The sequence below is a fragment of the Pseudomonas sp. ICMP 3272 genome, from assembly GCF_001466905.1.
GTDB classification, from domain to species: Bacteria; Pseudomonadota; Gammaproteobacteria; order Pseudomonadales; family Pseudomonadaceae; genus Aquipseudomonas; species Aquipseudomonas amygdali.
The window spans coordinates 1-57,671 of record NZ_LKEK01000057.1 but is presented as its reverse complement, the minus strand read 5'-3'; the positions used below and the strand labels follow the sequence as shown (position 1 = coordinate 57,671).

At 58.9% G+C, this 57,671-nt stretch carries 38 protein-coding genes (1 of these 38 running past the window's edge); 27 read left to right on the top strand and 11 right to left on the bottom strand.

The window, feature by feature from the left end; translation table 11 throughout:
- The 3 genes from AO068_RS15790 to AO068_RS15780 all read left to right on the top strand — a co-directional run.
- A protein-coding gene (locus AO068_RS15790; protein WP_058408848.1) for a hypothetical protein crosses the window boundary here: on the top strand, positions 1-746 show its final stretch. Its footprint begins 1,309 nt before the window's first position; 746 of the gene's 2,055 nt are visible here — the last part of the coding sequence; the start codon falls outside the window, past its left edge; it ends in the stop codon at positions 744-746.
- Positions 747-1,067: 321 nt separating this feature from the next.
- Complete coding sequence (locus tag AO068_RS15785) at positions 1,068-3,263, top strand: autotransporter outer membrane beta-barrel domain-containing protein (RefSeq protein WP_080394904.1); 2,196 nt, start codon at positions 1,068-1,070, stop codon at positions 3,261-3,263.
- Positions 3,264-3,370: 107 nt separating this feature from the next.
- Positions 3,371-4,909 carry a hypothetical protein gene (locus tag AO068_RS15780; RefSeq protein WP_058408846.1) on the top strand — a complete coding sequence of 513 codons (1,539 nt, stop codon included), beginning with the start codon at positions 3,371-3,373 and terminating at the stop codon, positions 4,907-4,909.
- A 41-nt stretch (positions 4,910-4,950) separates the two neighbouring features.
- Here the strand turns inward: AO068_RS15780 and AO068_RS15775 are convergent, their stop codons facing one another.
- The 5 genes from AO068_RS15775 to AO068_RS15755 all read right to left on the bottom strand — a co-directional run bounded on the left by AO068_RS15775 (position 4,951) and on the right by AO068_RS15755 (position 15,696).
- Positions 4,951-6,066, bottom strand: a complete 1,116-nt coding sequence (locus tag AO068_RS15775) for a fimbrial protein (protein WP_057403330.1) — start codon at positions 6,064-6,066, stop codon at positions 4,951-4,953.
- Positions 6,067-6,113: 47 nt separating this feature from the next.
- Positions 6,114-8,630: a fimbria/pilus outer membrane usher protein gene (locus AO068_RS15770; RefSeq protein ID WP_058408845.1), complete on the bottom strand. Its 2,517-nt coding sequence runs from the start codon at positions 8,628-8,630 to the stop codon at positions 6,114-6,116.
- A 36-nt stretch (positions 8,631-8,666) separates the two neighbouring features.
- Positions 8,667-9,413, bottom strand: coding sequence for a fimbrial biogenesis chaperone (locus AO068_RS15765; protein WP_058408844.1), 747 nt, complete (start codon positions 9,411-9,413; stop codon positions 8,667-8,669).
- Positions 9,414-9,520: 107 nt separating this feature from the next.
- Entirely contained in the window at positions 9,521-10,075 is a 555-nt protein-coding gene (locus tag AO068_RS15760; protein WP_058408843.1) for a fimbrial protein, read from the bottom strand.
- 356 nt (positions 10,076-10,431) lie between these two features.
- Entirely contained in the window at positions 10,432-15,696 is a 5,265-nt protein-coding gene (locus AO068_RS15755) for an RHS repeat-associated core domain-containing protein (protein WP_058408842.1), read from the bottom strand.
- A 280-nt stretch (positions 15,697-15,976) separates the two neighbouring features.
- Here AO068_RS15755 and AO068_RS27085 point away from each other — a divergent pair, with 280 nt between their 5' ends.
- From AO068_RS27085 to AO068_RS15730, 4 genes are all read left to right on the top strand, one after another.
- Positions 15,977-20,263, top strand: coding sequence for a hypothetical protein (locus AO068_RS27085; protein WP_080394902.1), 4,287 nt, complete (start codon positions 15,977-15,979; stop codon positions 20,261-20,263).
- A 49-nt stretch (positions 20,264-20,312) separates the two neighbouring features.
- Positions 20,313-25,505, top strand: coding sequence for a hypothetical protein (locus tag AO068_RS15740; RefSeq protein ID WP_058408841.1), 5,193 nt, complete (start codon positions 20,313-20,315; stop codon positions 25,503-25,505).
- A 51-nt stretch (positions 25,506-25,556) separates the two neighbouring features.
- Entirely contained in the window at positions 25,557-26,042 is a 486-nt protein-coding gene (locus tag AO068_RS15735; protein WP_058408840.1) for a hypothetical protein, read from the top strand.
- Positions 26,043-26,134: 92 nt separating this feature from the next.
- A complete protein-coding gene (locus tag AO068_RS15730) occupies positions 26,135-30,970 on the top strand; it encodes an RHS repeat-associated core domain-containing protein (protein ID WP_058408839.1) in 4,836 nt (1,611 codons plus the stop codon).
- Between the two features lie 84 nt (positions 30,971-31,054).
- On the opposite strand, the gene AO068_RS15725 is transcribed toward AO068_RS15730, so the two are convergent.
- Positions 31,055-31,318, bottom strand: coding sequence for a helix-turn-helix domain-containing protein (locus tag AO068_RS15725; protein ID WP_004659166.1), 264 nt, complete (start codon positions 31,316-31,318; stop codon positions 31,055-31,057).
- A gap of 242 nt (positions 31,319-31,560) precedes the next feature.
- Here AO068_RS15725 and kdpF point away from each other — a divergent pair, with 242 nt between their 5' ends.
- The 12 genes from kdpF (at position 31,561) to AO068_RS15665 (ending at position 45,826) form a co-directional block, all read left to right on the top strand.
- Complete coding sequence (gene kdpF, locus AO068_RS15720) at positions 31,561-31,656, top strand: K(+)-transporting ATPase subunit F (protein ID WP_003406089.1); 96 nt, start codon at positions 31,561-31,563, stop codon at positions 31,654-31,656.
- Between the two features lie 2 nt (positions 31,657-31,658).
- Positions 31,659-33,353 (top strand): potassium-transporting ATPase subunit KdpA, encoded by a 1,695-nt coding sequence (gene kdpA / locus AO068_RS15715; protein ID WP_058408838.1) that lies wholly within the window; start codon positions 31,659-31,661, stop codon positions 33,351-33,353.
- A gap of 10 nt (positions 33,354-33,363) precedes the next feature.
- A complete protein-coding gene (kdpB, locus tag AO068_RS15710) occupies positions 33,364-35,442 on the top strand; it encodes a potassium-transporting ATPase subunit KdpB (RefSeq protein ID WP_058408837.1) in 2,079 nt (692 codons plus the stop codon).
- A gap of 54 nt (positions 35,443-35,496) precedes the next feature.
- Complete coding sequence (gene kdpC / locus AO068_RS15705; RefSeq protein ID WP_058408836.1) at positions 35,497-36,069, top strand: potassium-transporting ATPase subunit KdpC; 573 nt, start codon at positions 35,497-35,499, stop codon at positions 36,067-36,069.
- Positions 36,070-36,134: 65 nt separating this feature from the next.
- A complete protein-coding gene (locus tag AO068_RS15700; protein ID WP_058408854.1) occupies positions 36,135-38,798 on the top strand; it encodes a sensor histidine kinase in 2,664 nt (887 codons plus the stop codon).
- Complete coding sequence (locus tag AO068_RS15695; protein ID WP_005746102.1) at positions 38,795-39,487, top strand: response regulator; 693 nt, start codon at positions 38,795-38,797, stop codon at positions 39,485-39,487. Before AO068_RS15700 ends, AO068_RS15695 begins: the two co-directional genes overlap by 4 nt.
- Positions 39,488-39,583: 96 nt before the next feature.
- Positions 39,584-39,862, top strand: a complete 279-nt coding sequence (locus AO068_RS15690) for a hypothetical protein (protein WP_002552999.1) — start codon at positions 39,584-39,586, stop codon at positions 39,860-39,862.
- Positions 39,863-40,244: 382 nt separating this feature from the next.
- Positions 40,245-41,162, top strand: a complete 918-nt coding sequence (locus AO068_RS15685) for an AAA family ATPase (RefSeq protein WP_002553000.1) — start codon at positions 40,245-40,247, stop codon at positions 41,160-41,162.
- Positions 41,132-42,115: a DUF58 domain-containing protein gene (locus AO068_RS15680; RefSeq protein ID WP_058408835.1), complete on the top strand. Its 984-nt coding sequence runs from the start codon at positions 41,132-41,134 to the stop codon at positions 42,113-42,115. The genes AO068_RS15685 and AO068_RS15680 overlap by 31 nt, the downstream gene beginning before the upstream one ends.
- Complete coding sequence (locus tag AO068_RS15675; RefSeq protein WP_058408834.1) at positions 42,112-44,121, top strand: transglutaminase TgpA family protein; 2,010 nt, start codon at positions 42,112-42,114, stop codon at positions 44,119-44,121. Before AO068_RS15680 ends, AO068_RS15675 begins: the two co-directional genes overlap by 4 nt.
- A 24-nt stretch (positions 44,122-44,145) precedes the next feature.
- The gene (locus AO068_RS15670; protein WP_002553003.1) at positions 44,146-44,907 is read left to right on the top strand and encodes a CHAD domain-containing protein; all 762 of its coding nucleotides are present in this window, start codon (positions 44,146-44,148) and stop codon (positions 44,905-44,907) included.
- A gap of 121 nt (positions 44,908-45,028) precedes the next feature.
- Positions 45,029-45,826: an acyl-CoA thioesterase gene (locus AO068_RS15665; RefSeq protein WP_058408833.1), complete on the top strand. Its 798-nt coding sequence runs from the start codon at positions 45,029-45,031 to the stop codon at positions 45,824-45,826.
- A gap of 13 nt (positions 45,827-45,839) precedes the next feature.
- Here the strand turns inward: AO068_RS15665 and AO068_RS15660 are convergent, their stop codons facing one another.
- The 3 genes from AO068_RS15660 to AO068_RS15650 all read right to left on the bottom strand — a co-directional run bounded on the left by AO068_RS15660 (position 45,840) and on the right by AO068_RS15650 (position 48,603).
- Entirely contained in the window at positions 45,840-46,082 is a 243-nt protein-coding gene (locus tag AO068_RS15660; protein ID WP_058408832.1) for a hypothetical protein, read from the bottom strand.
- A gap of 124 nt (positions 46,083-46,206) precedes the next feature.
- The gene (locus tag AO068_RS15655) at positions 46,207-47,682 is read right to left on the bottom strand and encodes a methyl-accepting chemotaxis protein (RefSeq protein ID WP_058408831.1); all 1,476 of its coding nucleotides are present in this window, start codon (positions 47,680-47,682) and stop codon (positions 46,207-46,209) included.
- Between the two features lie 84 nt (positions 47,683-47,766).
- Positions 47,767-48,603, bottom strand: a complete 837-nt coding sequence (locus AO068_RS15650; RefSeq protein WP_058408830.1) for a TatD family hydrolase — start codon at positions 48,601-48,603, stop codon at positions 47,767-47,769.
- Positions 48,604-48,783: 180 nt separating this feature from the next.
- Between AO068_RS15650 and AO068_RS15645 the strand changes: the two genes are divergently transcribed.
- From AO068_RS15645 to greB, 5 genes are all read left to right on the top strand, one after another.
- On the top strand, positions 48,784-50,205 hold the full coding sequence (locus AO068_RS15645) for a transglycosylase SLT domain-containing protein (protein ID WP_058408829.1): 1,422 nt from the start codon (positions 48,784-48,786) through the stop codon (positions 50,203-50,205).
- A gap of 106 nt (positions 50,206-50,311) precedes the next feature.
- Positions 50,312-50,746: a DoxX family protein gene (locus AO068_RS15640; RefSeq protein ID WP_002553009.1), complete on the top strand. Its 435-nt coding sequence runs from the start codon at positions 50,312-50,314 to the stop codon at positions 50,744-50,746.
- Positions 50,747-50,988: 242 nt separating this feature from the next.
- Complete coding sequence (locus AO068_RS15635; protein ID WP_058400496.1) at positions 50,989-51,297, top strand: hypothetical protein; 309 nt, start codon at positions 50,989-50,991, stop codon at positions 51,295-51,297.
- Positions 51,298-51,401: 104 nt separating this feature from the next.
- Positions 51,402-51,731 (top strand): hypothetical protein, encoded by a 330-nt coding sequence (locus tag AO068_RS15630; RefSeq protein WP_058408828.1) that lies wholly within the window; start codon positions 51,402-51,404, stop codon positions 51,729-51,731.
- A gap of 46 nt (positions 51,732-51,777) precedes the next feature.
- Positions 51,778-52,251: a transcription elongation factor GreB gene (gene greB / locus AO068_RS15625; protein WP_058408827.1), complete on the top strand. Its 474-nt coding sequence runs from the start codon at positions 51,778-51,780 to the stop codon at positions 52,249-52,251.
- 37 nt (positions 52,252-52,288) lie between these two features.
- Here the strand turns inward: greB and AO068_RS15620 are convergent, their stop codons facing one another.
- Together AO068_RS15620 and AO068_RS15615 are read right to left on the bottom strand one after the other, a co-directional pair.
- Positions 52,289-54,805, bottom strand: coding sequence for an ABC transporter permease (locus AO068_RS15620; RefSeq protein ID WP_058408826.1), 2,517 nt, complete (start codon positions 54,803-54,805; stop codon positions 52,289-52,291).
- Positions 54,805-55,488: an ABC transporter ATP-binding protein gene (locus AO068_RS15615; protein ID WP_058408825.1), complete on the bottom strand. Its 684-nt coding sequence runs from the start codon at positions 55,486-55,488 to the stop codon at positions 54,805-54,807. The genes AO068_RS15620 and AO068_RS15615 overlap by 1 nt, the downstream gene beginning before the upstream one ends.
- Positions 55,489-55,498: 10 nt before the next feature.
- On the opposite strand from AO068_RS15615, the gene AO068_RS15610 reads away from it, so the two are divergent.
- The 3 genes from AO068_RS15610 to AO068_RS15600 all read left to right on the top strand — a co-directional run bounded on the left by AO068_RS15610 (position 55,499) and on the right by AO068_RS15600 (position 57,520).
- Positions 55,499-56,104, top strand: coding sequence for an arylesterase (locus AO068_RS15610; protein ID WP_004664750.1), 606 nt, complete (start codon positions 55,499-55,501; stop codon positions 56,102-56,104).
- 56 nt (positions 56,105-56,160) lie between these two features.
- Complete coding sequence (locus AO068_RS15605; RefSeq protein WP_002553016.1) at positions 56,161-56,442, top strand: hypothetical protein; 282 nt, start codon at positions 56,161-56,163, stop codon at positions 56,440-56,442.
- 112 nt (positions 56,443-56,554) lie between these two features.
- Positions 56,555-57,520 carry a L,D-transpeptidase family protein gene (locus AO068_RS15600; RefSeq protein WP_002553017.1) on the top strand — a complete coding sequence of 322 codons (966 nt, stop codon included), beginning with the start codon at positions 56,555-56,557 and terminating at the stop codon, positions 57,518-57,520.
- Positions 57,521-57,671: the final 151 nt, after the last annotated feature.

Here is a 57,671-nt window from a genome sequence, read left to right as displayed (position 1 = left end):
TGAAGCTGTCGGACGATAAGAAGGATGCCAGTGTCAGATTCAAACTTTATGACCCGCTTCTACCGGGCGAAGTTGTAGATTTCTACTGGGGCGCAAGCTACGTGCCTGAGGTGCAATACACCGTGGCAGACACTGATGCGGCCGGAGACGAGCGCGAGGTCAAAATACCCTGGATTTATATCGAATTTGAAGGTAATCGCCCTGATTTGCCGGTTCATTACAGCATTCGTGCCGCCGACTCAGAGAATACGCAACAATCGCCGGATACGCGGGTCGACGTGAGTGCTGTGGTCATCACTCCCGATGCCCCGGTCTTTGAAGGTACCAGTTCAGGCGGCTGGCTGAATTGCACCTCGCTCTATAAGGATCCTGCCAATCCATCCTCAGGAGAGCCCGGTGTGCGGGTGGCCGTTCCTGATCTTTCGAACTATCTGGCGACAGGCGATACCGTCACTCTGTACTGGAACGCTTTTCCGCCGGATCCAAATGACGATACGCCTATTTCAGGTGCCGAAAAGACCGAAGATATTGTGTTGGGGGACGATTATCCAGTCACGGGCTTTACTTGGCTGGTCACGCCATACGCGACACACCTTCTGCCCACTTATGACCCTGCTGGTCATGGCATAGATGCGCGCGGGAAGATCAAGTATTCGTTCACTCTGAAGGGCTCCACCATTACCTCACTGGAAACCACTGCCAAGGTGGGTATGTACTGGGCAAATGGAGCGTGTCCTATCGTGTAGAGAGCTTTAAAGACGGATCACAGGCAGAAGGTGCCTGCGATCCTCTGCGCGCCGTGTTTTCAGTTATTGCGCCGGTCCAGGTTGCTCCCAAACAGTTTAATGAAGCTGTGCGTATGGGGGCATTTTGCCTACGCTTACCGGTACCTCCCCGTAAATTAACGACTGGCAGAGCCTCAATACCAGAACCTCCCTACATTTACATAGGAAACGTCCTACAGAGCATTCAGTTTGATCCCCGTAACCTTCCGGCCTCTTTCTCGTGGCCGAGTTCGGGCAAGGACCACGGGGTTCAACGCCGTTTCATTCAGGTAATACACCATAATGAATGCTCCATTCGCGCTGCTTCCGCTCTCACGAACACTAAAGATCATGGCGTTTCTCTCCCCCTTCCTGTCCAGCAGTTCTGTCTTTGCGCAAACCTCTGTCAATGGCCCCGCGACCATTGATGCCACGACCCCGCTGGACAGCTATCGGGTGGGCAGCAATGGGGTGCTGACCGCCAATGGCGCGACCACCCTGCAAATATCTACAGTCACCGGCGCGCAGCTGACACTCAATGGCAGTCAGGTCAGCGCGGCTACCGGCACAGCAGTCTCGTTGACCGGGGCAAATGCCTTGATTACCGGAAGCCAGCTGACGGGTGGTGCGGATGGTATGGGGATGGGCAATAACACTGCGCAACTGGTTGGCTCCACGGCAACGGTTATCGGCAGCACGATCACGGCAACCAATCGTGGCGTGAATGCCGGCTCGCTCGCCAATCTGACACTGGAGCGCAGCGCAGTAACGGCCACGGGCACCAACGGCAGGGGCGTGGAGATGTTTGACTCCACTGTGAAGGCGTCCGACAGCACCATCACCGGGCAGCAATATGGGATCCGTATGCTTGCCGACCCCGGCGTACCCTCAAGCAATCTATTGACCCTGGAAGGGACCCGGGTCGAAGGTGTCACGGATTCGGCACTGATTGTCGGAACGCCCACCGGGGCGCCTGTCACTGCCACTATTTTCGTCAAAAATGGCTCCACGCTGACCGGCGGCAACGGCAAGATACTGGAGCTGATCAACGGTTCTACAGCCAATATGACCGTCGACAACAGTCAATTGCTGGGCGATATATCCGCTGACGCAGGCAGTACTGCCGGTCTGGTATTACAAAACAATGCAACCCTGACCGGACGTCTGCAGAACGTCGCCAGTTTTTCGCTCGCCAGCGGGGGGCAGTGGACGATGGTCGAAAACAGCCAGGTGGGTAACGTGTCCATGAATGGCGGGTCGGTCAGGTTTGGTGACGCGGCCTCGTTTTACACCTTGTCACTTGCAAGCCTGTCAGGGAGCGGCACGTTCATGATGGACGTGGATTTCGGCGGCGCGGCCACAGACTTTCTGGATATCACCGGCAATGCAACCGGCAGCCATTCCTTGCTTATCGGCAGCACCGGTACCGATCCTCTCAGTGACACCTCTCTGCACGTAGTACATGCCGCAGCCGGCGATGCCAGTTTTTCCCTGGCAGGCGGCGCCGTGGATCTGGGGGCATGGTCCTATGACCTGATCAAGCATGGCGCAAACGACTGGTATCTGGACACCGCCACCCGAACCATCAGCCCGGGCGCACAGACTGTCATGGCGTTGTTCAATACCGCACCGACTGTCTGGTATGGAGAGTTGAGCACGTTACGTTCGCGCATGGGTGAGTTGCGCATGGACCAGGCCCGTTCCGGTGGCTGGATGCGTACCTACGGCAACAAATTCAATGTCGCCGACGCCTCGGGCTTCGGATATCAGCAGGTTCAGAGCGGTGTTGCTCTTGGCGCAGATGGCAAGCTGCCTGTGGGGTCGGGGCAATGGCTGGCGGGTGTCATGATCGGGCAAAGCTCGTCCGACCTCAGCCTGGATCACGGTGCCAGTGGCAAGGTCGACAGCTACTCGCTGGGCGCTTACAGCACCTGGCTGGACAGCGAGAGCGGCTACTACGTCGATGGCGTGATCAAACTCAATCAGTTCAAAAACAAGGCCAGAGTCAATCTCAGCGATGGTTCCCGCACGCGCGGCAACTACGACAATCTGGGGGTTGGCGCGTCACTGGAACTGGGTCGGCACATCAAACTGAACAACGGTTATTTTCTTGAACCCTACACCCAACTGACGGGCCTGGTCGTTCAGGGCAAGGACTATGCCCTGGATAACGGTATGCATACTGAAGGTGACCGCAGCCGGTCGCTGCTCGGCAAGGTCGGTACGACGGCGGGGCGCAGTTTCGATCTGGGCCAGGGACGTACGCTGCAACCTTACGTGCGGGTTGCCGTGGCCCAGGAATTCGTCAACAGGAACGAGGTCAAGGTCAACGACAACGTCTTCAATAACGACCTCTCCGGTTCCCGTGGCGAGTTGGGGGCGGGCGTTTCGGTGTCGCTGTCTGACAACCTGCAGTTGCATGCTGATTTCGATTACAGCAATGGCGATGCCATCGAGCAGCCGTGGGGCGCCAGTGCAGGCTTGCGTTACAGCTGGTAGCGACAGCGAAGCGGGAGGCTGATGCTTGATCGATGGCGCTGATGCGCCAACGGTCCTATCACTTGTGCCAGTATCCGCAGAAAAAAACTGGGTGTTAACTGACGGGCATGGCGGTCGGCAAACGGGTCGGCCACCGCTTTCTCGTGCTGGAGGCCTGGCTAATGTCTGTCATTTCAACGTGGATCGAACGGATCAGAATCCTTTTTCGGCCGGCTTCATGGCGCAAGAGCGTGCTGCTTGCGCCGCCCTTGATCGCCGAACTCCTCCCTGACGTACCCGGCGGTGAGCCCAATCTGCTTCCCAGCAGTGCCTGGCTCGTGCCGTTGCGGGTCGATTTTCCCATGTGGCAAAACTCCGAGCCCACCCCAAGCAACCCTGAGTATCTGCGCGTGTATTGGAATGACGTGCTGCTGGACGAGAAGGTCTGGACCGAACCTGTACAGCCTGTCGATCTGTTCATCATGATCGAGCAGCAACGCCTTGGCGAAGGCCGGCATCTACTCCGTTATAGCGTCGAGACCGCGAACCAGGTGCAGACTGAATCCGAAACACTGGCCTTTGTCATTGATAAAACGGCACCGGTATTCGATGACGAAGGTGCGCTGATTTTTCCGCAGGAAATCGTCAGGGACGGTCTTACCGCGGCGTGGCTGAACACTCATGGCGACACCGTGCTGGCCGAAGTGCCCGCGTATTTTTTGCCGAACCCCGGGGATCTCGTTATCTGGTACTGGAGCAGTACGCCGACGGGATCGGAGCACACCGGAACCCTGACGCTTGAAGAGTCCGATATCGGAAGTGCGATTAATATTGCCTTCGACAGGCAACTGGTTCTCGAGAGCGGCGATGGCATTCGTTACGTGTCCTACAGGCTGAAGGATCGCTCGGGGAATAGCGGGCCCCGGGCGCTGGCTGTTTCGCTGCTGGTGTGCGCTCAGCCAGTACAGCGTGTGCTGCCACCCCCGCTGGTTCAGAAGGCCTCAGGCTCGGCATACGCCAGTACCCTCGATCCGGTAGATGCTTATGGGGGCGCAGTGGTATCGATACCCGAGAATGCCGTGATTGCTCCCGGTGACACCGTCCGCGTCCAATGGGCCGAGCCCGGCAGTGTGGGTTCCTTTCTTACGGAGGTAGCAGACTCGAGACTGTTCAACATTCCTTCCACACAGATTGCCCAGCATTTCGGCAAGGCGATCCCGGTGTACTACGAGGTGTTCGAAAATAGCGCCGAACCACCTTATCGTTCGGACCAGCATACTCTGACTCTGAGTATTCCGGGGATGACAGGCTTTCCAGTCGTGCAGTGTGACAAGGTCTCCGGGACGATTCTGAGCCTGCAAGACATTGCCGAGGGAGGCTACGCAAGGTTCACGCTCGACAGTTGGTCATTCATGGGCACTGACCAGTTCGTCACCATTGATGTGCGTGGTGTCAGCGGTGCTGATAATGAGTTGTTGATCGTGAACGTTCTGGATGAATACCCGGTGCCGCGGGTGGACGATAGAATCGACGCCGGTGTTATCAGTAAAACGGATTTGAAGGCATTTAATCTCGGCACTCAGCTGGATGTCCGGGTGCGTGTGAGTTTCGACCAGACGCTCTCCTGGCAGTCTTTCCCTTCGCTCATACCAACGTTGTACTCCTGAGGAGGTCATGGACCGCCAGCTTGGCAGTCCACGGCGCATTGCTACTTGTAGGTCATCGTGAAGCTGAGGGCCCCTTTGGCCTTGCCCGGCCGGATCGCGCTGCTGGCCTGTGTCTGATAGAAACGGGCGTAAAAGTTCAGCACAACGTTACCGGGTGTGATTACCATCATTGGCACTTCGGTCTGCAGCTCCATGGGCGTGACTCCATCACCTTTGAGAATCTGAATCCCCATGCCCTTGGCGTCCGAGTCGCTGGTCAGGGTGAAAACCCCGCTGCCGACAGGGCCCTCGGGAACCGAGCCTTCGACACCATCGAGCTGGATATGCGCCGTTGCCACGAAGCCTGCGTCCATGTAGGTCTCGCAGTTGCTCAACGCAATACTGAATGGCACCGCAGGTGTGGTGAAGCCGGGACCGGTGAAGTCCGCGCTGTCCCACTCACCCAACTGCACCGGGTCGGCACTGACCGGATCTGCACCAACGCTGCACTGTGCCTGAAGTATCGTGCCGGTTAGCCCGTACTTCATGATCCTGCCAAGCGTTGTCACGCTTCCGGAGAACAGTTCACTGCCATTGAGCACATTGGGTCCGGAGGGGATCGGTCCGGTCTTGACCAGCGTTACATAGTTGTTCAAATGAACGAAAGGCAGGCTCGTGAGCATTTTCTGGTGGTCGTTGAGGCCGATGAACGGAACGGAGGCGCTTCCTCCTACAGGCGTGAAGCAATTGCTGCAGTTCCTGTCATACGGATACCCCAGTCTTATCCGCACTCCGACGCCCGGAATATTGGTTTGCAGTATCTTGCCTGTGAGGTCTTCCCCGTTTATCGGCTCCAGCGTGCCAGGAAATATCGGAACCGTAGCCGTTGCATTGAATTCCAGAAGAGCCGTGCCGTCATTTCTGCAGGCCGCCTCCAGACCTGCCTTGTCTGGCGTGGCGTGAAGCATATCGATGCTGCCGATAAAGGTGCCCACTGCGGCGTCTTTCGGGACGTAGAGCGTGCCGATGTCGCGCCGGTAATCTTTTATTCCCGGTGGGGAAATCCAATAGCAATCGTTGCTCGGTATGTCATCCGGTACGTCGGAATAAGCCGCAGCACTATAGCTGGTCCCCAACAGGATCAGACTGGGGAGCAGGGCGTTCAATACAGAGTTCATGGGGGGATTCCTGAAATAACAATGTCGCGGATGGCTCAGACCTGATGTCACTGGGCACACGTCATGTCTTGCATTCGGTAGCCCTTGGCCAGAGGCATGCCGGCGGGGTCTATGCGCAGATGACACTGAGGGTCGCTTTTCTCACCCCAGCGGACATCGAGGGTTTGTGTCTGCATGCCGGTGGACAGCAAAATCTGCCCGCCCTGACCTGCGATGCCCAGAATGTTGCCCTGCGCATCGCTCACCTGGGCACCGAATGGCAACGGTTTGCCACCGTCAGTGGTTGCATTGATGATCAGGCGTGTCACCGTGCGCGCAGCGAAAGTGGTCTTGATCACGGCACCCCTGGCAGGTACTACTTGAGTACTGGCGTTATCGATTTCCACCTCGGGCCCCAGTCGGTCGGTTTGCAAGGTGATCGGGTTATGGCGGTAGGGACGCAGATAGGGCATCAATGCGTAGCCGCGACTATTGGTCCTGACACCGGTAGCGTTCTGTATGCCAACGCCGGGTGTATCGGGTACTTCGATCAGGGCGATGGTGTCGCCCAGATTCGGGCCGAACTCGATGCCATCCGCATGCAGCAACAAGGCACCACTGGCGTTGACTGATGCACTTCGATAATCATTGCCTTGGGTCACACCGGCGCCGAGGCTGGCGAAGGGCGCCTGATAGCCGGCCGCGAGGCCTGCACTTTGCTGCTTGCCGTCATCGTTGCTCAGACTGGCGTGATAGTTGACGCGGTTTTCATAGAGGCTGCCGCTCAGGCTGCCTCGTTGACTGTGGCGATTGGCGCTGCTTTGCAGGTCGAATGTGGCATTGCTCGAATGGCCGGTGTCGAGGGGCATCGAGATGCTCAGGCCGAACTGCCGGTCGTTGCCGCGGCTACTACTGGCTGCGCTCAGTGACTGTGAGGCGTAGAAGTTATAGGTGATCCCGGCACGATGGGTGTTGAAATTGAATTGAAATTGTCGCTGTTCGATATCGCTGCCCCAGTAATCCTGTTGCGACAGCGTCAGACCAACGCTGCTGCGTAAGCCGATTCTCTGATGAACCGAAGCTTCCAGGCGGCTTCGGCGGCTGCCTGTGAACGTAGCGTCGTTGCTGCGCTGACTGACGGCTTCGTCGAAATCCCGATAGCCTTCGGTGGAGTAGCGATAACCTGCGAAGCGCAGATTGGTCTGGGTAGTGAACGCCTTGCCATACTTGATGGCGTAACTCATGCCTTGCACGCTGGACTGACCGGGTTGGTCGATGCTGGCGCGTGACCGGGTCACATCGAACGCCATCGCCCCCAGCGTGCCCATGTCCCGTGACACGCCCAGTGCAGCGGCGTGGTAGAAGTCGCTGGTTATAACTCCGCCATAAAGTGTCGAGTTCCAGCCTGTTCCAACGGCCAGCGTGCCTTGCCACAGCCACGGATGCTCGGTGGCGTAGGCACCGTTGAAGCGGCCCAGGGCGGCGCTGTATTTCCAGACGCCTTCGCGCAACAGGTTACTCATGGTCGAGTAAGGTTGGGTAAAGCGCCGGACCTGACCATCGGCCTCGGTCAGCACGATCTCCAGTTCGCCGCTGCCCGCCGTGTTCAGATCATCTATTTCATAGGGGCCGGCACTGACATATGTGGAGTAGATCGGGTATCCGTTGCGCAGCACTTCCAGTTTGGCCCTGCTTTGCGCAACGCCACGAATCACCGGTGCGTAACCCTGCATGGAATCGGGGAGCATCTCCTGATCGGTTTTGATCAACCCGCCCTTGATCGGCACGCTCCGGAAGACATCGCCGCCGGTGTAGGTTTCACCCAGGGTCAGGTTAGCGTGCGTGCCAGGCAGGTCGCGCTGTGCATAAGCATAGGCTCTGGTCCACTCGCGATGTCCCTGCGCATCCTGACGCACGCTTTGATTGCTGCGCAATCGCCATGATCCCAGGTTGATACCGGTGTTGAGGTACAGGTCTGCGCTGCTGCTGGTGCCTGTCTCACTGTGGGTCGTCTGTTGCGCCGAGGTCTGGTAATTGATGAAGGCGGCGTTGATGCCGTAATCCCAAAGCGCCGGGTCCACTCGCCCGTTGGCATCGCGGCGCATGGCGATCTGCGGTATAGAGATCGACAGTTGCAGTCTGCCGCCGTCCAGTACGACCCTGGCGTCCGGAATCAGTTGCCCCAGCGCGACACAGGCGACTTGCAACAAGGCCGGGTCGGCCAGACTGCCGAGACGTACGCCGATCTGCTCCAGCAACTCCGGTGACAGGCAGGGCAGCAGGCCGTTGCCTTGTGGGTCGGCATCGAAACGGATCTGACGTTGGCCGAAATAGCGCATATTGACGTGGATTTCTACCCAATGCTCGCCTGGCCCGAGGCTCTCGACAGCTGACAACTGGTTCAGCACGCTGGCCGCGGCCGCACTGTCATAGTCCTGGCCCTGACGCAGGAAGCCAGGCTGGAAATTGACGGCGGTTGCCGCTCTGGTCGGCTCCAGCACAACGGTAACGCTGCCGCACACAATCAGCACCTGCATAAAGCGCAGGCGCACTGGTATGAGCCCGGAATCGGGTAATAGGGTCATGTTCAATGTCCTGGGATGAAGCGGGCCTGCGCTGTTTCAGTCAGTCAGCGTGGCCGTAGCTGTTAGCGGCTGGCTGTAGCCGCCGTAATCGTTGATCGCGGCAAACACCACCTGAAGGCCCGGTACCGCTTTCGTTTCTTTGAGCTTGTAATGGCGAGAGCTGAACGGGCCAAGCATGGCGACTTCACTGACCTTTTCAGTCCTGCCACCGCCGGAGACGTCGAGGCGAATGAACGACACATGAAAGGGCGTCGGATTCATGGCGGTCAGCTCTGCCTTGCCGGCAATCTGCCGGACCGACCATTGCAGGTCCTTGAGGCGGGCAGTGGGGTTGTCAGTCAGCAGAGCCGGGCGATAAAACAGTTTGATACGGGTACGCAGGGCAATATTCAGTACATTGCCTTGCGAAGAGTTGGCCTGAGGTATTTCCTGCACGTTGAAGTAGAACAATGATTCACGATCGGAGGGCAGGTCTTGGGGCAGGCCATTGATCTGTACGTGTTGTTCCTTGCCCGGATTAAGGCGAAAAAGTGGCGGCGAAGGTGCGAATGGAACGACGGTGACAGTGTCGTCTGCCTCCGTATTTACCCAGGTCTGTACCGCGAACGGCCGATCACTTGGATTGGATATGACCACCGACGTACTGCGCTTGTCGCCATCGAATACTATGCGCGTTGCGTTGACGGTCAGTGCTGCCTGGCTGGCAGGTATATAGGCTGCGCACATGAATAACATCGTGCACCCCGCGAGGGCAGGTCTTTTAAAAGACTGTTGGCACATCATGAAAAGTTACCTTGTACGTTCAGATCCGAAACGGACCTGAACGTATTGAAGATGCTTCACGTGAAAAGACTATTGATCCTTACACAGTGAGCGAGTGGGTCGATGTATCAGTTAATCGCGACAACAAACTGGACATCCGCCGAGGCAGCACCGGCTTCGACTGTAGCTGCTGTCGAACGGTAGTAGGCGTTGAACACCATGTCGGTGACACCACTTTCGACCAGTGTGTAAGGCGCCGACGTGTCGCCTGGTTTGATCGAGACCCCGGTCTGGTCCTTGATGACAATCGCAACGCCCTTTGCCCCGTCGGCAGTAGGGGTGACGCCGAAGTAGTCGCCGCTGCTGTCCGCGTCACCGATGAAGGTGACTTTGGCCGCATTCAAGTTACCACTCGCCAGGCCGCAGTTGCCGTTGTCATTGACGCGCAGGGCAAAGCTCTTGCCAGACAGTTCGTCACCTATGCCGGTGAAGCGGCTGGCCTCGATAGAGCCCATGTTAACCAGGTTGCCGGTAGAGCCATCGCCCGGATTGACCACTTCGATAGGGCAGGTGGTGGAGGTTATCTTGCCTTCGAAACGGATGGTGCCGGAGTTGGCGGATGCGGCAGTGCCGGTCAGTGTGGTCGCCAGAGCAAGGCCTAGTACGGATAGCATTTTATTCACGATAAAAACCTTATAAGTATTAAAGTCACAAGAGTGCAAATGTAACTATTTATGGTGTCTTGATAGACAGTTTGTGTTGTGCGTCATGACGGGGCGGGAGTTTACAGCAGGTGCGTTAGTTTCGAAGTCTCTGGCGGACTTTGGTTAGTGGCGGGAGGTGTAGGATATTTCCTAAATTAGTGTCATACATTTAAAATCTTGAGTTTTTACGTTGTTCCGGATTTTTCATGGGTCTGTGCTTGTCTGTTCGGGCAGAGAATCCGAAGGGCAAATGTAACGGTATGGAAATAGAGGCGTTGACTGAAATGCCGCCGACAGCCACGAGCTTTTTGTCGGCGGCGGGAAGTCCAGCTTTATCACATGCGAGTATTGTATTGTTTAAGCTTGAATACGTTTCGCCCTAACTCGCGCATCGGTTCAAGAAAAGCCGTCCTTTTTTGAAGCCATGAAGGGCCGCTGGATGATGCTGTATTAGTTGCCGATTGCTGGTTGACCCTGGCGTTAGGCCCTTTCGTCGGCCGCGGGTTCGGTGGAGGTGGCACACGCCCCGACATGGACGCTCCTGGAATCCCCCCATCCCCAACCAATCCGGGTACGGCCGAATCCGCTGAAGCAGACCCACGTCGCGCAGCTGTTCCAGGCGCGGCATCGTCAAGTGCCCCGAGTGACGAGCGCCTTATTATCCCCTCAGTTCCTTCTTCTAAAACCTTCTTCGCAGCCTTGAGCGCGCTTTTAACCATACTTTTCAATAGCCCCCCAGCGATGTCCAGAGGTATCGCGGCATAGCCGACGTATTCTCCTATCCGAAGGGCTGTGTCGTCTCCTTTCGCTACACCATAAGCAGTGGCAGCCGTTGATGCAGCACCCAGAATGGTCCCTGCCGCCAGCCCCCCGGTTGCGACGTAGGCCACCGCCTGTGAGGTCATCGTGATACCCAGGACCGTTACAGGAACCGAGGCGGGCGCGGCCAATCCATACGATAAATATGTCGCGTAGGCACCTGCTACCGTGAACACTACGCCAAACGCAAGCATGACCCAGGTCATCGTTCCAATACCCCCCGACGTCTCTGCAGGGATCGCATCCTCATCGGGCCGTCGCAGCCTGCCACTCTGGGAGCTGGCGTCATGCCCGGTAGGGTCGCGCCAGGCAATGGGATTGCCCAGGCAATAGGTATAGGGGTTGACCCCGCCTGCACCAAAGGGGCTCAAGTAATCAGGGCTGTGAAAACGCATCATGCCCGGGTTGTAGGCTCTGTAGCCGTTGCCCAGCAGGTACCAGCCCGTGTCTTTTTCGCACACCTCGCCGTTGAACCCCGCAACGCTGAGCAGCGCGTCATCGCTGTGGCGTTCACCGTAGGCGCTGTAGACAGCTGTTCGCAACGTGTTCTGCTGGAACTCACCAACAACGCTCTGGTTCGCATCCGTCAGCAACAGCAGGGTTTCGGCAGGTTCTCCGATGGTCTGCTGGCCTATGGGTTGCTCGTCAATGTGCAGAAACTGAGTACGTCGGTCGTCCTGCACCGTGCTGCTCAATTGCTGGCCCTGATAAAAACGCAGTATTTCGCTGTCACTGCCATTGCGGGTGGTGGCCAGATGATCATGGCTGTCGTAAGCGTATATGTTGATCGGCTCACCTGTCGGTTTTTCCACCCGTAAAAGGCGGCTTTGACTGTCGTAGTACAACAGGTTGCCATGCTCGTCAGCGGACTGATTGCCGTTGGCGTCATAGCTGAACGTCGGGTCCGGTGTGTCCCGTGGAGGCAGGTAGGTGATGCCGAGTAACTGGCATCGGTCCCTGGAGTCGGGGTCACCCTCTTTGCCATAGCGGAAAATGGCCTTCTCAGTGCTGAAGCCGGCCTCATTGCTGACGTCGTCAAATCTGGTAGCGGTCAGGGTCATGTTGTCCAGCTCGTCGAAGATAAACGTCTGGTTGATGATTGCATTGCCGGATGCGTGCACTGGCCGGTTACTGCCTGAATAGGTGACGCCGCTCAGACGACCTCGAGCGTCATACTTGAACTCTTCCAGCAGCAGCGGGTTGCCCGCTTCATGCAAATGACGGCTTTGCATGAGCCCGTCGGGTTGCCATTGCTGTTTCAGCGTACGTACAGGGTGATTGCCGGCATTCTGCGTTCTGAGAACTTCCTGTCCTTGGTCGTCATATTCAATACGGTTTACCAGGCTGGTTCCGGCTACTGTGTCATGGGTCGTCATCTCGCAGGGCTGACCCAGTGTGTCATAACGGGTGGTCACCTCCACGTTGCCCTGAACGGCACTTTCGAGTCGGCCGAAGGTGTCATACCGGTAAATCGTTTCAACGCCTTTGACACTGTTTTTGACGCCGCCTTTGCTCCGGCCTTTGACTACACCTTTAACCGGGTTTTTGACGGCTTTTTGTTCGACATCGGTGCGATACATCGCACGGCCCTGCAAGGATGTCCGATGCAGGGTTTGCCAGGTCCGGCCTTGCAGATCTTCCCAGGTCTCTTTGGTCAGCTGGTTATGCGCGTCATAAGCGTAAGTGCGCTTGCCCTGCTTATTGGTGGCAGAGATCAGGCGGGCACTGACGTTGTCATACTCGAAACGGGCAGCGTCATCCGGTGCAGTACTGGAGACACTGGATACGATCTGATCGGTGAGTGCCAGGTTGTAGGTGTAGCTAATGTCATCACCCTTGGCCGTTTTGCGGGTTTTGATCTGCCGGTGACCGTCCTCATACTCGTAATGCTCGATACGTTGCCCTGCCTGGGCCAGTGTCAGACGCCCGAGCCCGTCGAACGTCTGTTGGCCTGTCAGGGTTTTGGTAATACCGTCCGGATGAATCACGTTCAGGCTGGTCGGCAGCTCGGTGGTGCTGAACGGTTCATATTCACGATGTGCCTCGCTGCTATCGGGCAAGCGTGTGCTGACCATGCGCGACCAGGCGTCATAACTGAACTGCGTTTTGTGGTCTGACGCATCGGTCTGTTCCGTGCAGCGTCCCATTCCGTCGTAGAGAAAGGTTTGTGAGCCCAGATCTTTTCCTGCTGCGTTCTGGCTCTTGATCCTGGCTGGCTTGCCGAACATATTCAGCCAGGTCTCGCTACGACCACTGATCAGGGGTTCTGCGTCACCGCTTTGCACCCACGTCTTCTGAACAGGACCGTTATGTTCTGCACTGCCGATGGGGTCGTAGTACTGGTGCGTCTGCACGCCTTGATCAGTGGTAACGACGGACTGGACGTTCCAGTCGTCGTAGGCGTAGGTGCTGCTCGTGGCGCACAGTTGCCGGTTGTCGAACCAGTCGTAATCCGTTTCGTATTGCACATTGTTCCAGGCGTTGTATTGCGCTGTATGGATCACGCACATTGCTTGCGGATCATTGCTGTCGATGTGGTCCCGTTCCTCGAGTATTGCCCGGCCCAGGCCGTCCATGACAGAGCGGGTCCTGACTTTGCGGGCGTCGGTCAGCACTTGTTCTGCCCTCTGTCCCCTGGCGGAACACAGGGTGTACTCGTACTCGCGACTGGCTTCATAGCCAGCACTTGAATTCGGGGCGATCGTTTCTTTGGTCAGCCGGTTGAGCGCGTCATAGACATAGCGGATCTCTACGCCTTCTTCCAGGGTCAGCAGCACCTGGCCGGTCAACAACGACTGCTGTTGCTGCTTGCTTATGCGAGCGTTGTCAAAGCCGATAGTGGTGATCTCTATCAGCTGTACCGGGACCTGCAAGTGTTTGCTGTTGCTGTTGCCCTTGCCCTTGCCCTTGCCCTTGCCCTTGTTGTTGCCTTTGCCCTTGATCTTGATCTTGATCCGGTTTTTGCCCTTGCCTTTGATCTTGATCCTGATCTTGCCCTTACCCTTGTTCTTGCTGCTGCTATTGCTGCTGCTATTGCTATTGCTATTGCTGTTGCTGTTGCTGTTGCTGTTGCTGTGACTGATGCTGGAGTGGCTGTACTCGTAGACGGTAACGGTGTCCTTTCCATTCAGGGACTCGATATTTCTCCCGGTTCGACCATGCTGGAAAGGCGCGTCCGGCTGGTTGATATGCTCCAGCAGGATCTTTTGCAACTCCACAGAGGTTCCATCGCTTTCAAGCTGCAGCAGTGTTTCGGTTTCCGGCACGATCCAGTCGGGTAACTCGCTGCCGGTCAGTGCAGGCAGCGTGCTGTAGCGATAACGTGTGGACAGGGTAGGGGCCCCGGACTGCGACGATGGCGCGGGTTTGACCACTTTTTCTTTCAGTCGGGAGACAAACCCTTCCGCATCGGCCGGGCAACCGTCGCCACCGCCGGCCGGGTACCAGCTGCTGACTTCTTTGATCCCGTCGGCGCGTGTATGCACCAGCGGATTGCCGTAAAGGTCATAGGTATAGGTGACGGTTTCTGTGCGCGTCCGCTCAGGCTCGTCCAGCCGTTGCCAACGGGTGGTGACTTCGCTGGGTAGCTGACAATTGTTGGGCTGCATGCAGTAACGCTCGCCCGGCCGAATGTTATAGGCGGTCGTGACCGTTTGCTGGTTGTTGTTTTGGGTGGTGACTTCAAGGGTCTGCAAGTGAAAGCGGTTGAAGGTTCGCTCTATGCTGCGCACAGCCTTGTTGTCGACCCACAGGCTTTCGGTACAGACATAGTTGTAGTCCTGCAGGTATTTATAGAGGTTGTCCAGGCCGTTGTCTTCCCAGGCGATGGTCAGCCCTGCACCGAGAAAATTTCGTGAGCGTTGCTGGCCGTCCTTGTAGGTATATCGCACATCGACCTTTGCCTGACCGAGGCCGGGATCGATGACGTGCCTGGTCACTCTGGGTAGGGGCTGGCGACCGGCGCTGTATGGAAACGCATGGCCTTCGTCCTGGTAGTAAACATCTTCGCTGCTTCCAGACGGTGTCTCTACATGCTTCACGTACAATTGCTGGTCGTTCTCCAGGCCATATTCAAAGCGCCATGACGCATTATTCTCGGTGGGCAGGGTGATGCGCGATACGCGTTTGTCGCTGCCGGCGAGGGTCATCAAAAAGCGCGCCAGTGGAGCACCGCCAATGCCCGCATACGGATGCAGTTTCAGCTCGACAGATGTGCTGCTGCGTGCAATTTCCAACAGCGTCTGACCCAGGTCGTCAGTGATCGAAGCAAGCCTGTAGGTGCTGCTGTTGAACGGCTTGTGCTTGAGCGTGATGCTGTGCCCGGACGGCGCGATGATTTTCACCGCCCAGGCCATTCTTTTATTGCCGCTGATGTGCAGCTCGAGGATTTCCACCAGACCTGATTTGTGCACCACCCGGTAGGACGTATCGTCCAGCTTGTAGAAGTGGAAGGTGTCAATTTTCTTTTCGGTCATCGTCCGTAGGCCGTTGCTGCCGGTGCCGTCGACCAGGAAGGTCTCGCCTGTGCTGAGGGACAGGATCTGAGTGGCAGGGTTGTATTGCGAAACCTGTAGGTTCCAGCCCATGCCATAGCCGCTGTCCAGCGTATTGAGCTGACTGTAGGACAGGTCGAGTCGGAACCCTGGTCCGCGCAGGTCATTGCTTTGCAGTTCGGGCATGCTGATCGATATGTTGTATAGCCCGGTGCGCGGGTCAACGCCGCTTTTCAGACAACTCATGAAATTGAGCGCGTTGGAGTGCACGGAAGTAGAAGCAGCCATGGAGCGGACCTCGCTGATTGATGCGGGACAAGCGCAGCGGTGTCTGACAATTGTGCAGTCCTTGCGCTCTGGTCATTGACGCCCCCCAAGCCTGAACTCCCTGAGGCGTCCGTGTGGCTGGAGGTCTTGCCTAACCCTAACAGTCCGAACCCGGGCAGCAACCTAGCACTAGTACTAGTGGGCAGCTGGTGGGCACCGGCGTAAAAAAGTCCTATCCGCATTGCAAGGTCAACCCTTGCGATACACCCATTCAGGCGGAAACGAGAAAGGAGTCTCACTCATGGCGCTGGATTTTCCCGCCCCCAAGGTGCCCGGCCTGCAGCAGCCCGGGAATTACCTCGACCTGGATCAGTTGGGCAGCGCCGACCTGCTCACCTGGATCGACTATCCAGGGATCAAGAACGGCGATCTGTTCATGCCCAACTGGCGAGGTTGCGGCGCCCTGGGCGAAGTGGACGACTACGTCAACGATTTGATCGAGGTCGCGGGGCTGCAGCCTGAAGGCATGCCGCTGATGATCAAAAACCCGTTGCTGATGAGGCTTGACAAGGGCTGGGTGTTTTACTCGTACACAGTCGACGGTAGCGTCGAGGAGTCCCGGCGACTGTTTTTCTATGTCGGCAAACGTCCGCCAACGGCTGCCGGGCTGGGGGTGCCGCAATGCAAGGAGTCTCACGATCTGAAGCTTGATCCCGGCCTGTTGTGGGACCTCAATGAGGTGTCGATCGTGACGCCGCCGTATCTGGCCATGCGCGAGGGCGACAGAGTGACCCTCACACTGGATCGTTATTTCGAAGACGGCAGCTCCTTGTACCCTCTGGTCGAGTCCCGGTTATTGACTGGGAACGAGGTGGGCCAGCCTTTGCGGTGGCCGATAACCGCTGGCGAATTTTTGATAATTGAAAATGGCGTCGCGCTGATGAGCTACCGCATCGAGTATGCCGATTCCACATTGATAACGGATTCAGTCCCCCAGTCACTGGCCATCGTCGCACCGTTAGCGAAGTTATTGCCGCCATTGAGGATCAAGGATTTCAACGGTGGCTCACTGGACCCGGAAGCCTTCCCTGGCGGCATCACCCTGTTGATCGATCCTTTCGGCATGCAGATTGATGACGATGTCGTGGTTTACATCTCCAGCGGCAATCTGCTGGTGCAGACCCTGAGGGCCGACATATCCAATCTCGACAGTGGCGTACTGCAGTTCTCGCTGGCGAAGACCTGGCTTTGTGCCAATAACGGCAAGGAAATCGAGCTGGTGTATCAGTACGCGCGACCAGGCCATGCCGCCAGCTCGTTGCCGCGCAAGGTCATGCTGAGTCTACCGCTCGATCTTCCTGTGCCCATAGTCGACGACGCCGAGATCGAGAGCTCTGAAGAATGGGGAGTAGAGGGCTATATCTATGCCTCGTGGCTGCAGAACGGGGTGAAAATTCGCATACCGGACGGTGCTTTCATCGGTGACGATTCCACGGTACAGATGCACTGGGAGGGCAATACAAGCACGGGCAGCTTTATCGCTGATCCTTCACCAGACGATCCGCGCCTGTTCATCATCCCGTCCACGGCGGTTCCGGCCAATATGGGCAAGTGGGTAGAGGTGTATTACAAGGTCGTTTCGCTGTCGCAGTCAGGCACTTCGCCGGTATTCAAACTGGAAGTCAGAGGCCTTGTCGGCGTTTGGCCGGTTATCCAGATCATGCGACCACGCATTACCGATACCCTGCTTTACCTCGACCGTGTGCCGTCAGAAGGTGCGGGTCTGGACCTCGCATCCTGGGCCTACATGGCACCCGGGCAACGGGTACGAATCAAGGCCATTGGCTTGTCCCAGTCGGGTTCGCCACAAGCGGTCGGGCTACGTACCGGCGCAGCCGAACCGCTCAGTGAGGCGGAATACCAAGCCAGGCAGGTGTCGGTGATCATCCCGAAGGACTTTCTGGAGAGTCTGCAGAGAAACGAGCTGACCAACACCGTGGCGGTTGAAGTCAGCTTTGATGACGGGGCGACTTACACACTGTTTCCGTCTATCGCTTTCATCGTACTGGACGGTCATTCTTTACAGGCCGGCGGGGTGGCGCAGGACGCAACAGCCACTGGCATGATCCCACACATGCAAGGACGCAACCCTATGGCCAATAACACGCTGAACCACCTGACCGAGTGGATGAAAGACCCCGCTAACAATGTTATGTGGGGTTGGGATTCCATCGCTGCAATGGCCCGAGGCGAGGTGAATAACCTCTTGCTTCAGGAGTATGTCGCGCGTTTTTCGTCGGACACGTGTCTAAAGCCTGTCAGCGGAGAGGTGATACTGAGCGACGGGTTTAAAGAATGTATTCACAATTTTATTCTGGATGCGCCCAGGCTGGCCTTCTCGAACGATAACCTTGGTCAGTCTCATGCGACATTGACCTGTTCGATTCTGGGCGGAACCCAATTGACGATGAAGAATAACGTCGATAATTGGGAAGCCTACAGGGTTATCCATATCGATGCGCTGCAAGGTCCGAAGCTGACACTGGATCTCGCGCTGGAAAGGGTCCCGGGCAATATCGAGAGCGATGGCCGGGTGCGGCTCGACCTCAAGGACAGTGACAATTTCATTCTTACCTTCGCGGCTGACAGGGCTGACCGGGCACTCGGCGGAGATTTTTTCAAAGCCCTGTTCAATGATTTGCCGGACGATGAGCGCATATGGACGCTTGGCGTGATCAAGCGTGGCAGCAATGATCTGATGCACCCTCAGTCTTTCAAACTGCGCACCCAGACCAATCCTGCTGCACCTCTCGACCCGCATGCCGCCAACTATGGCGACGGGGCCGTGCTGGTGTTCATTCGCCTGGAGGGCAGTCAGGAAGACGGCGACATCCCGGTAGAGTACCAATACCTGATACCGGATGATGTCGGGAAAGATTACTCAGCAACAGTTTTGTTCAGTGCTGAGCGTACGTTCAAGGCGGCACTGTTCATCGGCGAGGTGACCAAGACCATTGCTTCGGTTATTGCAGGCGTGGATTTCGAACCTGTTCATGATGGCTCCGGCCGACTGGTCAAGGCGACGGCCAAGTCGGGCAGATTGAAGACGTCCGAGTCGAGCAGCCGGGATGTCGAGGTTCAAATCGATGGCGTGTCAGTCATGGCAAATGTTTACAAAGCCGAGACCTGGCTTGAGGCGTTGGAGAGCACGCCTTTGTCTGTGGAACTCATTTGCGATGGCACGGTGGCATTGACCTGGAAGCCCAAAGCTACACCCAGCGTTTTGCTTACGTTGCCAGGCCAGACGGTACTGGTCATGACCAAGGTCATCACGGTCGATGTACGGTGCATTTATACCTTCGCCGAAGAAAACAACGACCTCGTTCTGACCCCCAGCCTCACGATAAATACCACCAGCGGTGAACCGGCTGTCGGAGATTTGGATCCACCACCATTGAGTGTGTCATTAGCGTTGTTGATAGGGGCAGTAAAGACGAATTTCGAGACCCTTGACACTCATCCGTTCGAGTCCGGGATCAGGGCCGTACTAAAGGGCAAACTCGCTACGCGTGTGCCGATCAGTTCGTTCATCCGGGACAGTATCAATCTCAATTTCAACGAAGCCATTGTGCCTGATGTACTGCGTGCGCCCAGAGACATAGCCGCCTTCGGGCGCATCAATAGTTCCGGGGCAGACTTTGTCGTCAGCCCGGCGGAGCATCTGATGGTAGTCGACAGTTCCACCACCTTCACCACTCAACCGCTGGGGTTGAGTGTGACGTGGGGTGTCGAACGTCTGGATGGTCATACGCAGAACTACGGTGCCATCAATGGTGCCGGCCGGTATTACGCGCCAGAAAGCTCGGCAACCGAGTTTCCGTTCACACGTGTTCGGGTGACGGCCACTGACATGAACTCCAACTATCAGAGTTCGGCGCTGGTCACGATCGTGACCAACCCGATCACCCTCAATCCGTTGATTCAGGTGTGTGACGCCGGGCAGATTGTGGAGCTCGAGGCAGGCTCGCTCGGCACAGAAGAAATGCACTGGTCGCTCAAGGATCCGGTTCCTGGCGAAAGCGGTGTCCTGGAGCCCAGCCCACTGGCTGACGGTGATCACCGTTACGTCGCGGCGCAGCAGGTGTCCGGCAAAACCTACCTATTGGATCAGATAGTCGTGACCAGTGGGCAGGCGAGTGTTTCGTCGTGGGTACTGGTAAAGCATCAAACCCCACTGTTAACCGTGAAAGTTGTAAGAACCGTGGAGGTTTCGGAAGTTCTGGAGGTTGCGAAGGTCGGCAAGCCCGTGGACGTTGTGACCATTCGTGCCGATCAGGTTCAACTGCAAGCGTTTACCGATGGCGTTACGCCGGTCTGCGTCGAATGGAGAATAGGCGCCGGGAGCGGGAGCATCAGTGACGGCTTGTACACCCCCGACATATCGTCGACTGACCGGTTTGTGCTTATTTTTGCCGAAGCCGATCATCCACTCTTCTTCGTTGAGGGGCATATCATATTGCCGCTACCGGTGGACGGGTTTGCCACGGAGCTGGAATTGATGAAGGGCAAAGAAGTACCGGCGTCCTGACCCAAGGCACATCGGTCTTATCTATATCAACATCACAGGAGGTGATGTCATGGCTGGTTATTCAGCGGAAAGTCTGTTGGCATGGATGAAAGATAACACGCGTCTCAGAGGCTGGGACGCGATCATTGCTCTGGATGGCGACAAGGTCAACGAGCTCCTCGACCATGTTTACCAACAGAGTCTGGCTCAGGGAATGTCGCGTCCGGTGCCGGACGGAAGTATCACGATTCCCGATACGTTTGATTCCCATTTTTTCTCGGGCTGCGTTCTCGGGGCACCAACCTTGTCGTTCAAGCACAGCGTTCTGGAGAATTCACTGCTGGCCTGGCGCATTCCGGTTATCGCCGGTTTGCATACCGTGCTAGAGAACGCTCAAGGGCAGCACAATGTTCACAGAATCGCAGCCTACGACCCACTGAATACGCCGGGCCTGGATTTCGATCTGGAAATGAGCAGTCAAAGCGCGGATCTGGTGGTGGACCTTGGTCTGGCTAAAAACCTTTCACTGGATTTTCCGGGCCGTTCTACCGAACGAGAGAAGATCGGCGACTTTTTTCAGGATTGGTTCAGCAACCCGGAAAATCAGGAGCAGCAGTTCAGGCTGGGTATTTTCAACGAGCAGAGCAACGAATTGCTCAATGTACGTAGAATTGATGTGCGATCACAGCTTGAAAGCCCCAATGCTGTATCGGTCCATAAAAAAGGCGCGTTGCTGCTGTTCACGACCATGCAATACGGCGTGACGGGCGGGATTCCGGGTGGCGACTCCGACTTCCGTTACCTGATTCCCAACGATGCTCAGCATTCGTATTCGGCGACCGCCGTGTTTTCCTCTCACGCACTGCACCGTGCTGCCTTTGGCCATGCGGCGATACGGATGCTGCAAGCGCCTGAATTCAGCTTCAACGTTCCGGACGATAAACCACTGCAGCAGATGGTCGCTCAGGCCGGCACGTTTGCAGTTCCGGCTGGAGAATATCGCAGCGCGGAATTCGTCTTTGAATCAGAACCCTTCAGCGTTCAGGCCTTCAACGCCCAGCATCCCCTGACCATTGACTTCGAGTACGGCCAGACCACGCAGACCTGGGAATTTCCCTGCACGCTGGGTTTTCGCTACAGAGCGCTGGACAGCGATGAATGGCAATCGCACAGCGCTACCTTCAACATCAGCCTCAAGCATGAGTTTCATCTGCTGGAAGGTGAGTCAGATGATCAAGCAGTGGAAGGGCATCTTTATACACCTTACCTGTTCGACCATGAGGTCAGCGCCGTTCCAGGAACGCTGGACAACCTGAGTGTCAGGGAGCTGGAGCAGGTCAACGGCTTCGTGGCCTACACCGTCAAACACGCTGTGCTTCAAGGGTTGAGCAAAACTCTGGATGCTACCGGCGCCGAGCGTTTTCTGGGCGGCTGGTTATTGCCTGACGAGCAAGTTTTGCAACCCGTACTCAAGCGTCTGCCTTATGACCTGGCCGTGTTCGGTCGTATCGATCCCGGTGCGTCCACGTTCAGTATCGCCGGGCACCAGGCACTGATCGGTACAGGCGAAGAGCTGCAATTGACCACCCAGCCTGCGCGGGCGGGCATCGTCTGGTCTCTGGAAGATCCTTTGGGTGGCGATGCTGAAGGACTGGGAAAAATCGATATGCAGGGCCGGTATACGGCTCCCGCAACGCTGCCCGCAAGGCAGGGTTTTCAGCGTGTACTGATCAAGGCGATGGACCCGGTGTCGGGGCATGACAGTACCGCGGTGTTGACGGTGCTCACCAGCAGCGTCAGCGTCAGCCCGTTGATTCAGGTGTGTAATTACGGTGAACGGGTAGCGCTTTCAGCACGCAGTTCGCGCGCAACCAGCCTGAAATGGACGGTGGTCGATCCGGTAGCCGGAGAAAGCGGGACGCTTGAGGACGGCGTCGATGCACCGCATGAGAAGTTTTACGTCGCCGGTGCAGGGGGGGCAGGGAATACCTATGTCCTCGACACAATAACGGTCAGCGACGATCAGCACACCCAGTCAATTCAGGTTCTGGTTCTTCGCCACTCACCGATGCTGTTCATCACGCTTGTCAGCGTCAATGATCAGCGTGCCGAGCTGAAAGTCGTCGTCAATGGTCATGACCTTCAAGTCACCTGGAGTCTTGGTGGGCCGGGTTCTATAGACGCGACGGGTGTGTACAGCTGTGATGCCGAAGCACCCGAACGCTACGTTGTCGTGTTTGCAGAATTTGAAGACGAAGCTTTGGGCAAAATGGCCGGGCACTTGATTCTGCCGTTGCCATTGAGTGGTTCCTCCGGTGTGTTGCAGGCACTGAACGGGACAGCGGGGGGCACGGCGGCTAATGCAATGCCCCGTTCATTGAGCGGTATTGTGCAGCGAGCGGGTGCAGGTACCTTGACCCAAGGCTGGGGAGCCGTCGCGGCGGTCAGTCGCAGCGAGCTCAACCTGCATATAGAGCAACAATACATCGAGCGCTATCAGGATCTGGCCTTCTTGCCATTGTTCACCGGCGACATCGTGGTGGATGAGCGACAAGGCGACACTGTTCGTCTGAAACAGGTCGAGCTGGGCGTGCCGGTCCTGTCGTTTCTGCCTGACTCGCCGGGCTCCAGCAGTGTCCTCGTCACGATGAACATCGTGTCTGGCCGTTACAGCGGCTTGCATCAGCCGGAGGGGAGTGTAACTACCGTGTCCGGCAGCTTCATCATCAGCGAGCCCATGGGCTTCTGGCTGGCGATGACTGTCGACCTCTTCGTGGATGAGGAGGGGCATGTGCTGCTCGATCTGGCCGGCGGGGCTGGCGTTGCCTGTAGTCTGGGGGGCGTCGATGATGCGATCAACCAGCGACTGGCGGATTTCTTTGCTGAGGAGTTCAAGGAAATTGCGCTTCATCGCCGGGTTTTCTCAGTGCTGCAGGCACAGCTCAATCGCTATCATGTTCAGACTCCAGGCAGCTTGCGGCTTGTTACCCGCGCTGCGCCGCGTTCAAGCGATGCGCGTATGGACACTACTACCGGTGATGGCGCGCTTGTGCTGTTCATGGGCGCGCAGGATGGCGACGCTGAAGGCGTGTTTGCGCCGACAGATGATTTCGTTTATCCGATACCTGATGATCGTGGGGCAGATGGTCAGCCAATCTACGGCACGGTGCTGATGCTCTCGCAAGAGACTCAGTCGATGATCGAACGTGAACGTCTGCACGTGGCGGACTGCCTGAAGTTCACCGGTGGACGCGTATTCGAACCACTTGAGCAATACCGTCCACATGACCTGCTGTTGTTTGGCAGCCTTCGTTCGACACAGGCCAGCATTACACCCCTGTTTTCGACCCTGAAGGCCGGGCAGACTCAGCGATTTGTCCTGCACAACCCGCAAGGCGAAGAAATACCGGCCACCAGCTGGAGTGCGTTAAGCATTAAAAGCCACCTGGCTGCGGGAAGCGGCAGCATCTCTTCCAGCGGTGTTTACACGGCACCGGGGCTTGAGGCGATTGGCCATGATGCGCTGCGCGTGGTCATCACAGCCACGTATGAAGAGTCAGGCGCTGTCGTCAAGGTCTCGGCTCTGGTGGGAGTGGTATCACGCAGCATGGAGTTGGCGCCATGTGTAACGGTAGTGCCAGGGGGGGCTGTGCTGCAACCGGTCTCGCTGGCGGCTTCGACGCTTGACGGCAGCCCGCTGAGCTGGGCGTTGCTGGACCCCGAGCTTGGCAGATTGAGTGAGGTCGGCAAGGGCGCGCTCTTCATTCCGGATGCCAGGTCCGGAAAAAGAGCACTGGCGGTGCAACAGATAGGGGCGTTGGGTAATGACCGTGGTATCGCTACGGTGCTTATTGCCAACGGGCAGCAAACGCTGCGTATCGAGCCAGCTTTCGTACCCAGAGCACGGCCAAATGTAGCGGTGCAGTTACACGATGACAGCGCACTGCTGCCTGGGCTTGAGCGACGCTGGGAAGTGGCGGGTGGGCTAGGCACTGTTGATCAGCAGGGGCTTTTCATGCCGCCCGATGAGGCGCTTGTCGCCAGTAGCGTGGTGAGCTGTGAAGTGCTGAGCAATGGGGTGGTTATGGCGTGCGGCTATAGCGTCATCGAGTTGTCCGAAGTCATCGATGAAGAAAGTTGGGAAGACATTACGGTGTTTACCGTCACGGTTCCTGGCTCGTCATCGCCTTACGGTAATACAGGCAATCTGTACCGCAACGGTTATCAACAACTCAGGCTGCAGATCAAGACCCAGATAACGCCGCACAACAGCATCGAGTACGAGCTGAGTCCCACTGAAAGGGCCTCTATGCGTCTGGTAGACGATGAAACCGGCCAAAATATCGAGTCAGTACTCTCCCATCTCGAAGGCATGCCCGAGGGGGATGTCCAAACGTGGCGCGTGCGCAGTCAATATAACCGTTTCGAGCTGTCCGGGGCCGGCGTCTTCGCTGCTGAATCGGGCCTGGATGCGCCACGGACAATCACGCAGAACTTCTTCCTGCACAGCCGGGCGAAATCGGGTTTCGTCGGCGTCTTCCACGCGAAATTTCAGGATGACAACGGCGATTGGTGGACCTCTTTGGTTGTTGAAGAGATGAACAGCAAGGTTGAAATCACCCCGCGAAACTTGCCCAGGTTCGATGCCCGCAATTACACCTTCATTCCGCGGCGTGCACATGGGGATGGCGGAGATCCTCCGGTTGATCCGCCGTCGAGTGAGGCTCCGGGCTTTGGGGAGGATGTGCATTTCGATTACCAGTTCGAGACCACTGATTACTGGACGCTGGCTGTCATTAACCCCGATACCCAGCAATGGGTGAATTTCGAGACGCTGAAGTTTCTGCCCTCCAAGCCTGACGGTGACGTGATCAATACGTCGATCATTCTCTGGGAGAGCGAGCAGGACGAAGAAAAAATGTTCAGCTGGACGGGGTTTGTTTTCGACGACCCTGCGGTTATCGGTGATGTAAGCAAGGTGAACTTTGACGAAGCGCTCCAGGACGTGATGGGGGATGTTCACACGTTGGACATTGACGTCAAGATGTCCTTATTCGAGACCGGCAAACTGGTCATCAGCCTGCACCGCCTCCGGGGCCTTAAATATATCCCGGCAGGTGACCCCGCACGCGACAAATTGATGGGGGAAATAGTCGTCCTGTTGCTCGATAAGCAGGGCAATGCCCATAAACGACGAATCGGTTTTCTGGCCACCGGCGTCGGCAGGCGCAACCGTCTCATGCATACCCTCTATTCGGTATAGAAGCCCGAATGAGGCATTGATGCCACACACCGACAGGGAGTCATTATTATTATGAATGCGCTAAGTAAAACCTTTGCCTGTGTAGTGCTTGCGGGTTTGACAGGCTGTACGCTCGTTCCGTCCCACAGCCCGGTGCCAAAGCCCCCGGCACAGGCGGTTCGACTGATCATGCTCGCAGCAAACGCTGATGGCGGAGGTAAGAACTGCAACTTTCCCGCCAAGGACGAAACGGTTTATCTCAACAACAAAGATCATGATTGCACGAACGATGAGATGAGTTTTATCAAGCTGGATAATGTGCGCTCAGCCATGAAGATATACCTGGAATCCAGAGATTGTAATGATTCGGGAGGCTGGGTATTTGGGCTCGAGACTTATATCGACCCCCTTACAACACCCTGGATATCCATCGACCAGCTCAGAAGCAAGCCGGTCGGCACCATGATCAGTCGCGGCGTTGTTGTGATCAGGGAGTATAACGGCGGTGAAAACATAAAAGGCAAGTTGTCCTGCGTCCGTGTCGATGTATCGAGTTAGTCGTTAGTACAACTGAACTTGTCAGGCCTGCTTAACCGTCGCCCCCGTGGGCGGCGGTTATCTTAATACATAACGTTCGAGGTTCATGTAACATGACAGCATCGACTTCCGTACACTCCAACGCGTTCAACTTCCTCAGTTATGTACAGAGCGGCGTTGACCCCCGCACCGGGCAATACACGGTGGCGATCACCCTGCCCGATGTCAAAACCAACGGGTTGCGTGGCCCAGGCATGCCACTGGCACTCAACTATAATCCTCTCAACCGTCAGGACAGCGGCTTTGGTCTTGGCTGGAACCTGCAATTGTCGCAGTACGATCCGGGTAAGCAGATCGTATCGCTGAGCAGCGGCGAGACATTCAAGGTCGATGGCACCGGCGACGGCCAGATGCTGATGTCGGAAAAGAAAATCGACAGCTTCCACTTGTACAAGGAGGGCGATAACAACTACCGGGTGATGCACAAGTCCGGTCTGGTGGAGCACCTCGAAATGCGCGGCAGCGGGATCAACAGAGTTGCGCTGCCGGTGCGCGTATTTGCCCCTGAAGGTCACAGTATCACGCTGGATTACGCTTCTTTCGGCGGGCATCAAATGCTCAGCGAAATCAAGGATGACTCGGATCAGATCCTGCTCGGCATCAGCCGCGACGCAACGTCGGTGAAGCTGCGCATGACCACTGGCGATGGCCCGGATGCGACATTCGTGATGGTGCTGGGTGGGTCGGATCACCGTGTCAACCGTATCGAATTGCCGACCGACAATGCTGCCTCCTGGCGTTTTGTATACAACACGATCCGTGAACATTTATGCATGACGGCGGTGGAAACACCCGCTGGCGGCCGGGAAGAGATCTTTTATACCGACAGCGGCCATCAGTTTCCTGCGAGGGCGGCACGCGCTCCTCTGCCCAGAGTCACGCGCCATCGCACGACGCCCGGCCTGGGGCAGGCGCAAATGGATGTTTATTACACTTACAAGGACAGCTTCGGGCGCGAGCGCAATTTTCTGGGCGCAGGGCTGGATATCGCTTGGGAAGACAATGGTCTGGACAATCTGTATCTGTACCGCGGGGCGGAGCTGTACGAGTATTCGTCGACCGAAACATTGCGTGTCGAGGTCGCGGGCAAGGCTGATGCCGAGCGCAGCATCGAACGAACCTTCAACCAGTTTCACCTGCTCACTCGAGAAACCACGCGCAAGAACCTTACCGTCATGCAGGTGGACACTCGTTACTACATCGAGCCGGGAGAACCCTTTGAGGCTCAGCTTGCCTACTGTCAGCTGCCCAAAGAGGTCCAGACCACCTGGCGGCTGTCGTCAGACGGCAGTGTGCCGCGCAGTGAGACTGTCAGCAGCACGTATGACAAGCACGGTAATCTGCTGACTCAGACTCAGGCCAACGGTGTGGTCGAGGCCAGTGAATGGTATCTGGCCGACGGCGAGGACGGATGCCCGAAGGACCCTGAAGGCTTCGTCCGCTGGATGAAAAGCAGCAAGGTCACCCCGTCGGTATCCGGCTACGGCAAGGCGCCGATCCTGATCACCCGCTATCGCTACCTTGCGTTGCCAGCAGTGGGTGGCGGCCAGCTACAGAAATGGCTTGCACCGCAAAGCGAGACGTTACTGATGCAGGCCCCTGACGGTGAGCAGGAACAGCAACGCACGACCTACGAATACTTCGATGAGCCGAACAATGCAGTCCTGCACGGTCGGCTCAAATTGCAGCAAGTGATCATGGGCGGGAAGGTGACCAGCATAGCGTACGCCTACAGCATTCCTGTGCGCCTCCCCAGGAACACCACTGAAAGTGCTCCCGAGAACACTCCCGAAAGCTTCCCTGAGAGCAGCCGTTATGCCGCGACAGTGATGCAAACCGTACAGACCGTCACCGGCTTCGATGGCGCGAAGAAGGTCATTACGCTGGAGGATTCTCTGCTCGATGGCGAACCCTTGCTCAGTCGCGACGACAACAATGTGGAAATTCGTTATGTCTACGACAGCCTGCGACGTGTGCTGAGTGAAACCGTGGCGCCAAATGATGAAACCTACAACGCGACCAGAAGTTACGAGTATCAGCTATGTGCCAGGGCGACTGATCAGGCCATGCAGACGCTCATCGACGTCAAAGGGGTAAAAACCTGCAGCTACTTCGATGGCCTCAACCGAGTCGTCTGTGAGGAACGGGATGACGCAGATAATCCTGCGCGCGCCGACAAGCCTCGCCAGACCTACGCGGCTGTTTACGATGCGTGGGGGCTTATGGTCAGTGAGACCGAGTTTGACTGGCTGGGCCAGCAGGATCTGGCGCTCAAGAGCGTCTTCGAATACGACGATTGGGGCAAGCAGCGCTGCGTCACCGGGCCGGATGGCGTCAAGACGTTCGAAGAGACCGACCCTATTGGTACGGCGCAATCGCAGGGCCCGATTCAACGTAGCTGGATCGAAGGCAACGCTGGCGGTAAAAGCGAGTTCACCGAGACCTGGATGAACCTGTTCGAACAGCCGACCCGCAGCGAGCGAAAGGATCAGGCTGAAAACTCGGTCAGTCTGAGCCAGTACCATTACGACGGCCTTGGCCGCCGTGTCGAGGAAATTATCGGGGAAGCGGGCGGCGAGCGGCGCACCACCTCTGTTTACGACGTCTTTGATCGGGTGATCGAGTCCACATTGCCAAGCAGGGCCATCGTGCGTCGCAGCTATGCTGGCTACAGCAGCGAAGACTTGCCCGTCAGTATCGGCATCGAGCACAACGGCAAAAGCATTGTGTTGGGAGAGCAGGAGTTCGATGGGCTGGATCGTCTGGTCAGCTCTGTCACCGGGGGGCGTAAACGTACGCTTGTTTACGACCCCGGTCTGCTGCAACCCAAATCGATAACCCTGCCCAGCAAGCGGAAAATCGACTACGAATACAAGCCCCAGGTGGGTGATGAGCCGTGGCGCAGGGTGCAGTCCGAAGCTGTGCCTGAACCTGAAACCACCTGCGAAGTTGATCCGCTGAAAGAGTCCGGGCCTGTCCGGACTGCGGAGCCGGGTGTGGCTGCCGATTACAGTTACGATAAGCAGAATGCTCGTCTGCTTCATTCCTCGGAGCAGGGCGAGATACTGGATCGCGAGTATTACAGCACCGGCTCGCTGAAAAGCGAGAAGCGCACCTCGGCAGGCAAGACCTACGACATGTTCTACAGCTACAGCCGATTGGGCCTGCTGCTGTCTTACACCGACGTACTGGGACAGGAGCAGGTCAATCGCTATGACAGCTGCGGTCGTCTTTACGAAACCTCGCTGGGTGAGGTCTATTCAACGTTCGACTACGACACTGTCTTTGGTCGCCTCGCAAAAATCACCACCACCGACAAGACCGACGGCAGCCGCGAGAGAACCGTCGCGATCAGCCTTGAATATGATGATTTGGGTCGGGAAGTAAAGCGTACGTTTGACCTCGACGGAGTCGAGCAACAGATGGTTCAGGTCTACGATGATGTGGATGACATGGTCCAGCGTACCCTGCGCCAGGGCACGGAAACACTCCGTGACGAAACCTACCGTTACGATACGTCCGGTCGCCTGGCTCAATACCAATGCACGGGAACTCAGCGGCCAGTGGACCCCTATGGCAGGACCCTCCGCGCGCAGATTTTCATTTTCGATGGCGCGAACAACCTGACGCTCGTCACGACTCGCTTCAATGACGGCAGCGACGACAGCAACAATGACGATACCAACAATGCCAGGTATTTTTACGAAGCTGACGACCCGGTGCAGTTGAGCCGGGTGACGAACACTAACGATAAATACTACCCGTCTGAAATCAAACTTGAGTACGACCTGGACGGCAACCTCAAAACCGACGAAGCCGGACGCACGCTCAAATACGACCCCCTCGGCCGCCTGATCGAAGTAGGCACGCCCTCGGCCGGCATTCATTACCAGTATGACCCCCAGGACCAACTGACCGGGGAGACCCGTGGCGACGACAGGGACCTGCGCTTCTATAGCGACGCAGGGCTGGCCAATCAACTCGGCAGCCATGCCCAGAGCACCTTCATGCGTGGCGACGACTACCTGCTGGCCGAACAGCAGAGTGATCACACGCTGCTGCTTGCCACCGACGGCAGCGATAGCGTGCTGGGCGAGGTAGGTGCCGACGGCGCCAACCGGAGGAGGTATACGGCCTACGGCCACGCCAGCAGTGAAGTCCCCCCACTCGGCAAACTGGGGTTCAACGGCGAACTGGCCGAGGCGGATAGCGGCTGGCAAATGCTGGGGAATGGTTATCGGGCCTACAGCCCGGTGTTGATGCGCTTCAACAGTCCCGATAGCTGGAGTCCGTTTGGCAAGGGAGGGGTGAATGGGTATGCGTATGTCGAGGGAGACCCGGTGAATAGGGTGGATCCGACGGGGCATAGTCCTTGGGGGGCATTGATCAGACTTCTTACGGCGCCTCTCAGTTCGACGGCCAAAAATATCCCCAAAAGCCTCCTCAAGACCAGATACGGTGAGCCGGCCCGATTAAGTAGAGTGACGGTTAAGGATGTCGTAAATATTGACAAGCATGTGGCGAGAAAAGCGGTAAAGTCGGATGTCGCGTTCAAGAAACTGCAAAGTGTTCAGACGAAACTTGATCGTGCAGTTTCCAAAGGGCGTGATACTTCAAGGCTCGCCAACGAATACAAAACTGCACAAGCAAACTATCAACCGTTTCAGGACCTGTACGAGGTTTCAACGTTTGCCAAAACTAATGTCGGGCAACGAGCGATCACTCCCTATGCAAGAGATTTGTTCAAGCAATCGGCGAAAGCGTTTGATATTGATCAGGGTGTCACTGCTCAACAACAAAGGATAGCGCTGGCTAATGCTCTGGCAAAGAGAGATAAAATAAGAGTTCCCAACGCGGAGCGCAGTTACCTGGGTGATGGGAATTCTTGATGGCACGCGTTTTCCCAGAGTAACCGGGCAACAACAGATTTACTGTTGCCCGGCTTAACTCAAAAGCTTGAAATACGTTTTACATCACTCCACCAAAATAACCCCCTGCCTGATCGCCATCACCAGCGCCGCCTTCAATGACGTCACCCCGAACTTGCGGCGGATATTGCTGGTATGAAAGTGCACGGTCGCTTCCGTGCACCCTTGAATACGGGATATCTCCCACGCGGATTTGCCGATCGCCACCCATTCCAGGACTTGTCGTTCCTTGACAGTCAACTGGACAGTGGCGGGTGTGGTGTGGGAGGGCGGCGTGGTGCCGGGTGGTTTTCCGTTGTCGCGAAGCATGGTGAAGTCCTTTTCCTGAAGATCGCCGCACCACGATACCCCCGCCACCCCCAACGCGAACCTGACATAAATGACAGCGCTGGAGGTCCGCGAAGGCCTTGCGCCGTCAAGGCTGTAGCGCTTTTTTACAGCTTCTTTACGCCCCGACCAGCCTGTCGATCTCGCGCCTTTACACCCTGCCTGCGGACAATCTCCCCACGCGGCCTGTGCCGTATCGGTGTTGCCTGATGGGGGAAATTTCAATGAGCGTTATGGATGGTATCTCGCTGCTGATGGGAGTCGGGCTGTTCATCTATCTGCTGGTGGCGCTGTTGCGCGCCGACCAGAGTCAGGAGTGATCATGCACAGTTACGATTATCTGTTGATCCTGGCCTTTCTGGTCCTGCTGCTGGCACCCGCGCCTTGGTTGGGGCGTTTCTATTATCGGGTCATGGAAGGCGAGCGCACCTGGCTGAGCCCGGTGCTGGGGCCGGTCGAGCGGGCCTGCTACCGGATCTCCGGCATCGACCCGAAAACCGAGCAATCCTGGCAGCAATACATGTGGGCCTTGCTGGCTTTCAACCTGGCAGGCTTTGTCGTGCTGTTCGCGATGCTGATGCTGCAAGGCGTGCTGCCGCTCAACCCGCAGCAGTTGCCGGGCATGGAGTGGTCGCTGGCCTTCAACACGGCGATGAGCTTTATCACCAACACCAACTGGCAGGCCTACAGCGGCGAAGCGTCGCTCAGCTACCTGAGCCAGATGGTCGGCCTGACCGTGCAGAACTTCGTCAGCGCCGCCACCGGTCTCGCCGTGCTGGTCGCGCTATGTCGCGGTATCAGCCGTCGCTCGTCGCAGAGCCTGGGTAACTTCTGGGCCGACATGACCCGCGCCACGCTCTATGGGCTGTTGCCGATCAGTATCGTGCTGGCCGTGTTTCTGGTCTGGCAGGGCGTGCCGCAGAACTTCGGCCATTACATTGATGCGCTGACCCTGCAAGGCGCGGATCAAAGCCTGCCGATGGGACCTGCGGCCAGCCAGATATCGATCAAGCAGCTGGGCACCAATGGCGGCGGCTTCTTCGGCGTCAACTCGGCGCATCCGTTCGAGAACCCCACTGCCTGGAGTAACCTGTTCGAGTTGGTATCGATCCTGCTGATCCCGGCTGCACTGGTGTTCACCTTCGGCCACTACGTCAAGGACATGCGCCAGAGCCGCGCGATTCTCGGCTGCATGCTGGCGCTGCTGTTGATCGGCGGCGCGGTCTCGCTGTGGGCCGAGTACCAGCCCAACCCGGCACTGAACATCGCCGGTGTCGAACAGACCGCACCGCTGGAAGGCAAGGAAACCCGCTTCGGCACCACCGGTACGGTGCTGTGGTCAGTCGCTACCACTGCGGCTTCCAACGGCTCGGTCAATGGCATGCATGACAGCCTCAACCCGCTGACCGGCATGGTTGCGCTGGTCAACATGATGGTCGGTGAAGTGATTTTCGGCGGCGTGGGTGTGGGCCTCAACGGCATGCTGCTGAACGTACTGATTGCGGTATTTCTCTCCGGCCTGATGATTGGCCGCACGCCGGAATACCTCGGCAAGAAGCTGCAAGCGCAGGAAGTCCGGCTGCTGGTCGCCACCTTGCTGGTGATGCCGGTCGGCGTGCTGGTGCTGGGCGCGATTGCTGCCAGCCTGCCTGGCCCGGCCGGTGCGGTCAGCAACCCCGGCCCGCATGGTTTCAGCCAGTTGCTGTACGCCTACACCTCGGCCACGGCCAACAACGGCTCGGCGTTCGGCGGTTTCAGTGCCAACACCCTGTTCCACAACCTGATGCTCAGCCTGGCGATCTTCATTGGCCGCTTTGGTTACATCCTGCCGGTGCTGGCACTGGCTGGCAGCCTGGCCATGAAGAAAACCGCACCACAGGGTCAGAACAGCTTCCCGACCCACGGCCTGCTGTTTGTCACTCTGCTGACCGTCACCATTTTGCTGGTGGGTGGTTTGACCTTCCTGCCTACCCTGGCACTGGGGCCGATTGCCGAACACCTGAGCCTGGGTTTCTGAGGAACCGATCATGAGCACTACTGATTTTTCAAGACGTGATGCTGTAAAAACTGCCGAGCCTCAGGCCGCCAGCGAGACAGCCAAGACCGGCATCGCTGCCCTGTGGCGTCCGGCGCTGGTGCAGGCGTTCGTCAAGCTCGACCCGCGCCAGCTCAAGCGTTCGCCGGTGATGCTGGTGGTGGAACTGACTGCCATTCTGACCACCGTGCTGTGCGTGATCCCCAACCCGCAGGTGCCCACTTCGGTCTGCGTGCAGATCGCCCTGTGGCTGTGGTTCACCGTATTGTTCGCCAACTTCGCCGAAGCGCTGGCCGAAGGTCGTGGCAAGGCCCGCGCCGACAGCCTCAAGGCCGGCAGCGAAGGGCTCAAGGCGCGCATTCGCGATGAGAACGGCAGCCTGCGCATCATCAATGCCAGCGAGTTGCGCAAGGGCGATGTGGTGCGCGTCGAGATCGGCGAAATGATTCCCGGCGACGGCGAAGTCATCGAGGGCATCGCGGCGGTCAACGAGGCGGCGATTACCGGCGAATCCGCGCCAGTGATTCGCGAATCCGGTGGTGACCGCTCGGCCGTGACCGGCAACACCCGGCTGGTGTCCGACTGGCTGCTGATACGCATCAGCGCCAACCCCGGCGAATCGACGCTGGACCGCATGATTGCACTGGTGGAAGGTGCCAAGCGGCAGAAGACCCCTAACGAAGTCGCGCTGGATATTCTGCTGATCGGCCTGACCCTGATCTTTCTGCTGGTGGTCATCACCTTGCAGCCGTTCGCCCACTTTGCCGGGGGTAGCCTGCCGCTGGTGTTTCTGGTGGCACTCCTGGTCACCCTGATCCCGACCACCATTGGCGGCCTGCTGTCGGCCATCGGCATTGCCGGCATGGACCGGCTGGTGCGCCTCAACGTGATCGCCAAGTCCGGTCGCGCCGTAGAAGCTGCGGGCGATGTGCATGTGCTGTTGCTGGACAAGACCGGCACCATCACCTTCGGCAATCGCCGCTGCGCTGCCGTTTACGCAGCACCCGGCGTGACCCCGAAGGAACTGGGCGAGGGCGCCTTGCTGGCGTCGCTGGCCGACGATACGGCGGAAGGCAAATCCATCGTCGAGTTCCTGCGCAACCTGCACCCGATGAACGAGCCCACCCTGAGTTCGGTAACCGCTGTACCGTTCAGCGCCGATACACGTCTGTCCGGTGTGGATTATCAGGGCCATGTGTACCGCAAGGGCGCGGTGGATTCGCTGCTGGCTTTCATCAACATGCAGCGTAGCGACCTGCCGCCTGCCTTGGCGCGGGAAGTCGACAAGATTGCCAAGACCGGCGGCACGCCGCTGCTGGTCTGCGCCAACGGTCGTTTGTTGGGTGCGATTCATCTCAAGGACGTGGTCAAGCCGGGTATTCGCGAGCGCTTCGAAGAGTTGCGCAAGCTGGGGATTCGCACGGTAATGGTGACTGGCGACAACCCATTGACTGCCGCAGCCATTGCCGCTGAAGCGGGTGTCGATGATGTGCTGGCCGAAGCCACACCAGAGAAAAAGCTGGAACGGATTCGTCAGGAGCAGGGCGAAGGCCGACTGGTGGCGATGTGTGGCGACGGTGCCAACGATGCGCCTGCACTGGCGCAGGCGGACGTCGGTATGGCGATGAACGATGGCACCCAGGCCGCGCGTGAAGCGGCCAACATGGTTGACCTCGACAGCGACCCTACCAAGTTGCTGGACGTGGTGCAGATCGGCAAGGAATTGCTGGTCACACGCGGTGCGCTGACGACGTTTTCGATTGCCAATGACGTGGCCAAGTACTTCGCCGTGCTGCCTGCGCTGTTTGCCTCGATTTATCCGCAACTGGGCGTGCTCAACGTCATGCAACTGGCCAGCCCGCAAAGTGCGATTGTCTCGGCCATCGTCTTCAACGCGCTGATCATCGTTGTGCTCATCCCGCTGGCCCTGCGTGGCGTGCGGGTTCAGGCCGCCAGCGCGGCGCATCTGTTGCGTCGCAACCTGCTGATCTATGGCCTGGGCGGCATCGTTGTGCCGTTTCTCGGCATCAAGTTGATCGACATGCTGCTGGTCGCACTCGGCCTTGTTTGAAGCCTGTGCTGCACGCCGGTCGGCGTGCAGCCTCACCTGATTGAGGATGTGCAGATGTCCAATGTATTGCGTCCGGCCTTGAGCCTGATCGTGTTGATGAGCCTGATCACCGGCGTGGCCTATCCACTGGTAGTCACCGGGGTTGCGCAAGTGGCGTTTCCGGCGCAGGCCAATGGCAGCCTGGTGTACGACGCGGCGGGCAAAGTGCGCGGCTCGGCACTCATCGCCCAGTCGTTTACCGGTGATGAGTGGTTTCAGTCGCGTCCTTCGGCAGGCGCGTTTGCGACGGTAGCCAGTGGCGCGAGCAACTTTGCGCCGAGCAACCCGGCACTGGTGGCACGCGTGAAAGAGGACGTTGCGAAACTGGCCAATGCCTCGCAGGAACCGGTGCCACTTGCCTTGCTGACCACGTCCGGCAGCGGTCTGGACCCGCATCTCTCGCCTGAAGCGGTTGCCTGGCAGGCCGGTCGCGTTGCTGCGGCGCGCCAGTTGCCGTTGGACAAAGTACAGGCGCTGATCGACGCCAATACTCAGCGTCCGCTGATCGGCCCGCCCGTGGTCAACGTATTGGCCTTGAATATGAGCCTGAATCAGTTACCGTCTGCACCGCGCAACGCGCAGTTGTAACAAAGTGCGCCGTGTTCGCAGCAGATTCACTAAGCTGTAGATGATTAGAGAGGGTGGTAACCAAGGTGAGTGATTCCGGTCGAGCTGATGCACTGCTGGCCCAGCTGCCCCGCGAAGGGCGCGGGCGGCTGAAGGTTTTTCTCGGTGCCGCGCCGGGCGTGGGCAAAACCTACGCCATGCTTCAGGCGGCCCATGCGCAGTTGCGTCAGGGCGTCAGGGTCTTGGCGGGCGTGGTGGAGACCCACGGCCGTGCGGAAACCGAAGCGCTGCTCAACGGCGTACCGCAACAGCCCTTGTTGCGCACCGAATACCGAGGCATGACCCTCGAAGAAATGGACCTTGATGCCTTGCTCAAGGCGGCGCCGGCATTGGTGCTGGTCGACGAACTGGCGCACACCAATGCGCCCGGCAGTCGGCATACCAAGCGTTGGCAGGATATTCAGGAACTGCTCGCTGCCGGCATCGATGTCTACACCACGGTCAACGTCCAGCATCTGGAAAGCCTTAATGATCAGGTGCGCGGTATCACCGGGGTGCAGGTGCGCGAAACGCTGCCGGACTGGGTGTTGCAGGAAGCTTTCGACCTGGTGCTGATCGACCTGCCGCCGCGCGAACTGCTGGAGCGCCTGCGCGACGGCAAGGTGTACGTGCCGGAGCAGGCGCGCGCGGCCATCGACGCTTTCTTCACGCAAACCAATCTCACTGCGCTGCGCGAAATGGCCATGCAGACCGCTGCGGCGCAGGTCGATAACGATCTGGCGCAGGGCTACCGGCAATTGGGCCAGTCGGCTCCGGCAGTTCGTGGGCGGATGCTGGTGGGCATCGACGGTGATGCCCATGCCGAGCGCCTGGTGCGTCACGCCAGTCGGGTTGCTCAGCGTCGCCACCTGCCGTGGAGCGCCGTGCATGTGGACGACGGGCAAACCCTCGACGAGCAGTCCCGCGCGCGCCTGCAAAGCGCTCAGCAACTGGCCGAGCGGCTGGGTGGCGAGGCGGTTTCGCTGCGCGCCGGGGAGGTCGCCCGAACGCTAGTGCAGCATGCCATCGAACGGCGCGCCAGCGTGGTGCTGGTCGGCCAGTCGCGTCGGCACTGGCGTCGCCGGGTGTTTGGCGGCGGTGTTGCCGCACGTTTGTTGCGTGAAGGGCACGGGTTGGAAATTTCGGTGCTCGACGACAGTGAAGAGCTACCCGATCAACCGCCCCGCGCACGCCCGGCTCGCGAAGTGGTGTGGTTCGATTACGGCCTGGCCTTTGTGGCCACGCTGCTTGCCAGTCTGGTCGCCTGGGGTGTGTCGGGCGTGCTGGCGCTGCCCAACATTTCCCTGATCTTTCTCGCGGCGGTGTTACTGGTTGCGGTGCGCAGCAGCATGGGACCGGCGCTGGCGTGTGCCGGGCTGTCATTTCTGGCCTATGACTTTCTGTTCATTCCACCGAGTTTTTCCCTGAACATCCAGCGCGAAGAAGACGTGCTGACGCTGCTGTTCTTCCTGCTGATGTCGGCGCTGACCGGCAAGCTTGCGGCGCGCCAGCGCAGGCAGTTGCAGGCGTTGCGTGATACTCAGGAACAGACCAGCGAACTGCTCGACCTGTCGCGCAAGATGACCGCCGCCACGGATCGAAAAGCAGTACTCAATGCCGCCGAACAGCATTTTTCCGGCTGGAAGGAATTGTATCTGTGCCTGGTTGATCGTGACGGGCAGGGCGGTTTGGTTGTTGAGACTGGTGGGCCGCTGACCTTCTCGGAAGCCGAACGTGCCGCCGCCGACTGGGCCTGGCAGCACGATCAACCGGCTGGCAGCGGCACCGGCACGCTACCGTCCGGGCGCTGGTGGTGGTGGCCGATTACCGCGGAAGAAGGGCCACTGGCCCTGCTGGGTGTCAGTGCGCGTGAAGGCCAGTCGTTCACCGCGCAACACCGGCGTCTGCTGGCGGCGCTGACCCAGCCGCTGGCGCAGGCGCTGGCTCGCGCACAACTGGCGCAAGAGCTTGAAGCCGCGCGTCTGCATGGTGAAACCGAGCAATTGCGCAGCGCCTTGCTGGCCTCTGTGTCCCACGACCTGCGCACGCCACTGACGTCCATGCGCGGCAGCATCGACAGCCTGCTGGCGCTGGGCGAAGCCATCCCGCTGGAGGATCGCCGCGAGCTGCTGGAAGGTACACGCGACGAAGCCGAACGTCTGGATCGCTATATCCAGAACCTGCTGGACATGACGCGCCTGGGACATGGCGCGCTGAAACTTGCACGAGACTGGGTGTCGCCTGCCGATATCGTCGGCAGTGCGCTCAACCGGCTGCGCGCCGTGCTGGCACCCTTGCAGGTCAGCACCCAGGTGACCGGCGAGCTGCCATTGCTGTACGTGCATGCGGCGCTGATCGAGCAGGCGCTGGTCAATGTGCTGGAAAATGCTGCACGCTTTTCACCTGTCGACGGGCGCTTGCAGGTGGCGGCGGGTGTGGTCGACAGTGAGCTGTTCTTCTCGGTCAGTGACGAAGGGCCGGGCATTCCCGAGGATGAACGGGCGAAGATTTTCGACATGTTCTATACCGCAGCCCGCGGTGATCGGGGCGGGCAGGGCACGGGCCTGGGGCTGGCGATCTGTCAGGGCATGATTGGCGCGCATGGTGGACGTCTCAGCGTCGAGGAAGGCATTGACGGGCAGGGTACGCGCATCACCTTGTTCCTGCCGTTGCAGGCGCAGCCGGATGTGGAAATGGAGGAGTCAGCTTGAGCCAGGCGGCAACCATTCTGGTCATCGATGACGAGCCGCAGATTCGCAAATTTTTGCGCATCAGTCTGGTGTCGCAGGGCTACAAGGTGCTCGAAGCGGCCACCGGCGGGGATGGCCTGACCCAGGCGGCATTGAACAAGCCGGATTTGCTGGTGCTTGATCTTGGCCTGCCGGACATGGACGGTCAGCAAGTGCTCAGTGAGTTTCGCGAGTGGTCAGCGGTGCCGGTACTGGTGCTTTCGGTACGCGCCAGCGAAGCACAGAAAGTCCAGGCGCTGGACGCCGGAGCCAACGACTACGTGACCAAACCGTTCGGCATTCAGGAGTTTCTGGCCAGAATCAGGGCGCTGCTCAGGCAGGTTTCCGGTAGCGACAAGCCGGAGTCGGCCCTTCAATTCGGTCCGCTGACCGTCGACCTGGCCTATCGCCGGGTGCTGCTCGATGGTCACGAAGTGGCGCTGACGCGCAAGGAATATGCGGTGCTGGCGCAGTTGGCACGCCACCCTGGGCGGGTCATTACCCAGCAGCAGTTGCTCAAGGATATCTGGGGGCCTACCCACACCGATGACAGCCACTACCTGCGCATTGTGGTCGGGCATTTGCGCCAGAAACTGGCAGACGATCCGACCGCCCCGAGGTTCATCCTCACCGAGCCTGGAATAGGGTATCGTCTGCTGGCCGACCACTAGATGAAAAAAGCGACCATACCCCCGTGGTACGGCACTTTTACTGCATCGAATCGTCAAAGCCGCACACTCCATATTCACTCCTGAGGTAACACCCCCATGAAAGCCTTTATCTGTCTGCCATTGCTTGTCTTGGTTCTTGCAGGTTGCGCTGGCAAGACCGGGTATCGAGACAGCTGCGCTACCCAGATAGACGCTGCCTGGCACGAGCTTGATCTGGCCAAGGCCGAAGGCTTCGCCGGCACCGTCAGTTACTCCAAGGCCCTGTCGCTGCTGACCGGTGCCAAGACCCAGCAACAGTTCGAAGCATTTGAAGGCTGCACCGAAAAAGCCGAAAAAGCCCGCTTCTACATCCGCGAGTCGCGCGCTGGCCGCTGATAGCTGACGATACACAGGTCCTGTGGGAGAGCGCTTGCTCGCGATGCAGTGCTTCAGGCGCAGAGCTCTCGGGGCTGTACCGGCCTCTTCGCGAGCAAGCTCGCTCCCACAGGGTTTGCGGTTTGCATAGCAACGAGCGCGGAGCGTCGCACGATAGTTGAGATTATCGTTCCGCACGCTCCAGCGTCGGAATGCCTTGCGTGACGCTCCGCGTCACAACTCTGCACTGCGCCGCAGTCTCACGAGCGGACGCAGAGCTTCCAGCATCACATCAAATCCCTACCGACTCTAGCGAAACGGCCTACGCTCATCTTAAAGTGTTCGGACACTAGCATCGCTTGCAGTCCCACAGTCATTAAGCAGTTGCCGGAAGGGGCTTTCGATGGGTAGAAAACTCGATGCATGCCTGAGCGCCATCAATGAAGTGGTACTGGGCAAGGAAGTGCAGGTGCGGCTGGCGATGACCTGCCTGATCGGCGGCGGGCATTTGCTGATCGAAGACTTGCCGGGGATGGGCAAGACCACGCTCAGCCATGCGCTGGCGAAAATTCTGGGCCTCAGTTATCAGCGCATTCAGTTCACTTCCGACCTGCTGCCGGGTGACATCCTGGGGACTTCGGTATTTGATCGGGACAGCGGGCAATTCACCTTTCATCCCGGGCCGATCTTCGCCGAACTGGTGCTGGCCGACGAAATCAATCGCGCCACGCCCAAGAGCCAGAGCGCGTTGCTGGAAGCCATGGAAGAAGGGCAGGTCTCCATCGAGGGCGCGACACGTCTGTTGCCCGATCCATTCTTCGTGATTGCGACTCAGAACCCGTTCAGTTCCGGTGGCACCTTTGCCTTACCCGAGTCTCAGCTGGACAGGTTCCTGATGCGCATCTCCATGGGTTACCCGGCGAGAGCCGCAGAGAAAGCGTTGCTGCTTGGCGAGTCACGCCGCGAACTTTTACCGCGCCTGCAGCCGATTCTGGACCACGCCATGCTTGGCCAGTTGCAGGCGCATGCACGGCAGTTGCGGGCCAGCGATGCACTGGTCGACTATGTGCTGCGACTGGTCGAGGCAACCCGCAGCCAGCCGCAATTCGCCTATGGACTGTCGCCCAGGGCGAGCCTGGCGATTCTGGCCGCAGCGCGGGCCTGGGCGATGTTGCTGGGGCGTGATTACGTCATTCCCGAGGATGTGCAGGCGGTCTTGCCGTCGGTGGTCGGCCATCGGCTGCGCGAGCGCAGCGACCCGACCGGGCATGGCGGCGGGGCGCTGGTGCAGTGGTTATTGCGCGAGGTGCCGGTGCTTTGATCGAGCCGCTCAAACCGCTATGGCAACGCTGGCTGGCAAAACGAATTCCTCCGGCGTCACGCATCACGCTCGACCACCGGCGCATCTTCATCATGCCGACGCGCACCGGCATGACCTTTGCTGTCGTGATCGTGCTTATGCTGCTGGTGGCGATCAATTATCAGAACAGCCTGGCCTACGGGCTGACCTTTCTGCTGTTGTCAGTCGGGGTGCTGGCTATCCTGCACACGTATCGCAACCTCAGCGGCTTGATTCTCAGTGCCGGTGTGGCGCGTTCAGTGTTTGTCGGCGAACCGGTGCAATTGCGCATGCGTCTGGAAAGTGCCGGTCAGGCCCACCATGCGCTGGGGGTAGGCTGGACTGCGGCAGCTCTGCAACCTGGCGATGTGCTGCCACGCGGGCTGACCGATGTTGAACTGAGCCTGCCTGCCGAAAAGCGCGGCTGGCTGCATGCGCCAAGGCTGCGGATCGAGAGCGCGTTCCCGCTGGGCATTTTCCGCGCCTGGAGCTGGCTGGATCTGCAGCAGAGTGCCTTGATCTATCCGCGGCCACTGTCGGGTGCCATGCCGCTGCTAAAAGGTGTGCAGCCCCACGCCGAGGACGACGGTCAGGCCACTCAGGGTGCCGGTGTAGATGATTATCAGGGGCTGCGCAGCTACCAGCCGGGCGATAACCTCAGTCGCCTGCACTGGAAAGCCTATTCCCGAGGTCAGGGGTTGCTGGTCAAGGACTTCACTGACTTGAGCGGCCACGACCTGTGCCTGGACTTCATGGCGCTGGGCGGCGATATCGAGGAGCGCTTGTCGCGCCTGTGTTATTGGGTGCTGGAGCTGTCCCAGCGTCGTCAGCCGTTTGCCTTGCGCCTGCCAGGTTTTCTGTCCACGGTCGACAGCGGTGATGCGCACCGCGAAGCCTGCCTGCGCGCCTTGGCGCTTTATGGTCATCGATCATGAGTGACAAGAATAAAGCGCTCGCAGCCGCACCCATTCCGCGTGTCAGCCTCACCTGGCTGCTATTGGCGCAGGCACTGGTCGTGTTGCCGTTCGCGCTGCACGTGCCGGTATCGATCACGCTTCTGTGGCTGGGCTGCACATGCTGGCGGGTTCAGGTGTTCCGGATGCGCGCGCGGCTGCCCGGCACCTGGATCAAGTCAGGGTTGCTGGTGGGCACCGCCGGTGGCGTGTATCTGGCGCGTGGCAGTCTGGTCGGGCTGGATGCCGGAGCAGCGTTACTGGTGGCGGCATTCGTTCTGAAAATGCTGGAAATGAACAACCACCGCGACGCACGGGTCCTGATCTTTCTCGGTTTCTTTTGCGTGGCGGTCGGCTATCTGTTTGAAGACAACCTGCTGTGGGCGCTTTTCAGCCTGCTGCCGGTCGGCGCGCTGCTGGCCGCGTTGATTGGTCTGCAGCAGGCGGATCTGGCTGGCAGGTCAATCGACACGCTCAAGCTGGCGTTCAAGCTGATGGCGCAGGCTGTGCCGTTGATGCTTGTGCTGTTTCTGTTTTTCCCACGTCTGGACCCGCTTTGGTCGTTGCCGCAACCGAGCAACAAGGGCGTCACTGGGCTGTCCGACAACATGGCACCGGGCGACATGGCCGAGCTGAGCAAGTCGCCGGCACTGGTATTTCGGGCCAGTTTTGAGGGACCGATACCGGCGCGCAATCAGTTGTACTGGCGCGGTCTGACCCTTGAGCAGTTCGATGGGCGGCGCTGGTCACAGTCGGCACGTGCCCAGACCGTGCAGATCCCGCAGTGGGAAAAGCGCGGCGATCCACTGGCCTACAGCATTGTCATGGAGGCCAGCGGTCGGCCCTGGTTGCCGAGCCTCGACGTGGCCGAGACCACGTTGCCGGACGTTCGGCAAATGAGCGACTTCCGCCTGCAACGCCGGCGTCCCGTCGAGCAATCGCTGTTATATGCCGTCAATTCCTGGCCGCTGAGTATTCGCGACCCGCAATCCAGCGAACAGGTCCAGCGCCAAAACCTGCAATTGCCCGCCAAGGGGAATGATCAGGCCCGGCAGTGGGCGGCTGAACTGCGCCGTCGCTACACTACGGCGGATGCGATGGTCGCCGCGATGCTTGGTTATTTCAGCGACCAGCCGTTTCACTACACCCTCAAGCCCGCACCGTTGGGCAACGACAGCATTGATGAGTTTCTGTTTGCGAGTCGTCAGGGTTTTTGCGCCCACTACGCCGGCGCAATGACTTTTGTGCTGCGCGCTGCGGGTATTCCGGCGCGTGTCGTGGCCGGGTATCAAGGCGGCGAACTGAACCCCGACGGGCACTACCTGACCGTGCGCCAGTTCGACGCGCATGCGTGGGTCGAATACTGGCAGCCGGGTATCGGCTGGCGCAGTGTCGACCCCACCGCAGCAGTTGCACCGCAGCGTATCGAACAGGGCTTGGAGCAGGCGCTGGCAGCAGACGAAGCCTTTCTGCAGGACTCGCCCTATTCAGCGTTACGCTATCGCAATGTGCCTTGGGTCAACGCCATACGCCTGAGCTGGGATAACCTCAACTATGGCTGGCAGCGCTGGGTGCTGGGCTATCAGGGACAACAGCAGTTACAAATTCTCGGCCGTTGGTTTTCAGGGTTTCAGGCACCGGTTTTCGTCCTGGGGACCCTGTTTTCACTGGGGCTGGTTGCATTATGGCTGTTCAAACCCTGGCAGCGCGAAAGCGACTCGCAACTGCGGGTGTTCAACGCATTTGAACGCTTGCTAGCCCGTCATGGTCTGCGTCGTATGCCGGGTGAAGGCGCTGACGCATTCTGCCGCAGGGCGGTACTCTACTTTCCGCAGCATGCCGAGGCCATTGAAGGTTTCATCCGCGAATTTCAGGCGCAGCGCTACGCTGGGCGGGTGGCTTCGGCCAGCCGCTTGAGGCATGCATTAAGCACGTTGCGTCGTCGTCTGCCATGGAGGTTGTCAGCCGTCAGGGACAGGCATTCATGAATGAGTGTGTCGAAGGGGAATTGCATGTCTTCAATGGTGGATCATCTGGTGGCCGAGGTGCTGGCGCTGGATGTCAAATTGCTCGCGTGCCAGGCACGCCTTGCGGTTTCGACGGACAGCGAAGCGCTGCATGATTTGCGTACCACCGTGCGTCGTCTGCGTAGCGTACTGCGGCCCCTGCGGGAAAACCCGGCTGCCGCAGAACTGGAAGAGGCCGCAAAAGCGGTAGGGCAACTGACCACGCCTTTGCGTGACATGCAGGTGCTCGCCGCGTTTCTCGAAGAGCAGGGCCTCAACGAGGCCGCTTTCAAGCGCAACCAGTACTTGGGAAATGCCTGCCCCAGGGTTGCGACGTCGCCTGAACTGAGCCGTTTGCTCAAGCTGATAGATCTATTCCCGGAGCTACTGCGTTTGCAACAGCGTCAGGGAATGTTGCGTGGCCTGCGCAAGACCATCGAAAAGCGTATGGACAAACAGTGGAGCAAGCTACGTGTGGCCATCGCCGAGCCTGGGCATGATCGGCATGATCTGCGCCTGCTGATCAAACGCGTGCGTTACGCCGCCGAAGCGTACCCGGAACTCAGTCACCAGCCGAAAAACATGCAGGCCCGGCTCAAGGCCGCACAAGGCGAGTTGGGCGACTGGCATGATCATTTGCAATGGCTGGCGCAGGCTGCCGAGCAGCCGGATCTGGCACCGTGCATTGCGGGTTGGCAGATCGGAATCGTGCGTGCCGAGCGCAAGGCCGAGGCGTCGCTCAAGCGGCTGGCCAAGGCCTGTTTCTAAGGCAGTGGCGTTTTTATGGAATAGGTCATTCAGGCCGCAATAATGGCCAATATGCGGCATGTCGTTGACTAGGAGGATGGTTATTATCCATCCACTTGTGTGTCGACTTGCTGGAGTAAGCATGATCTTTTCCGAACTGATCGATGCGGTGCGTCGCGACCCGCGTGCTGTCACGATCCCTGCCGAATGGTCCCAGGGGCGCGCCTGCTTTGGCGGGTTGATGGCGGCGCTGACCTATGAAGCGATGCGTGCCGAGGTGCCGGAAGGGCGCCCGGTTCGCTCGCTGGCGATTACCTTTGTCGGGCCTGCCGAGCCTGGCGTGCCAATTGCCTTTGACGTCGAAATTCTGCGTCACGGTAAGGCTGTCAGTCAGGTGTCGGGGCGCGCCATGCAGAACGGTCAGGTGATGACCCTGATACAAGGCAGCTTCGGCGCGCCCCGTGAGTCGATGATTGCGGTTGCCGCAGAGGCCGCGCCAGTGCTCAAGCCGGTAGAGCAATGCCCGGAACTGCCTTTTGCCAAGGGCGTGATGCCCGACTACCTGCGCTTCATGGACATTCGCTGGGCACTGGGCGGCATGCCGTTCAGCAATACACCGTCACCGGCAATTGGTGGTCATGTGCGTTTTCGTGATGAGGCGCATGCCAGCCCCATGAGCGAGGCCCATATTCTGGCGCTGGTCGACACCTGGCCGCCTGCGGTATTGCCGCACCTCAACAAGCCTGCACCGGGCAGTTCGCTGACCTGGACCATCGAATTCGTCCAGCCACAGCCGGTGCTCGATACGCTGCAATGGTGCAGTTATCGCGCAGTCATCGAACATGCCCGGGATGGCTACGGTCACACCGCAGCAGCGTTGTGGAGCCCCGACGGCGAACTGATCGCAATCAGCCGCCAGACGGTGACGGTGTTTGGCTGACTGACAAGGCAGGTCAATATTTCCGGGCGGAGCGGGCAGCGTCCTTGCGCTGAAAACCCAGCGCAGCCAGCAGGCCGATCACACCGATGGCAATCGATGGCAGGCTCTCGGAGAACAGACCGTTGAGTATCAGCAGGGTCGCCAGAATGAAGAGAGGTACGGCAATCAGGTACATGGCCAGGCTGGCCGAGTGCTCCTGATTGTCGTTGCTGTCACGCCATTGATTGAGCTGCAGATCGGAAAGTGGCTTGTTCATGCGGCGGTCCTCTTAAGGTTAGCGCTTGTTCAGGACAACGCGTAAAGCGCCGTTCAATGCCTGAAGCATAGGCCCGCCTGCCGATCGCTGACGACTCAAGCCTGTCTATCGCCGCGATAGCCTGTTACAACTTGAGCTGGCCGATCGCAGCATTCAGCTCGCCCGCCAGCGTGGCGAGTTCGTCACTGGTGCTGGCCGAGTCCACGGTCTGCACCACCGTGCGTTCGGTGACATCGCGGATACTCACCACCGCACGGTTCATTTCCTCGGCCACCTGACTTTGCTGCTGCGCGGCGACGGCAATCTGCGTATTGCTTTCGCGCATCTGTGCCACGGCACCGGCAATGGCCGCCAGCGCTTCGCCCGCTTCCTTGGCCTGCTGCACGCATTCGTCGGCCTTGTACGAGCTTTCCTGCATGAAATCCACCGCATCGCGGGTGCCGCTTTGCAGGGTCGAAACCATCGTGGTGATTTCATCGGTCGAGGTCTGCACCCGTTTGGCCAGGTTGCGCACTTCGTCGGCGACCACGGCAAAGCCGCGACCCATTTCCCCGGCGCGTGCGGCTTCGATGGCGGCATTCAGGGCCAGCAGGTTGGTCTGTTCGGCAATGCTGTGGATCACGTTGACCACGCCGTTGATCTTCTGGCTGTCCTGGGCCATGCGCTGGATCATTTCGGCAGTCTGTTGCACGCCGCTGGAGAGCCCGGCGATGGATACTTGCACGCGGTCGACCACGACCTTGCCGCTGCCCGCCAACGCGTCGGCGGTCTGCGACTGGTCGCGTGTGGCCGTGGCGTGTTGGGCAATGTGATGGACCGTGGCGGTCATCTCGTTGATTGCCGTGGCCACCTGATCGGTTTCGCTTTGCTGGCCGAGCATGCCCTGGCGTACATCTTTCATGCCCGCAGCCAGATGCGCTGCACCCTGATCGAGGCGGCCAGCGGTTTGCGAAACCGTATTGACCACTCGCTGATACCCGGCCTGCATGGCATTGAACGCCTTGGCCATCTGCCCGACCTCATCGTCACTGCGGTTAGGCACGCGGGCCGCCAGATCGCCGCTTTTTTCGACGTGCAGCATCACATCCTTGAGCGCGTTGAGCTGGCTGAGGAGAAAACGGATCAGCAGTTGCGAGGCGCAGAGCATCAACAGCATCAGCACGAAAACGGCGGCTGCGTAATGGCTGAAGCGATCCTGAAATACTTGCAGAAAGGTTGGAGCAAAGGCCAGCACCGCGATCTGCTGGCCAGTGCTGCGGGTGACGATCTGCGCGCCGCTCAACAGTCTGTCGCTGGCTGGTTTGTTCAGCGCAACCCAGTCGCGGGCGTCGACCAGCTCTGGCAGCGCGAGGGTATTGAAGGCGGGTGTCTGACCTTTGCTGTAAGCCAGCAACGTATCACTGGCGGGCAGCACTGCGTCGGCAGGCCACGCGGCCAGCAAGCGAGCCTGAGCTTGCGCTGCCTGACGTGACGTATCTGCTCGTGCCTGCTGCTCTGCTTGCATGGCGTAAAGCACCAGCAGCAGGGTTGTGACGAAAGCGACCGCGTTAACGGCCCAGAATTTATATTTCAGTGACAGGTTGCCAAGCCATGAGCCCATGAGCGGTCTTCTTTGATGGTCGTGTGAGGTAGCAGCAAGATGCCATCACGATGCCTCAGCCATCAAAGAGACCCTTGATGCGGGTCAAGGAAGCTGCAGATTTTCGCCGGTTATCTGTTCCAGAGAGGGTAAATCGAAAAACTCACGCGCGCAGGCCGTGCTGTGACGGGCGAGATCTTCCTGGCTTTCGCCCCGGTGCAAAGCCACTTCGCGCAAGACTTCCGGCAGGTAAGCGGGTTCGTTACGGCCATTTTTCGGCTTGGGGCGCAGGCTGCGTGGCAGAAGATAAGGCGCGTCGCTTTCCAGCATCAGCCGGCCGCGAGGGATATTGCCCACAAGCGGGTGCAGGTGCGTGCCGCGTCGCTCATCGCAGATCCAGCCTGTTATGCCAATGTGCAGGTCAAGATCCAGGTAACTGAACAGCGCGGCGCGTTCGCCAGTAAAGCAGTGCACCACCGCAGCCGGCAGACGGTCGCGGTAGTCGCGCAGAATCTCCAGCAGGCGCTGGTTGGCGTCACGTTCGTGCAGGAACACCGGCAATTGCAGTTCCACCGCCATGGCCAGGTGCGCTTCAAGAACCTTTTCCTGCTGCGGGCGAGGCGAGAAGTCGCGATTGAAATCCAGACCGCATTCACCCACGGCGCGAACGCGATTTTCCTTGAGCAGGGCATGCAACTGTTTCTCGGTGTCACCGGTCCAATCGCTCGCCGAGTGCGGGTGGATGCCTGCCGTGCAGAACAGGCGTTGCGCGCTTTCATCCAACTCGTGACACAGCTGCAAGGCGTGTTCGCTGCCCTCGACGCTGGTGCCGGTCACCACCAGTTGCTCGACGCCTGCGGCATAGGCGCGATCGAGTACCGCCTGTCGTTGCGAGGCGAAGCTTGCGTTGGTCAGATTGACGCCGATGTCGATGAGTTGCATGGTGCTACCTCCAGCTGAAGGCTGTCGAGCATACCAGAGCTCCGGCCACAATAAGAAAACGCTGGGTATTCAAGCGATTGAGCCGGATGGTTCAACGATTTCCTTCGCTGTTCGATGCTGCTGCGTGACCTCAAGATTTCCTTTTTCCTGTTTTTTTCCGGCGTTGCCCTGGGGAAGTGAATGATCCGATCCGCGCTTGTGTCTTTTATGTGTCTGTTGGCGCTGCTGCCGCTGCAGGTTTCTGCTCGTCAGACCGGCCCACAGGCCGTGCAGCACAAAGCGCAGGTGCGCGATCTGCCTGCCATTCGCAGCAGCAAGGTGCTGCGCGTGCTGGTCAATCAAAGCCGCAACAGCTCCGGTGACGTCAAGGGCCAGGAAATCGGCATCGAATATCATCGCCTGCAAGCCTTCGAACAGTACCTCAACAGCCATTCGCGCGGCGCTCAGAAGGTCACGCTCAAAGTCATACCCAAGGCCAAGAACCAGCTACTGACCGCGTTGCAGCGCGGCGAAGGCGATATGATCGCGCCTGGCGAACTGCTTGATGTCAGCGAAGCCAAAGGTGTTCAGGCCAGTGCGCCGATCATTCATGATGTGCCTCTGGTGCTGGTCGGCGCGCGTGGCCAGCGCAACGTACGGCGTGTGGAGCAACTGTCGGGACATACACTGAGCCTGCCCACCGGCAGCGCGGCCGACGAGGCCCTCCATCAGGTCAATCGGCAACTGGAGCTGCGCAAGCTGCCGCTGGCCAAAATCGAATGGGTCGACCCAAGTCTTGCAGTCGAAGATGTGCTGGAGATGGTCCAGGCCGGTATTTACCCGATGACACTGGTCGAGCAGCCTATCGCCGAGCGTTGGGCGAAGATCATGCCCAAACTGCGTATCGAGCGCGGCCTGACCTTGCAGACCCACGGCGACATCAGCTGGTTTGTACGCGACAACGCAACCCAGCTGCGGGCCAGTGTCGATGATTTCCTCAAAGGCTATAAACCTTCGGCTCAGCAGGATCAGGTGCTCGCCAAGGCTTACAAAAACACCTACAAGGTCAACAACCCGCTGGTACGCAACAACCTGCAACGTCTTGAGCAACTGCGTCCGATGCTGCAACGCCATGCCGATGCGCAGGGTATGGACTGGCTGGACCTGGCGGCCCTGGCGTTCAAGGAGTCGAAGCTCGACCCGGCGGCCAAGGGCAGTGGCGGCGCGACAGGGCTGTTGCAGATCACTCCGTCGGCGGCAAAAAGCGTCGGAGTGCCGAGCATTCAGAGCGCTGACGACAATATCCGTGCAGGTTCGCGTTACATGGCGCTGATCCAGCGCAAGTACTTCTCCAGCAGCCGAGTCAACGAGCGCGAGCGCATGGCGTTCGTAATGGCGGCCTACAACCTGGGGCCGGAGCGTGTGCAAGGTATGCGCGAGGAAGCGCGGCGGCGCGGGCTCAATCCAGATCAGTGGTTTTTCCAGACCGAGCGCGTGGCAATGGAGCAGGGCGGTGCCAACGTCGTCGCGTTCGTCAACAGCGTGAACAAGTATTACCTGGCATTTGATCGCGAGCGAGACTCGCTGGAAAAGAGTGGACCGAAAACTGCCGTAAAGCGCTAATCATCGATTTATTGGATTGCTATGTGCCGTTATTTGCGGTTTTCACATAAGTAAATTTGATTATTATGGCATCACGTTCACTTAATCAATCCCGGAAATCACCCACATGAACACAATGATCAAATCGGTTCTCAGCACTCGCGCCGGTTACGGCCTTACCCTGTTGCGCGTTATTGTCGGTATTGCGTTTATCGCTCACGGCAGTCAGAAACTGTTCGGGGCCTTCGGCGGTTATGGCCTGGAAGGCACTGCGCAGTACATGGAAAGCCTGGGCCTGACACCGGGTTACCTGATGGCGCTGATGTCTGGCAGCGCCGAGTTCTTTGGCGGTCTGGGCCTGCTGTTGGGGCTGCTGGCTCGTCCGGCTGCGGTAGTGGTGATCCTGCTGTTGCTGGTAGCGATCTTTACCGTGCATATCCATAACGGCTTCTTCATGGCCAATAACGGTTATGAGTATGCGCTGGCGTTGCTCGGCGGCGCTCTGGCAGTGCTTATCGAAGGTGCAGGCAAGTTGTCGCTGGACCGCGTCATCTCCCGATAACCGGCTATGCTTGTCCTGCAAGGCCCGCTTCCGGCGGGCCTTGTGCGTTTGCGGGCTCGCGCCACGGATGACAATTGACAATGAATGGGGCGTTTCTCTAGGATGCGTGCTCAAGCGCCGATTTAACAACTACTTGCGGGGCGCCTGGCAAGGCTCAAGTCTTGTCGAAATACCGCTAAAACGTTGGTTCGGTGTTGCCTCTCACCGCTGCCCAGCGGATCTTGCGAGGCAGAGATATAACCATGAACAACCTGCGCCCCCTCATTCGTCTTTCCCCGATCAGCACGGTCTTGTCACGCAAGAACCCGAAAATCCTTTTGAGCGGCTCTCACCAGCCTACGCTGTTGCGCTACCTCGATGGCTGGCCTCGACGGGGCGGTGGTAACTGTGCGTTTCTAATTCAGTTTGTCGATACGAACTCGTCATTGAGCCACTTTGGCAACGACGAGTTTGACCTGGCGGTGGTGCAATCGCCTCAGGCTGACGACGTCGAGCAGCTCATTCGTGATCTGACGCGTATTGCCCGCCAGGGCCTGATTACGCTGGGTTGAAACGGCGGACGTATTCAATTGGCATAGAAGGCATATTGCTGGCCCCCAGCCTGTGAACTGACAGGCAAAATCGCCGCCTTATCAAAGGATTAGGTGGTTTTCGCATGCGTTTGGTCTATTGTGCTCTGGCGTGCCTGACGCTTTCCGGGCTGGCTTTTTCCGTTCAGGCCAGAAACGCGACGGAGAACGAGCGTTATCTTTGTCGCTGGGGCTCGACCATTGCCGGTGGTGCCCAGGCTTCCAAGCTGTCAGGCGTTACCCGTTACGGGGCGCGGCAAAAGCTGCAGGCGCGCAAGTTCGCCAAACAGTGGATGCGCCCCATGGCATTGCGTATCACCGAGCAGACCTACGACAGCGAGTCGCGTTTGAAGCCTGACGCGGTCAGCAAGGTGTATTACGAAGGCTGCATCCAGCATGAGGTGGCGCGTCGCTGATTTTTTATGCCTGTCGAACTGATTTTTGCAGGGCTGGAGAAACGTCTTGAGTACAAAGATCATCACTATGGGCGGGCATGAAGCCCTGAAGAAAGAACTCGATTACCTGTGGCGAGAGCACCGGCCCGACATTACTCAAAAGGTCGCCTGGGCAGCGTCGTTGGGTGATCGCAGCGAGAACGCGGATTACCAGTACAACAAGAAACTGCTGCGCGAGATCGACCGGCGCGTGCGCTACCTGCGCAAGCGCCTCGAAGACATGCGCGTCGTCCAGTATTCGCCGGAGCAGGAAGGGCGAGTGTTCTTCGGTGCCTGGGTCGAGATCGAGAACGAAGCAGGCGACCTCAAGAAATTTCGCATCGTCGGCTACGACGAGATCTACGGGCGCAACGATTACATTTCCATCGACTCGCCCATGGCACGCGCCTTGTTAAAGAAGGAAGAGGGCGATGAGGTGCTGGTCAACACGCCGGAAGGCGAGAAGCTGTGGTTTGTGAATTCGATTGTTTATGAGCAGTAAGGCCGGACGCACAGCGTCGTAGTCCGGCCAGTCGCGCTCAACCTTCGCGCAGTACGGTCAACGGGCTGACGTTCAGTGCGCGGCGCGTGCCGAATACGCCAGCGCCACCCACCAGCAGAGCACCGATCACTGGCAGCAGCAGTAGCCACGGATGCGGCTGCCATTCCAGTGAGAAGGCGTAGCGGTACAGCACGAAGCTCACCAGCTCACAGCCCAGCGCCGCCAGTACGCCGCTGGCAGCCCCCAGCAAACCGAATTCGATGCGCCGTGACTTGATCAGCAGTGCTCGCTCTGCGCCGAGTGCACGCAGCAGCGCGCCCTGACGGATGCGTTCGTCCAGGGTCGCCTGCAACCCGGAGAACAGCACGGCAATACCGGCCGCCAGCACAAACAGCAGCACGAATTGCACGGCCAGCGTGACCTGATCAAGAATACTGCGCACCTGCGCCAGCAAGGCTTCCACCCCCAGAATGCTGATCGACGGGTAGGCCCGCGACAGTTCGACAATCTGTTTATCCTGGCCAGGCGGCAAGTAGAAGCTGGTCAGGTAAGTGGTGGGCAAATCAGCCAGGGTGCCAGGCTGGAAGATCATGAAGAAGTTGGGCTGGAATGTATCCCAGTTCACGTCCCTCAGGCTGGTGACCACAGCTTCGCGCGTCAGGCCACCGACAATGAAGCTCAGGCGGTCGCCCAGCTTGATCTTCAGGCTCTCGGCCAGCTTGGTCTCGATCGATACCCCGGGCGTCGCGTCGCTCTGGCCTGAGGCAGGCAGCGCCTTCCACCAGTTACCGGCAGTCAGGGTATTGCCTTCGGGCAAATCGGCGGCCCAGGTCAGACTCAGGTCGCGGCGAGTGGCGTTTTCACCACGCGAGTCCTTGGTCACGAAGTTGCCCACCGGTTCACCGTTGATGCTGGTCAGACGTCCCGGCACTACCGGGTAGAGCGGAGCCGAGTGGGTGGACAGCTTGCTCAGGGTCTGGGCGAAGTTTTCTTTCTCTGATGGCAACACATTGAGCACGAAATAGTTTGGTGCGTCCTTGGGCAGCTGGTTTTGCCAGGTGTCGAGCAGTTCACCGCGCAGCAGCGCGATCAAACCCATCGACAGCAGGATCAGGCCGAAGGCCAGAGATTGACCGGCAGCGGCCAGCGGGTAACGCAGCAGTTGCCCCAGGCCCAGCCGCCAGGGCAGCGACGCACCGGCCAGCAGGCGGCGCAGGCTGTTAAGCGCCAGCAGCAACAGGCTGCCCAGTATCAGCGCGGCAACGACGCCACCGCCCAGCAGGGCAAAGGTCAGCACCAGGTCGAGGCTCAGACGCCACATGATCAGGCCCAGCGCGAACAGCGCCGCGCCATATACCAGCCATGAGCTGGCGGGAATCGGCAGCATGTCACGGCGCAGCACGCGCAGCGGCGGCACGCGACCCAATGCTGCCAGTGGCGGCAGGGCGAAACCGGCCAGCGCTACCAGTCCGGTGCCCATGCCTGCCAGCGCAGGCAAAAGGCCGCCCGGAGGTACGGTGGCCGGCAATAGATTTTGCAGCAGTGCAAATAATCCCAATTGCGCCAGCCAGCCCAGCAGCGCGCCGCTCAGGCTGGCCAGCAGGCCGATGATCGCCAGTTGCAGGCTGAACAGGGTCATGGTCTCGCCGCGTGACAGGCCCAGACAGCGCAGCAGGGCGCTGGCATCGAAGCGCCGTGCGGCAAACCTGGATGCCGAAAGCGCCACGGCAACCCCCGCCAGCAGAACGGCCACCAGGCTCGCCATATTCAGATAACGTTCAGCCTTGCCCAGCGCGCCACCAATCTGCTGACTGCCATCGCGGGCGTCCTTGATTTCCTGATGCGGTTCCAGAGTCGGCTCGATGGCTTTACGGTAGGCGGCCAGCGCTTCGGGCGGGCCGCTCCACATTTCCCGGTAGCTGACTCGGCTGCCCGGTTGCACTACGCCGGTAGCGGCGAGATCCTGCAGATTGATCATCACCCTCGGGGTCAGGCTGTAGAAGTTGCCCGCACGGTCTGGCTCGTACGTCAGTACCCGAGTCAGTTTCAGGGTTTTCGAGCCGACGTCGATATCATCACCGACCTTCAGATCAACGGCTGGAAACAGTCGTGCCTCGGCCCAGGCTTCACCGGGTCTGGGGCCGCTGCCAGCCTGCTCGGTCTGATACAGGTCCGCAGCGCTTTTAAGCTCGCCGCGCAGTGGGTAAGCGTCATCCACCGCCTTGATGCTGGACAATTGGATACCGGCATCGGTGGCGATCACGCTGGAAAAGATCACGATCTGCGCATGCTTGAGTTGCAGGCGCTTGCCTTCCTCGACCTGCTCGGCGCGCGCCGGGCTGGAACCCTCCAGAATCAGATCAGCGCCAAGAAACTCGGTTGCCCGCAACAGCATTGCGCCGTTCAGGCGCGCGCCGAAATAACCGATGGCGGTGCTGGCAGCCACGGCTACCAGAAGGGCAAAGAACAACACCCGCAACTCTCCGGCGCGTGCATCGCGCAACAGTTGGCGGGCGGCGAGGCTTAGCAGACGGGCAAAAGGCAAACGTGCCATCAAGGCTCCAGCGGGGCGACCAGTCGGCCCCCTTCAAGACGGATCAGGCGGCGGCAGCGATGCGCCAGACGCTCATCGTGAGTCACCAGCACCAGCGTGGTGTTGCGCTCCTTGTTCAGTTCGAACAGCAGGTCGCTGATACGCTCGCCAGTGTGGCTGTCCAGGTTGCCGGTGGGTTCGTCGGCAAACAGCACGTCCGGGTCGGCGGCAAACGCGCGGGCGATGGCCACCCGTTGCTGTTCGCCTCCGGACAACTGACGCGGTGTGTGGGTCAGGCGCTGGCCAAGGCCTACGCGCTCCAGCAGGTGGCGAGCCTTTTCGCGGGCGTCCTTGCGGCCTTCAAGCTCCATCGGCAGCATGACGTTTTCCAGCGCATTGAGGCTGTCGAGCAACTGGAATGACTGAAATACAAAACCGACGTGCTCGGCGCGTACCCTGGCGCGCTGGTCTTCATCCAGTTCACTCAGGTTGCGGCCCGAGAGGATAACCGAACCGGAGCTGGGCAGGTCCAGCCCGGCAAGCAAGCCGAGCAGGGTGGATTTGCCCGAACCGGAGGCACCGACGATGGCCAGTGTGTCGCCCTTGTTTAGTTCCAGGGAGAGTTCGTGCAGGATGGTCAGGTCACCTTCGGTGCTGGGGACTACTTTGCTGAGGCTTTGGGCACTGAGAATACTTTCACTCATGGAGAATCCGATGCGTGCGTTGTTTTTAAGTGCTGGCCTGGGGTTACTGCTGCTGTCACAGGGCGCGTTGGCGGGCACGGTATTGATCGTCGGGGATAGTATCAGTGCGGCTTTCGGACTGGATACCCGCGTGGGGTGGGTCAGCCTGCTGGAGCAGCGTCTGAGCAAGGAGGGATTCGACGACAAGGTGGTCAATGCGTCGATCAGTGGCGACACCAGTGCAGGAGGCCAGGCGCGTCTGCCTGCGCTGCTTGCAGAGCATAAGCCGGAACTGGTTATTCTCGAATTGGGTGGCAATGACGGACTGCGTGGCCAGCAGCCCGCTCAATTGCAACAAAACCTTTCATCAATGATCGACAGCTCTCGGGCAGCCGGTGCGAAAGTGTTGCTGCTCGGTATGCAGATACCGCCCAACTACGGGCCGCGTTACACCAATGCGTTCAAAGAGGTTTACAGCAACCTGGCCGAGCAGAAGAAAGTCCCGTTTGTGCCCTTCTTTCTGGAAGGCGTGGGCGGAGTGCCCGAGCTGATGCAGGCTGATGGTCTGCATCCGGCGGCGGCTGCTCAGGGCAAGTTGCTGGAAAATGTCTGGCCGAGCCTGAAACCGCTGCTTTGAGGCTTTCCCGGACGGGGGCTTTCGGCTAATGTGGCGCCCCCGATCTGGAGCCCCCCATGCCGCGTCCCGCCTGGTCCCTGTATGCCTATCAAATGCTTGAGCCCCATGAGCAGCTGGATCTGTTCGCCTGTCAGGAAGTGCGCGTCCATCTGATTGCTCGCCAATTGGAGCTGGGCGGCTCGATCGACCGGACGTTGTGCGGCACGTTGTTGCCTGCCCAGCCGCAGATGCGCGCCGTCGAACTGCAAGCCATGCGCGATGAGCGTCTGTGCCCGCTGTGCAAGGCCATCATGGATGCGCAGCGCAGGGGCATGAATCCGATCTGGCCTGAACTCTAGCTGTCGCCGAAACGCGCCGGTCAGGCGCAGATATCCCCGATCCGGCAAGTGCCGGTGTACACTTCAGTTGTTGTTTCCATCTCTATAGTCGTTACCCGAAGGATCTTCCCGGATGTTGTCGCGCATTCCAGCCGTTACCCGCTGTCTGTCGCTTGCTGCTCTGTGCGCGGCGAGCTCTGTCCATGCTCTGGAGTTTCCGTTGCCGCCGCCCGGTGAGGACATCGTGGGCCAGGTGCAGGTCATCAAGGCCAAATACGAGGACACCTTTGCCGATCTGGGCACAAAATACGATCTGGGTTATCTGGAAATGATCGCGGCCAACCCTGGTGTTGACCCCTGGTTGCCGGGTGCAGGCAAGGACATCGTGCTGCCGACCCGCTTCATTCTGCCGCCGGGCCCGCGCGAAGGGATTGTCATCAACCTTGCCGAGTACCGCATGTACTACTACCCCAAAGGGCAGAATGTCGTGCACACCTATCCGCTGGGTGTCGGTCGTGAAGGCTGGGGTTCGCCCATCGGGGTGACCAAGGTAACGGCCAAGACGCCAAACCCGACCTGGACGCCACCTGCCTCGATCAAGGCCGAACATGCCGCTGACGGTGATCCGCTGCCTGACGTAGTGCCTGCCGGTCCGGATAACCCGCTGGGGCCGTTCAAATTCGGTCTTGGGCTTTCCGGCTACCTGATCCACGGTTCGAACAAGAAGTTCGGTATTGGCATGCGCACCAGTCATGGCTGTTTCCGCATGTACAACAACAACGTGCTGGAACTGGCCGACATGGCTCCGGTCGGTACGACCGTGCGAATCATCAGCGAGCCCTACAAATTCGGCATCAGCGGCGGCAAGGTTTACCTTGAAGCACACACACCGGTCGATGACCTGGGCAACCCGTCGGTGGTCGACAAGCACACCGCGGTCATCAATGCGCTGCTCAAACGTGACGACCTGGCCAACAACCTGCGCATGAACTGGGACGTAGTACGCGATGTAGTTGCGGCCGAAGACGGCATGCCGGTGGAAATCGCAGAACCGGGCAAAGCGCCTGCGAGTGCTGAAGAGCCTGTGATTTTTCAGTAAGGCCAACCTGTTCGCGCGCCAATACTCTGCGTCACGCGGCGCCCGCAGGAGGACGCCATACGTGCTTTTCGATCACAGTGTCACTGACGACGCAGAGTGCGACGTTAGTGACGGCTGAGTCCTGACGCTGATCCGGGGGATGCGAGGCAGG

Excerpts from the sequence above, each read along its gene's own strand:
- AO068_RS15730 (WP_058408839.1), top strand. The coding sequence starts at position 26,135 with ATGACAGCATCGACTTCCGTACACTCCAACGCGTTCAACTTCCTCAGT.
- AO068_RS15660 (WP_058408832.1), bottom strand. The coding sequence starts at position 46,082 with ATGAACAAGCCACTTTCCGATCTGCAGCTCAATCAATGGCGTGACAGC.
- AO068_RS15635 (WP_058400496.1), top strand. The coding sequence starts at position 50,989 with ATGAACAACCTGCGCCCCCTCATTCGTCTTTCCCCGATCAGCACGGTC.
- AO068_RS15610 (WP_004664750.1), top strand. The coding sequence starts at position 55,499 with ATGCGTGCGTTGTTTTTAAGTGCTGGCCTGGGGTTACTGCTGCTGTCA.
- AO068_RS15645 (WP_058408829.1), top strand. The coding sequence starts at position 48,784 with ATGATCCGATCCGCGCTTGTGTCTTTTATGTGTCTGTTGGCGCTGCTG.
- AO068_RS15620 (WP_058408826.1), bottom strand. The coding sequence starts at position 54,805 with ATGGCACGTTTGCCTTTTGCCCGTCTGCTAAGCCTCGCCGCCCGCCAA.
- AO068_RS15725 (WP_004659166.1), bottom strand. The coding sequence starts at position 31,318 with ATGCTTCGCGACAACGGAAAACCACCCGGCACCACGCCGCCCTCCCAC.
- AO068_RS15615 (WP_058408825.1), bottom strand. The coding sequence starts at position 55,488 with ATGAGTGAAAGTATTCTCAGTGCCCAAAGCCTCAGCAAAGTAGTCCCC.
- AO068_RS15605 (WP_002553016.1), top strand. The coding sequence starts at position 56,161 with ATGCCGCGTCCCGCCTGGTCCCTGTATGCCTATCAAATGCTTGAGCCC.
- AO068_RS15650 (WP_058408830.1), bottom strand. The coding sequence starts at position 48,603 with ATGCAACTCATCGACATCGGCGTCAATCTGACCAACGCAAGCTTCGCC.
- AO068_RS15785 (WP_080394904.1), top strand. The coding sequence starts at position 1,068 with ATGAATGCTCCATTCGCGCTGCTTCCGCTCTCACGAACACTAAAGATC.
- AO068_RS27085 (WP_080394902.1), top strand. The coding sequence starts at position 15,977 with ATGGCGCTGGATTTTCCCGCCCCCAAGGTGCCCGGCCTGCAGCAGCCC.
- AO068_RS15780 (WP_058408846.1), top strand. The coding sequence starts at position 3,371 with ATGGCGGTCGGCAAACGGGTCGGCCACCGCTTTCTCGTGCTGGAGGCC.
- AO068_RS15665 (WP_058408833.1), top strand. The coding sequence starts at position 45,029 with ATGATCTTTTCCGAACTGATCGATGCGGTGCGTCGCGACCCGCGTGCT.
- AO068_RS15755 (WP_058408842.1), bottom strand. The coding sequence starts at position 15,696 with ATGGCTGCTTCTACTTCCGTGCACTCCAACGCGCTCAATTTCATGAGT.
- AO068_RS15630 (WP_058408828.1), top strand. The coding sequence starts at position 51,402 with ATGCGTTTGGTCTATTGTGCTCTGGCGTGCCTGACGCTTTCCGGGCTG.
- AO068_RS15655 (WP_058408831.1), bottom strand. The coding sequence starts at position 47,682 with ATGGGCTCATGGCTTGGCAACCTGTCACTGAAATATAAATTCTGGGCC.
- kdpC (WP_058408836.1), top strand. The coding sequence starts at position 35,497 with ATGTCCAATGTATTGCGTCCGGCCTTGAGCCTGATCGTGTTGATGAGC.
- AO068_RS15690 (WP_002552999.1), top strand. The coding sequence starts at position 39,584 with ATGAAAGCCTTTATCTGTCTGCCATTGCTTGTCTTGGTTCTTGCAGGT.
- AO068_RS15670 (WP_002553003.1), top strand. The coding sequence starts at position 44,146 with ATGTCTTCAATGGTGGATCATCTGGTGGCCGAGGTGCTGGCGCTGGAT.
- kdpF (WP_003406089.1), top strand. The coding sequence starts at position 31,561 with ATGAGCGTTATGGATGGTATCTCGCTGCTGATGGGAGTCGGGCTGTTC.
- AO068_RS15600 (WP_002553017.1), top strand. The coding sequence starts at position 56,555 with ATGTTGTCGCGCATTCCAGCCGTTACCCGCTGTCTGTCGCTTGCTGCT.
- AO068_RS15675 (WP_058408834.1), top strand. The coding sequence starts at position 42,112 with ATGAGTGACAAGAATAAAGCGCTCGCAGCCGCACCCATTCCGCGTGTC.
- AO068_RS15735 (WP_058408840.1), top strand. The coding sequence starts at position 25,557 with ATGAATGCGCTAAGTAAAACCTTTGCCTGTGTAGTGCTTGCGGGTTTG.
- AO068_RS15740 (WP_058408841.1), top strand. The coding sequence starts at position 20,313 with ATGGCTGGTTATTCAGCGGAAAGTCTGTTGGCATGGATGAAAGATAAC.
- AO068_RS15775 (WP_057403330.1), bottom strand. The coding sequence starts at position 6,066 with ATGAACTCTGTATTGAACGCCCTGCTCCCCAGTCTGATCCTGTTGGGG.
- AO068_RS15685 (WP_002553000.1), top strand. The coding sequence starts at position 40,245 with ATGGGTAGAAAACTCGATGCATGCCTGAGCGCCATCAATGAAGTGGTA.
- kdpA (WP_058408838.1), top strand. The coding sequence starts at position 31,659 with ATGCACAGTTACGATTATCTGTTGATCCTGGCCTTTCTGGTCCTGCTG.
- AO068_RS15640 (WP_002553009.1), top strand. The coding sequence starts at position 50,312 with ATGAACACAATGATCAAATCGGTTCTCAGCACTCGCGCCGGTTACGGC.
- AO068_RS15765 (WP_058408844.1), bottom strand. The coding sequence starts at position 9,413 with ATGATGTGCCAACAGTCTTTTAAAAGACCTGCCCTCGCGGGGTGCACG.
- AO068_RS15770 (WP_058408845.1), bottom strand. The coding sequence starts at position 8,630 with ATGACCCTATTACCCGATTCCGGGCTCATACCAGTGCGCCTGCGCTTT.
- kdpB (WP_058408837.1), top strand. The coding sequence starts at position 33,364 with ATGAGCACTACTGATTTTTCAAGACGTGATGCTGTAAAAACTGCCGAG.